At 34.2% G+C, this 57671-nt stretch carries 54 protein-coding genes, 2 tRNA genes and 1 pseudogene (2 of these 57 only partly in view); 31 read left to right on the top strand and 26 right to left on the bottom strand.

What is annotated here, in order from left to right; genetic code table 11:
* Both CJ739_RS05575 and CJ739_RS05570 read left to right on the top strand, forming a co-directional pair.
* Positions 1-10, top strand: the 3' portion of a protein-coding gene (locus tag CJ739_RS05575) for an Mrp/NBP35 family ATP-binding protein (protein ID WP_117173238.1). Its footprint begins 1130 nt before the window's first position; 10 of the gene's 1140 nt are visible here — the last part of the coding sequence; its start codon lies beyond the left edge, outside the window; the stop codon is at positions 8-10.
* Complete coding sequence (locus tag CJ739_RS05570) at positions 11-256, top strand: NifU family protein (protein ID WP_117173236.1); 246 nt, start codon at positions 11-13, stop codon at positions 254-256. It begins immediately after the preceding gene.
* Between the two features lie 182 nt (positions 257-438).
* Here CJ739_RS05570 and CJ739_RS05565 read toward each other — a convergent pair whose 3' ends face one another.
* From CJ739_RS05565 to CJ739_RS05555, 3 genes are all read right to left on the bottom strand, one after another.
* Positions 439-813 carry a hypothetical protein gene (locus tag CJ739_RS05565; RefSeq protein ID WP_117173233.1) on the bottom strand — a complete coding sequence of 125 codons (375 nt, stop codon included), beginning with the start codon at positions 811-813 and terminating at the stop codon, positions 439-441.
* Between the two features lie 296 nt (positions 814-1109).
* Entirely contained in the window at positions 1110-4640 is a 3531-nt protein-coding gene (gene nifJ / locus CJ739_RS05560) for a pyruvate:ferredoxin (flavodoxin) oxidoreductase (protein WP_117173231.1), read from the bottom strand.
* Between the two features lie 498 nt (positions 4641-5138).
* Positions 5139-5489 (bottom strand): 4Fe-4S binding protein, encoded by a 351-nt coding sequence (locus CJ739_RS05555; RefSeq protein ID WP_117173229.1) that lies wholly within the window; start codon positions 5487-5489, stop codon positions 5139-5141.
* Between the two features lie 237 nt (positions 5490-5726).
* Here CJ739_RS05555 and CJ739_RS20755 point away from each other — a divergent pair.
* A pseudogene (locus tag CJ739_RS20755) lies at positions 5727-7594 on the top strand (2-oxoacid:acceptor oxidoreductase subunit alpha).
* A 2-nt stretch (positions 7595-7596) separates the two neighbouring features.
* Positions 7597-8610: a 2-oxoacid:ferredoxin oxidoreductase subunit beta gene (locus CJ739_RS05545; RefSeq protein WP_117173227.1), complete on the top strand. Its 1014-nt coding sequence runs from the start codon at positions 7597-7599 to the stop codon at positions 8608-8610.
* Between the two features lie 247 nt (positions 8611-8857).
* Here CJ739_RS05545 and CJ739_RS05540 read toward each other — a convergent pair whose 3' ends face one another.
* Genes CJ739_RS05540 through CJ739_RS05510 form a run of 7 tightly spaced genes read right to left on the bottom strand, consistent with a single transcriptional unit; the run spans position 8858 to position 14302 of the window.
* Positions 8858-9433, bottom strand: a complete 576-nt coding sequence (locus tag CJ739_RS05540) for an electron transport complex protein RnfA (RefSeq protein ID WP_117173225.1) — start codon at positions 9431-9433, stop codon at positions 8858-8860.
* Between the two features lie 2 nt (positions 9434-9435).
* Positions 9436-10041 carry an RnfABCDGE type electron transport complex subunit E gene (locus CJ739_RS05535; protein ID WP_117173223.1) on the bottom strand — a complete coding sequence of 202 codons (606 nt, stop codon included), beginning with the start codon at positions 10039-10041 and terminating at the stop codon, positions 9436-9438.
* 5 nt (positions 10042-10046) lie between these two features.
* On the bottom strand, positions 10047-10643 hold the full coding sequence (locus tag CJ739_RS05530; protein ID WP_117173221.1) for an RnfABCDGE type electron transport complex subunit G: 597 nt from the start codon (positions 10641-10643) through the stop codon (positions 10047-10049).
* Positions 10644-10645: 2 nt separating this feature from the next.
* Positions 10646-11656, bottom strand: a complete 1011-nt coding sequence (locus CJ739_RS05525) for an RnfABCDGE type electron transport complex subunit D (RefSeq protein WP_117173219.1) — start codon at positions 11654-11656, stop codon at positions 10646-10648.
* A gap of 2 nt (positions 11657-11658) precedes the next feature.
* Positions 11659-12987: an electron transport complex subunit RsxC gene (gene rsxC, locus CJ739_RS05520; protein ID WP_117173218.1), complete on the bottom strand. Its 1329-nt coding sequence runs from the start codon at positions 12985-12987 to the stop codon at positions 11659-11661.
* Positions 12980-13870, bottom strand: coding sequence for a Fe-S cluster domain-containing protein (locus CJ739_RS05515; RefSeq protein WP_117173213.1), 891 nt, complete (start codon positions 13868-13870; stop codon positions 12980-12982). The genes rsxC and CJ739_RS05515 overlap by 8 nt, the downstream gene beginning before the upstream one ends.
* A 6-nt stretch (positions 13871-13876) precedes the next feature.
* A complete protein-coding gene (locus CJ739_RS05510) occupies positions 13877-14302 on the bottom strand; it encodes a SoxR reducing system RseC family protein (RefSeq protein WP_117173211.1) in 426 nt (141 codons plus the stop codon).
* Positions 14303-14602: 300 nt separating this feature from the next.
* Between CJ739_RS05510 and CJ739_RS05505 the strand changes: the two genes are divergently transcribed.
* A complete protein-coding gene (locus CJ739_RS05505) occupies positions 14603-14929 on the top strand; it encodes a 2Fe-2S iron-sulfur cluster-binding family protein (RefSeq protein WP_117173209.1) in 327 nt (108 codons plus the stop codon).
* Positions 14930-15004: 75 nt separating this feature from the next.
* On the opposite strand, the gene CJ739_RS05500 is transcribed toward CJ739_RS05505, so the two are convergent.
* From CJ739_RS05500 to CJ739_RS05480, 5 genes are all read right to left on the bottom strand, one after another.
* Entirely contained in the window at positions 15005-15469 is a 465-nt protein-coding gene (locus CJ739_RS05500; protein WP_117173207.1) for a hypothetical protein, read from the bottom strand.
* Positions 15470-15523: 54 nt separating this feature from the next.
* Positions 15524-16426 (bottom strand): metallophosphoesterase family protein, encoded by a 903-nt coding sequence (locus CJ739_RS05495; RefSeq protein WP_117173205.1) that lies wholly within the window; start codon positions 16424-16426, stop codon positions 15524-15526.
* A gap of 175 nt (positions 16427-16601) precedes the next feature.
* Positions 16602-20048, bottom strand: a complete 3447-nt coding sequence (locus CJ739_RS05490; RefSeq protein WP_117178765.1) for a PPi-type phosphoenolpyruvate carboxykinase family protein — start codon at positions 20046-20048, stop codon at positions 16602-16604.
* 207 nt (positions 20049-20255) lie between these two features.
* Positions 20256-21434 carry an acyl-CoA dehydrogenase family protein gene (locus CJ739_RS05485; RefSeq protein WP_117173203.1) on the bottom strand — a complete coding sequence of 393 codons (1179 nt, stop codon included), beginning with the start codon at positions 21432-21434 and terminating at the stop codon, positions 20256-20258.
* A gap of 159 nt (positions 21435-21593) precedes the next feature.
* The gene (locus CJ739_RS05480; protein WP_117173201.1) at positions 21594-22337 is read right to left on the bottom strand and encodes a tRNA1(Val) (adenine(37)-N6)-methyltransferase; all 744 of its coding nucleotides are present in this window, start codon (positions 22335-22337) and stop codon (positions 21594-21596) included.
* A gap of 201 nt (positions 22338-22538) precedes the next feature.
* On the opposite strand from CJ739_RS05480, the gene CJ739_RS05475 reads away from it, so the two are divergent.
* Positions 22539-22988, top strand: coding sequence for a DUF2383 domain-containing protein (locus CJ739_RS05475; RefSeq protein ID WP_162880139.1), 450 nt, complete (start codon positions 22539-22541; stop codon positions 22986-22988).
* A gap of 69 nt (positions 22989-23057) precedes the next feature.
* Here CJ739_RS05475 and rimM read toward each other — a convergent pair whose 3' ends face one another.
* The 3 genes from rimM to CJ739_RS05460 form a co-directional block, all read right to left on the bottom strand.
* Positions 23058-23582, bottom strand: coding sequence for a ribosome maturation factor RimM (gene rimM / locus CJ739_RS05470; RefSeq protein WP_117173197.1), 525 nt, complete (start codon positions 23580-23582; stop codon positions 23058-23060).
* 153 nt (positions 23583-23735) lie between these two features.
* Entirely contained in the window at positions 23736-24296 is a 561-nt protein-coding gene (locus CJ739_RS05465; RefSeq protein ID WP_117173195.1) for a 30S ribosomal protein S16, read from the bottom strand.
* A 105-nt stretch (positions 24297-24401) separates the two neighbouring features.
* Positions 24402-25463: a lactonase family protein gene (locus tag CJ739_RS05460; RefSeq protein ID WP_117173193.1), complete on the bottom strand. Its 1062-nt coding sequence runs from the start codon at positions 25461-25463 to the stop codon at positions 24402-24404.
* A 406-nt stretch (positions 25464-25869) separates the two neighbouring features.
* Between CJ739_RS05460 and CJ739_RS05455 the strand changes: the two genes are divergently transcribed.
* The 8 genes from CJ739_RS05455 (at position 25870) to CJ739_RS20285 (ending at position 34626) form a co-directional block, all read left to right on the top strand.
* On the top strand, positions 25870-26262 hold the full coding sequence (locus CJ739_RS05455) for a ferritin-like domain-containing protein (RefSeq protein WP_117173191.1): 393 nt from the start codon (positions 25870-25872) through the stop codon (positions 26260-26262).
* 218 nt (positions 26263-26480) lie between these two features.
* A complete protein-coding gene (dnaE, locus tag CJ739_RS05450; RefSeq protein ID WP_117173189.1) occupies positions 26481-30869 on the top strand; it encodes a DNA polymerase III subunit alpha in 4389 nt (1462 codons plus the stop codon).
* Positions 30870-31046: 177 nt separating this feature from the next.
* The gene (gene trxA, locus CJ739_RS05445) at positions 31047-31364 is read left to right on the top strand and encodes a thioredoxin (RefSeq protein WP_117173187.1); all 318 of its coding nucleotides are present in this window, start codon (positions 31047-31049) and stop codon (positions 31362-31364) included.
* Between the two features lie 301 nt (positions 31365-31665).
* A complete protein-coding gene (locus CJ739_RS05440) occupies positions 31666-32208 on the top strand; it encodes a ClpP family protease (protein ID WP_117173185.1) in 543 nt (180 codons plus the stop codon).
* Between the two features lie 120 nt (positions 32209-32328).
* Complete coding sequence (locus CJ739_RS05435) at positions 32329-33258, top strand: DUF58 domain-containing protein (protein WP_117173183.1); 930 nt, start codon at positions 32329-32331, stop codon at positions 33256-33258.
* An 80-nt stretch (positions 33259-33338) separates the two neighbouring features.
* Positions 33339-33412 (top strand) — tRNA-Asp (locus CJ739_RS05430).
* A 301-nt stretch (positions 33413-33713) separates the two neighbouring features.
* Positions 33714-34145 carry a hypothetical protein gene (locus tag CJ739_RS05425; RefSeq protein WP_162880138.1) on the top strand — a complete coding sequence of 144 codons (432 nt, stop codon included), beginning with the start codon at positions 33714-33716 and terminating at the stop codon, positions 34143-34145.
* Positions 34146-34485: 340 nt separating this feature from the next.
* Positions 34486-34626, top strand: a complete 141-nt coding sequence (locus tag CJ739_RS20285; RefSeq protein WP_162880137.1) for a DUF5679 domain-containing protein — start codon at positions 34486-34488, stop codon at positions 34624-34626.
* A 122-nt stretch (positions 34627-34748) separates the two neighbouring features.
* Here the strand turns inward: CJ739_RS20285 and CJ739_RS05420 are convergent, their stop codons facing one another.
* Positions 34749-35549 carry an HAD family hydrolase gene (locus CJ739_RS05420; RefSeq protein ID WP_117173179.1) on the bottom strand — a complete coding sequence of 267 codons (801 nt, stop codon included), beginning with the start codon at positions 35547-35549 and terminating at the stop codon, positions 34749-34751.
* A 168-nt stretch (positions 35550-35717) separates the two neighbouring features.
* Here CJ739_RS05420 and CJ739_RS05415 point away from each other — a divergent pair, with 168 nt between their 5' ends.
* The 7 genes from CJ739_RS05415 to CJ739_RS05390 all read left to right on the top strand — a co-directional run bounded on the left by CJ739_RS05415 (position 35718) and on the right by CJ739_RS05390 (position 42935).
* Positions 35718-36722, top strand: a complete 1005-nt coding sequence (locus tag CJ739_RS05415; RefSeq protein WP_117173177.1) for a LacI family DNA-binding transcriptional regulator — start codon at positions 35718-35720, stop codon at positions 36720-36722.
* Between the two features lie 354 nt (positions 36723-37076).
* On the top strand, positions 37077-37223 hold the full coding sequence (locus tag CJ739_RS20280; RefSeq protein ID WP_162880136.1) for a hypothetical protein: 147 nt from the start codon (positions 37077-37079) through the stop codon (positions 37221-37223).
* Between the two features lie 107 nt (positions 37224-37330).
* Positions 37331-39169 (top strand): tetratricopeptide repeat-containing sensor histidine kinase, encoded by a 1839-nt coding sequence (locus CJ739_RS05410; RefSeq protein WP_117173175.1) that lies wholly within the window; start codon positions 37331-37333, stop codon positions 39167-39169.
* 8 nt (positions 39170-39177) lie between these two features.
* On the top strand, positions 39178-39852 hold the full coding sequence (locus tag CJ739_RS05405) for a helix-turn-helix domain-containing protein (protein WP_117173173.1): 675 nt from the start codon (positions 39178-39180) through the stop codon (positions 39850-39852).
* A 351-nt stretch (positions 39853-40203) separates the two neighbouring features.
* Complete coding sequence (locus CJ739_RS05400) at positions 40204-40563, top strand: BlaI/MecI/CopY family transcriptional regulator (RefSeq protein ID WP_117173171.1); 360 nt, start codon at positions 40204-40206, stop codon at positions 40561-40563.
* A gap of 4 nt (positions 40564-40567) precedes the next feature.
* The gene (locus CJ739_RS05395) at positions 40568-42199 is read left to right on the top strand and encodes a M56 family metallopeptidase (RefSeq protein WP_117173169.1); all 1632 of its coding nucleotides are present in this window, start codon (positions 40568-40570) and stop codon (positions 42197-42199) included.
* A gap of 259 nt (positions 42200-42458) precedes the next feature.
* Positions 42459-42935: a hypothetical protein gene (locus CJ739_RS05390; RefSeq protein WP_117173167.1), complete on the top strand. Its 477-nt coding sequence runs from the start codon at positions 42459-42461 to the stop codon at positions 42933-42935.
* A 29-nt stretch (positions 42936-42964) separates the two neighbouring features.
* On the opposite strand, the gene CJ739_RS05385 is transcribed toward CJ739_RS05390, so the two are convergent.
* Both CJ739_RS05385 and CJ739_RS05380 read right to left on the bottom strand, forming a co-directional pair.
* The gene (locus tag CJ739_RS05385) at positions 42965-44098 is read right to left on the bottom strand and encodes a glycosyltransferase family 2 protein (RefSeq protein ID WP_117173165.1); all 1134 of its coding nucleotides are present in this window, start codon (positions 44096-44098) and stop codon (positions 42965-42967) included.
* Complete coding sequence (locus CJ739_RS05380; RefSeq protein WP_117178763.1) at positions 44095-45063, bottom strand: lysylphosphatidylglycerol synthase domain-containing protein; 969 nt, start codon at positions 45061-45063, stop codon at positions 44095-44097. The genes CJ739_RS05385 and CJ739_RS05380 overlap by 4 nt, the downstream gene beginning before the upstream one ends.
* A gap of 57 nt (positions 45064-45120) precedes the next feature.
* Here CJ739_RS05380 and ruvC point away from each other — a divergent pair, with 57 nt between their 5' ends.
* The 6 genes from ruvC to CJ739_RS05350 all read left to right on the top strand — a co-directional run bounded on the left by ruvC (position 45121) and on the right by CJ739_RS05350 (position 49871).
* Positions 45121-45714 (top strand): crossover junction endodeoxyribonuclease RuvC, encoded by a 594-nt coding sequence (gene ruvC / locus CJ739_RS05375; RefSeq protein ID WP_117173163.1) that lies wholly within the window; start codon positions 45121-45123, stop codon positions 45712-45714.
* Positions 45711-46907 (top strand): radical SAM family heme chaperone HemW, encoded by a 1197-nt coding sequence (gene hemW, locus CJ739_RS05370; protein ID WP_236951611.1) that lies wholly within the window; start codon positions 45711-45713, stop codon positions 46905-46907. The genes ruvC and hemW overlap by 4 nt, the downstream gene beginning before the upstream one ends.
* Before the next feature lie 48 nt (positions 46908-46955).
* Complete coding sequence (locus CJ739_RS05365) at positions 46956-47702, top strand: cyclase family protein (protein ID WP_205419392.1); 747 nt, start codon at positions 46956-46958, stop codon at positions 47700-47702.
* A gap of 11 nt (positions 47703-47713) precedes the next feature.
* Complete coding sequence (locus CJ739_RS05360) at positions 47714-48076, top strand: MmcQ/YjbR family DNA-binding protein (RefSeq protein WP_117173161.1); 363 nt, start codon at positions 47714-47716, stop codon at positions 48074-48076.
* A 158-nt stretch (positions 48077-48234) separates the two neighbouring features.
* The gene (locus CJ739_RS05355) at positions 48235-49026 is read left to right on the top strand and encodes a hypothetical protein (RefSeq protein WP_117173159.1); all 792 of its coding nucleotides are present in this window, start codon (positions 48235-48237) and stop codon (positions 49024-49026) included.
* A gap of 266 nt (positions 49027-49292) precedes the next feature.
* Complete coding sequence (locus tag CJ739_RS05350) at positions 49293-49871, top strand: PhnA domain-containing protein (RefSeq protein ID WP_117178757.1); 579 nt, start codon at positions 49293-49295, stop codon at positions 49869-49871.
* Here CJ739_RS05350 and CJ739_RS05345 read toward each other — a convergent pair.
* Positions 49868-50299 carry a YybH family protein gene (locus CJ739_RS05345; protein ID WP_117173157.1) on the bottom strand — a complete coding sequence of 144 codons (432 nt, stop codon included), beginning with the start codon at positions 50297-50299 and terminating at the stop codon, positions 49868-49870. The two genes, CJ739_RS05350 and CJ739_RS05345, sit on opposite strands and share 4 nt — an antisense overlap.
* Before the next feature lie 617 nt (positions 50300-50916).
* Here CJ739_RS05345 and CJ739_RS05340 point away from each other — a divergent pair.
* Positions 50917-51195: an STAS domain-containing protein gene (locus CJ739_RS05340; RefSeq protein WP_117173155.1), complete on the top strand. Its 279-nt coding sequence runs from the start codon at positions 50917-50919 to the stop codon at positions 51193-51195.
* A 7-nt stretch (positions 51196-51202) separates the two neighbouring features.
* Here CJ739_RS05340 and CJ739_RS05335 read toward each other — a convergent pair whose 3' ends face one another.
* The 4 genes from CJ739_RS05335 to CJ739_RS05320 all read right to left on the bottom strand — a co-directional run bounded on the left by CJ739_RS05335 (position 51203) and on the right by CJ739_RS05320 (position 55872).
* A complete protein-coding gene (locus CJ739_RS05335; RefSeq protein ID WP_117173153.1) occupies positions 51203-52303 on the bottom strand; it encodes a DUF4407 domain-containing protein in 1101 nt (366 codons plus the stop codon).
* Positions 52304-52436: 133 nt separating this feature from the next.
* The gene (locus CJ739_RS05330) at positions 52437-53297 is read right to left on the bottom strand and encodes a DMT family transporter (protein ID WP_117173151.1); all 861 of its coding nucleotides are present in this window, start codon (positions 53295-53297) and stop codon (positions 52437-52439) included.
* 170 nt (positions 53298-53467) lie between these two features.
* On the bottom strand, positions 53468-54856 hold the full coding sequence (locus CJ739_RS05325) for a dipeptidase (protein ID WP_117173149.1): 1389 nt from the start codon (positions 54854-54856) through the stop codon (positions 53468-53470).
* 74 nt (positions 54857-54930) lie between these two features.
* Positions 54931-55872: an alpha/beta hydrolase gene (locus tag CJ739_RS05320; protein ID WP_117173147.1), complete on the bottom strand. Its 942-nt coding sequence runs from the start codon at positions 55870-55872 to the stop codon at positions 54931-54933.
* 130 nt (positions 55873-56002) lie between these two features.
* Here CJ739_RS05320 and CJ739_RS05315 point away from each other — a divergent pair.
* The 3 genes from CJ739_RS05315 to uxaC form a co-directional block, all read left to right on the top strand.
* Positions 56003-56084, top strand: a tRNA-Leu gene (locus tag CJ739_RS05315).
* A 434-nt stretch (positions 56085-56518) separates the two neighbouring features.
* Positions 56519-57304, top strand: a complete 786-nt coding sequence (locus CJ739_RS05310) for a gluconate 5-dehydrogenase (protein WP_117173145.1) — start codon at positions 56519-56521, stop codon at positions 57302-57304.
* Positions 57305-57320: 16 nt separating this feature from the next.
* A protein-coding gene (gene uxaC, locus CJ739_RS05305; RefSeq protein WP_117173143.1) for a glucuronate isomerase crosses the window boundary here: on the top strand, positions 57321-57671 show its 5' end (the start). 1050 nt of this gene lie beyond the right edge of the window; only the first 351 of its 1401 coding nucleotides appear in the window; the start codon lies at positions 57321-57323; the stop codon falls past the right edge of the window.

Below are 57671 nucleotides of genomic sequence, written 5' to 3'. Positions count from 1 at the left end.
AAAGAAATAAATGACGTCAGAAGAAGTTAGACTAAATGTCGAAAAAGCATTAGATGAAATTCGTCCATTTTTACAAAGTGATGGTGGCGATATTTCATTGTTATCTATAGAAGATAACGATACCTTGGTAAAAGTGCAGCTGCAAGGGGCGTGTGTTGGTTGTACAGTAAACCAAATGACGCTAAAATCGGGTGTTGAAATGACTATAAAAAAGTATGCTCCACAAATAGAGCAGGTTGTGAATATTTCCGCTTAAATGTCATTTACACCTGTAAGAGGCTGTTTAAATTTATATCAATTGTTTTTCTATGCCCCTTTTTGTGCACAATTTCGTTGAAACCTCATCAAATGGCCCTGCCATTATCTTCGATTTCGCCTCATTTTGCATCAAAAATGACCTATAGAATATCCAATCATACAAATTTAAACAGGCTCTAATTAAATAACCTTTTCTTTTTTAAGTAGAGTTTCTAGGCTATTGGCTATTTCGAAGCAATGACTAACTTTAGAAACCTCGTTACAAAATTTATTATCAGTGTTTTGTGCTTTACAATCCAAGCCTGCTAATTTTACTTTTCCGAAATTCTTGTTTATAATTTTACACTGTTGGAACAAGCTTTCTATAGTTTTATATTGATTTGTTTCAACTTCATGCTTTATAAGGTATCCTCTTAGATAGTTTTCAATGGCATCTTGAGAATTTTTGCATACCAAATAAGATACAATATCCTCTTCGGGTTTATATAGTTCTTTATTTGCTTGGTTTAACTTTTGTGCGGCATTTACAAAAAATTTAGTGGCATCTTGGTTCATGATAAAAAATTTATTGTTAATAGTTTTAAATGAACTCAGTTTGAGTTCGGTTTATAAAACCCCCATCCTATTGGAATTGTATAGAATGGAGATTTTTTATATTTCTAACTGTCTAAAAAGTAAGCTTTAATGTCAGTTTGAGCGCAGTCGAAAACCTTGTATGTTAGATAATCAATGCATTTCGCAAGCTGTGCTTTTATCTTCAAATAAAAATATATTTTCATTTTCGATAATGCTCAATGTGACAATTTACTTCTAAATAAACTTTTTAGACAGTCTCTTTCAAAAGACATATCTTAAATGTCTCTGTAAAGTTCCAGTCTTTCCCAATTAGAGTTAACCTCTGTTTGGGCCTGTTCTAAAAGATTCGCTCCAAGTTCTGCATTTTCTTTAGCGACTCTAGTAAAACGGGTTTCGTTATACATGAAGTCTTTAAGCGGAATTGAAGGCGCTTTAGAGTCTAATTTAAACTTCTGACCTTTTGGTTTAGAAGGGTCAAACCTAAATAGTGGCCAATAACCGCTGTCTACAGCTTTTGTTTGTTGTGAGGCACCGTTAGCAAGATCATAACCATGTTCGCCACAATGTGAGTAGGCGATTATTATTGAAGGTCCTGGATAGGCCTCGGCTTCTTCTATTGCTTTAAGCGTTTGAAGGTCTTTAGCACCTATGGCTATTTGTGCAACATATACGTTTCCATAAGAAACAGCTTGTAATGCTAAGCTTTTCTTGTGGGTTCGTTTGCCAGACACAGAGAATTTTGCACTAGCACCTAAAGGAGTTGCCTTAGATGTCTGTCCGCCAGTATTCGAGTAAACTTCAGTATCCATTACCAAAATATTTACGTCTTCTCCTGAAGCTAAAACATGATCTACACCACCGTAACCGATGTCGTATGCCCAACCATCACCACCTAAAATCCACACAGATTTTTTACGAAGGTATTCTGTAAGTTGCATAAGCTTTTTAGCATTTCCGCTATCTAAACCAACAAGTTTTTCTTTTAATTTGTCAAGGTTTTTGAAGTTTTCTGCTTTTTCTGTTTCAGTAGTTTCTGGATTATTTAGTATGGCATCCACCAAGTCTGTGCCAACTTCATCTTCAATGGATTTAAGTAGGTTGACCGCAATTTCTTGTTTTTTACTTAAGGCTAATTTCATACCTAAACCAAATTCAGCATTATCTTCAAATAATGAATTTGCCCAAGCAGGACCTCTACCAAACTTATTGGTTTTATAAGGTGTTGTTGGTAGATTGCCACCATAAATTGAAGAGCATCCCGTTGCATTTGCTATTAAAATGCTATCGCCATATAACTGGGTCAATAGCTTAACGTATGGAGTTTCTCCACAACCAGAACAAGCACCGGAAAATTCAAATAAAGGTTCTAAAAATTGGGAGCCTTTTACATTTGTAATTTGTAATTCCGTTCTATTGTAATCCGGTAGATTAATAAAGTATTCCCAATTAATATCTTCTTCAGCTTCAACAGTAAGTTTTTTGTGCATGTTAATAGCTTTAAAGTTTTCATCTTCTTTACTAACGGCTGGACAAACAGCTACACATAAATCGCAACCTGTACAATCTTGGGGAGACACTTGTAGTACATAAGATTCTTCATTTTTATTAAATGGCCTACCTATAGCGCCTGCAGATTTTAATGTTTTGGGTGCGTTCGCTAATTCGGTATTGTTTACAACTTTTGCTCTAATGGCAGCATGCGGACAAATGGCGACACATTTATTGCATTGTGTACACAGGCTGGCATCGTCCCAAATAGGTACCATATCGGCAATACCACTTTTTTCGTATTGTGAGGTGCCTGTAGGGAAGGTGCCATCAACAGGAAATGCACTAACTGGAAGCTCATCGCCAAATCCCCCTAGGATTTTTTCCAACACATCGGTTACAAATCCTTCAGGTGCATTCGTCATAGCTGTTTGCAAGTTTTTTTCGCTCGTTACAGCTTTTGGATATGTTACTTTTTGAAGATTGGCTAAGGCATTATCTACGGCTGTGAAATTCATTTGTACAATCCTATCTCCTTTATGGGAATACGATTTTACAATAGCATCTTTAATACGTTGAATTGCTTCTTCTTTTGGTAAAACACCAGAGATGGCGAAGAAACATGTTTGTAATACAGTGTTTGTACGCTTACCTAAATTGGAGTCTGCGGCTACTTTTGTGGCATCAACTACATAGAAATTGATTTCCTTTTCAACAATTTCTTTTTGTAGTTTTTTTGGTAATTGATTCCAGATGTCTTCCTTGGAATAAGGGGCGTTTAATAGGAAGGTTCCACCATGTTTTAAATCGGCAACCATATTGTATTTCTCAATAAAATTAAATTGATGGCTCGCAACAAAATCTGCTTTATCAATTAAGTATGTAGAATATATTGGTTTGGGACCAAAACGTAAGTGGGAAATGGTTTGTGCGCCTGCTTTTTTAGAATCATAAACGAAATAACCTTGCACATAATTATCAGTAGTTTTTCCAATAATTTTGATGGAGTTTTTATTTGCTCCAACAGTACCATCTGATCCTAAACCGTAGAACATACAATTAATGGTGCTGCTTTCTATTTCAAAGTTTCTGTCAATTGGTAAGCTCGTAAAGGTCACGTCATCATTAATGCCAACTGTAAAATGGTTTTTAGGTTTGTCGTCTAATAGTTCGTCATAAACACCTTTAACCATTTGAGGCGTAAATTCTTTTGATGATAAACCATAACGTCCACCTACTACAACAGGCATTTCCCTATCGCTTTCATTTAATGCTGTAATAACATCTTGGTAAAGTGGTTCGCCAACACTGCCTGGTTCTTTCGTTCTGTCAAGAACTGCAATTTTCTTAACGGTTTTTGGTAATTCATCAACAAAATGTTTAATAGAGAAAGGTCTAAACAAACGAACAAATAGTACGCCTACTTTTTCACCATGATGCACCATAGTTTCCACAGCTTCTCTTGCAGCACCTTCTCCAGAGCCCATTAATATGATAATGCGTTCTGCTTCTGGATGGCCTTCGTAATAGAATAAACTATATTGTCTGCCGGTGTGTTCGTAGAATTCATTCATGGTTTCTTCAACAATACCGGGTACTCTTTCGTAAAACGAATTAGCAGCTTCTCTGGCTTGGAAAAAAACATCTGGGTTTTGTGAGGTTCCTCGTATTACTGGATGATCTGGATCAAGAGAGCGTTTTTTGTGCTCTAAAATTTTGTCCTCTGGCATCATGGCTATAATAATATCGTCTGGAATAGCATCAATTTTTGAAATCTCATGTGAGGTTCTAAATCCGTCGAAAATATTAAGAAAAGGGACTCTGGATTTTAAGGTTGCCACCTGAGCAATTAAGGCCATGTCTTGTGCTTCTTGAACCGAGCCACCAAACAACATAGCAAATCCTGTTTGTCTGGCTGCCATAACATCTGAGTGATCACCAAAAATAGATAGTGCATGGGTTGCAATGGTTCTTGCAGCCACATGTATCACAGAAGGTAATAGTTCACCTGCTATTTTGTACATGTTAGGAATCATGAGGAGTAGCCCTTGTGATGCTGTAAAGGTTGTGGTTAAGGCGCCAGCCTGTAGGGATCCATGAACAGCTCCGGCAGCACCACCTTCACTCTGCATTTCCACAATGCGAGGGATGTTTTCCCAAATGTTTTTCTGTCCTTTCGAACTGTATACATCTACGTGCTCGCCCATGGGGGATGCAGGAGTAATTGGATAGATTGCGCACACTTCGTTGGTTTTGTGTGCAACTCTTGCAACGGCCTCATTAGCATCGCAAATTAGTTTTGAAAATTGTTTTTTCATAATGTTCTTATTGTTTAGACCAAGTAAGATTTTATGAACCAATTAAAACCCGACAGGTCAATTAAATAATTTTCTTAAAATTAGAATTTGAATAGCATCTAGACTATGACAATTGTCATGTGGTGCCGTGTTTTTTGCCCTGATTATGCAATAACACTTCGTAATAAGGGCTGAAAGACTAATAAAATAAGTGATTTCATCGACTGAATCATAGCATTGTTATGCTGAAGAAGGAAAATTAAGTGTAAAATATTGTTTTTCAAGTATTTAACTTATTATTTTCATTGTTTTTTATTGATATTCGTGAATCTCACTTCGTTCTATTTCAGGTCGTAATAAATTTTCTGTTGTATAATTTGGGTTTCATGACTCAATAAAAAAATGAGGGAATCCCTCCGTTTGAAACCCTCATTTTATAGTGCATAATTTCATGGGTTGTTAAACGATAGAAATTATTGCGAAAAAGAAAAATAAATTCTTAAATGGTATTAGGTTGTGCTATTCTGCGTGTAACCACGCTTTCTTTTCTAGTAAAGCATCTTCTGATTCAATATGGTTTTCATCTGGAACGCAACAATCGACAGGGCATACCGAAGCGCATTGTGGTTCGTCGTGAAACCCTTTACATTCGGTACACTTACCTGGTACAATGAAATAAAACTCATCAGATATGGGTTCATTCATTTTATCGGCATCTATTTGTTCTCCAGTAGGTGAAGTTTCAGTCCCGCTTAAAGCTGTTTCGTCTGCATAAGCCCATTCTTGACCAGGCTCATAAATTGCATTATTTGGACACTCCACGATACAAGCATCACAATTAATACATTCATCTGTTATAATAATTGCCATAATTAATTTGTGTTTAGAGTTATAAAAGTAGTTTTCAATTTTCAGTTTAAATATGACTTTTGTCACCTTTAAACTAAAAAAGGTAAGTTATATTTACGTGTAAAGCCTTTTTTAAGGTGTTGGTTTTAAGTCAACTAACTCTTGTAAAGCCCGCGGGGCATTTATAGGAAGAACATTAAAAATTTGGGGCAAGCCTCGGAGCATTCAAATCTCGATTATAAAGTAAATTAATTTCTTATGATAGCTAATATTATTACAGACAATAAAAATCTTCAGTACGAAGCACTGGATGCCGTAGTAATAAGATTTGTTGGCGATTCTGGTGACGGGATGCAGTTAACGGGCACGCAATTTTCAGATACATCTGCTATGTTTGGTAATGATATAGCAACATTTCCTAATTATCCATCTGAAATAAGGGCGCCACAAGGAAGTTTGTATGGCGTTTCTGGGTTTCAAGTGCATATAGGTAGTGTGGAGATTAGTACGCCGGGAGATGATGTGGATTTATTGGTAGCCATGAATCCTGCTGGGTTAAAAACTAATTTATATTTAGTGAAACCTGGACATACTATTATTGTCGATACCGATGCATTCACAAAAAAGAATTTAGAAAAAGCACAATACCTAACGAATCCGCTTAAAGATGGTAGCCTGGAAAACTATAGAGTCATAGAAGTCTCTATGTCTTCATTAACAAAAGAGGCTTTAAAAGATGTAGGGGATTTAGATAATAAAATCATGACTCGAAGTAAAAATATGTTTGCTTTAGGTATGGTATATTGGATGTACCATCGTTCACCAGAGCATACTATCGATTTTATTAATAAAAAATTCGCATCAAAACCCCATTTAATCGAGTCTAACACGAAAGTGCTAAATGCAGGCTATTATTATGCAGAAACATTAGAGTTAATTCCAAATGCATATGCCATTTCGCCAGCAAAAATGGCGACTGGTACTTATCGGATAATTGGAGGTAATACGGCAACAGCTTGGGGCTTTTTAGCAGCAGCAGAAAAGTCGGGGCTAGAATTATTCTTAGGTTCCTATCCCATTACACCAGCCACAGATATTTTACATGAACTTGTTAAGCACAAGCATTTTGGTGTAAAAGCGTTTCAAGCTGAAGATGAAATAGCCGGCATAACATCTGCCATAGGGGCTGCATTTGCAGGTGATTTAGCAATTACAACAACCTCGGGTCCTGGTTTAGCGTTAAAGGTGAGGCATTAGGATTAGCGATGATGGTAGAATTGCCTTTAGTTGTAGTCAATGTGCAACGTGGCGGTCCTTCTACCGGTTTGCCAACCAAAACAGAACAATCAGATTTAATGCAGGCTATGTATGGTAGAAATGGGGAAAGCCCTGTCATTGTTCTGGCGGCTAGCACCCCTTCTAATTGTTTTAATTATGCATTCCAAGCTGCAAAACTCGCTTTAGAACATATGACGCCTGTTATTTTATTAACCGATGGTTATATAGCGAATGGTTCTGAGCCTTGGAAAATAAAAAGTGTGTCCGAAATGCCAGAAATTAAAAACAATAAAGTGACCAAAGTGACAGAGAATAGGCATCCTTATGACAGAGATGAAGTGACGCTAGCTCGTAACTGGGCAGTGCCAGGTACTTTTGGTTTAGAGCATCGAATTGGCGGTTTAGAAAAAGATAAAATTACAGGAGATGTGTCGCATGATCCAGAAAATCATGAATTTATGACCAAAATACGCGCAGAGAAAATTAAGCGTGTGCAAAGTTATATACCAGAGTTAACTATCGAATTTGCCCAAGAAGGCGATTTGTTAGTTGTTGGTTGGGGCGGTACTTATGGTAGTTTACATTCTGCCGTTAAAGAATTAAATAAAGAAGGTTATACTAAAATTGGGTATGCTCATTTTAATTATATAAATCCGTTGCCAAAAAACACCGAATCTGTTTTACGTAAGTTTAAAAAAATTGTGGTATGTGAGTTAAACAATGGTCAGTTTATAAATATTCTAAAAATGAATTTTGATATATGCGGATTGTTACAATACAACAAAATTCAAGGCTTACCATTTGGAAATAGTGAACTCATCACGGAATTCAAAAAAATAATAGACTAATTATGGAAACAATAGCCGTTGAAAAATACACGTTTAAGGATTTTGTAAGCAATCAAGAAGTGCGTTGGTGCCTCGGTTGCGACGATTATGTTATTTTACGTTCTATGCAAAAGGCACTTCCGGAAATGGGTGTAAAGAAAGAAGATGTCGTCTTTATTTCTGGTATAGGGTGTTCCTCAAGATTTCCGTATTATATGGATACATACGGCATGCATGGAATTCACGGTAGAGCACCAGCCATAGCATCGGGAGTTAAGTTGGCAAATCCAAATTTAAGTGTTTGGGTCATTACTGGCGATGGTGATTCTATGGCGATAGGAGGGAATCATTTTATTCATGTTTTACGTAGAAATATAGACTTAAATATTATTCTGTTCAATAATGAAATTTACGGTTTAACCAAAGGACAGTTTTCACCAACCTCTCTTGTTGGTCAAAAAACAAAATCATCACCTTACGGAAATACGCAACCTCCTTTCCAACCAGGGGAATTAGCCATAGGCGCCCAAGCTCGGTTTTTTGCAAGGATAGGAGGGAATACTCCAAAAGAAATGACCGATATTTTTATTCAAGCTGAAAAATTTAACGGCACATCACTAATTGAAGTATTACAAAATTGTGTGATTTTTAATGATGGTTGCTATACCCAGTTTACCGATAAAGACATTCGGGAGGATAAACAGTTGTTTGTTGAACACGGAAAGCCTATGGTTTTTGGTAAAAATAGAGATAAAGGTCTGGTGTTAAATGGATTAAAATTGGAAGTTGTAACTATAGGGGAAAATGGTATTGAAGAAGCCGATATCTTAGTCCATAATGCAAAAGAACAAGACCCAACCATGCATCAAATGTTAGTACGATTAAAATTTCCGTTAGTAACAGGTATCATAAGAAGTTTTGATGATGTTACTTTAGAAGAAAGAGAAGACGCTTTAACTAAAGCAGTCAAATCCAATTCAAAATTCAAAAAAACCGATGACCTTTTCTTTTCAGGTGAAATTTATGAGGTGAAATAAGTAATATCATTTAAATTACCTGAGTTATAAATTTTCAATGATCAATATTCAAAGTTTAAAGTTCAGAGTTTATGCCGATGAAGTTTGTGATATACGATTCAACGATTACACGGTTAAACCGTTAAAAGTTACAAAGTAAGTTTATCACCTTGAACTAAGATGTTGTAATGATATCGTTTTTTATTTAACTATTTAAACACTTAGATGTCAGATTACATGACATCGAAATCACGTCAAGTAATACTATTTAAACCAAAGCAGTAAATCCTAAAAACGCTAGTGATAAAAGTCCTGCAACTAATAAATTAATGGGGACGCCTTTCATGCCTTTGGGAATGTTGGCAAGTTCTAATTGCTCCCGTATGCTAGCAAAAACTATTAAAGCCAAACCAAAACCCAGTGAGTTTGATATGGCAAAAAACACCGCCTTTATTAAACTGCTATTTTCTAAACCCAGTGCTAAAATGGCAACACCTAAAACGGCACAGTTAGTGGTTATTAAAGGAAGAAAAACCCCTAAAGCTTGATATAATGCCGGACTTACTTTTTTCAAAATAATTTCAACCATTTGAACCAAAGCAGCAATGACTAAAATAAATGTGATGGTTCTTAGGTAGTCCAATCCGCTAGGGATTAAAACATATTGATGTAATAAGTAAGTTACTGTTGTGGCAATCGTCATTACAAATAAAACGGCTCCAGACATTCCAATAGATGTGGAAACTTTATTTGAAACACCCAAAAACGGACAGATCCCTAAAAATTGAGATAGCACGATATTGTTTACAAATACGGCAGCTATGAGTATAATTACATAATCCATATCTAAATTGTTTTAGTTGTTAAACGATTAAAAAGTACCGTTAAATAAGACAGAGCAATAAATGCCCCCGGTGGTAAAATGAACAGAATGAAGGTATTTGCATTTTCAGGAACAAATGATAAACCAAATAAGCTACCACTTCCCAGTATTTCGCGAACAGCACCTAAAACGGTTAAAGCCAATACAAAGCCCAAACCCATTCCTAAAGCGTCAAAGATTGAAGCGGTCAGGTTGTTTTTTGAAGCAAACGCTTCAGCTCGACCAAGTATTAAACAGTTTACTACAATCAAGGGAATAAAAATGCCCAGTTGTTCGTATAAAAACGGAATAAAAGCTTCTAAAATCATTTCTACAATAGTTACAAATGACGCTATTATGATGATGAAGGCAGGAATACGAACCTTACTTGGTATTTGGGATTTAACTAGAGATACCACGATGTTGGACATTAATAATACAAACAAGGTGGCAATTCCCATACCTAAGCCATTATATGCGGATGAGGTAACCCCTAATGTTGGGCACATACCTAGGAGCATTACAAAAATGGGGTTTTCTTTAACGATTCCCTTTAAGAAATTTTGCTTTTGATTGAGTTCTTTGGCCATGGTTCTTAATGTTTAGATTCTTTAGTTGATTCGAGGTTTTTAACATAAACACTGTATGCCATTTGAGCAGCTTCAGTAAATGCTCTGGAGCTAATGGTTGCTCCTGTTAGGGCGTCAACATCGCCATTGTCTTTTTTAACTTTTAGTTTGAATGCTGAAGGATCTATATTTTCAAATTGTTTTAAAAATGATTTATCTTTCATTTTAGTACCTAAACCAGGTGTTTCCTTTTGTTCTAAAACGGCTATATTTTGAATTGATCCATCGGGTTTAAAACCGACCATAATCTTTACCAAGCCACTAAATCCTTTTTCGGAATAGCTAATAACGGCCGCTCCAACAAATTCATTGCTTTTAAAAGCAGGATACACTTCAATACTATCGGTAGCTAAGTCTGTTTTAAATTTTTTTAAATCTTCAACAGGATTATTGTCGAATTCAGGAAGCACTTGCTTTAATGCGTTTATTTTTTTGTTTAGCTGGGCTTTTGCCTTTGGCTCTATGGTTAAATCGTTTACAAAGCCTAAAGCCAAACCAGATAGGAGTGTTATCAATAAAAGCGGCATTGCCATGTTTAAAAATGTGGATTCTTTTTTGCTCATGATTACACGATTTTAACTTTTATCTTAGAACCAAATCTTCGAGGTTTAAAATATTTGTTCATTAATGGTACAAAGGCGTTCATAATTAAAATAGCAAAGGAAATACCCTCAGGATATGCTCCGAAAAGCCGAATTAAAACGGTTAGCACTCCAATACCAATAGCAAAAATTACCATGCCTTTTTTGGTCATAGGGCTCGTCACTAAATCGGTTGCCATAAAAAAGGCACCCAAAATAGCTCCACCAGATAAAATATGAATGACAGGGTTGGCATAGTGTTCTGGGTTTATTACCCAAAAAACACCTGTAAAAACCACCATGGTAAGTATCAGGGTTATAGGTATGTGCCAAGAAATAACTTTTCTTATTATTAAATAAACACCTCCGAGTAATAATACCAGGGCGGACATTTCGCCAAGAGAACCTCCTGTAAAACCAAATAACATATCTATGGCAGAAGGAATTCTTGTGCTGATTTCGGTCATGGTATCACCAGCCAATAGGCCTTCTTTTATAGTGCCTAAAGAGGTCGCTCCAGTAACGGCATCAACTAATGTTGTGTTGTTTTCAATCGCAGTTGGCCACATCGTCATTTGTACAGGGAATGATACCAATAAAAACACACGACCTACCAAAGCAGGGTTGAATATATTAAAGCCTAAGCCACCAAAGGATAATTTTGCAATACCAATGGCAACTAATGCACCAACAACAACCATCCAAATGGGTAGGTTTGAAGGTAAATTAAATGCTAATAAAATACCGGTGAGTAAGGCCGATCCATCGGTTATGGTTACATCCGATTTCAATAGGTATTTTTGAATTAAGTATTCAAATAATACACAGGATGTAATAGCTACCGAAGTAACAATTAAAGCACTCATTCCAAAAACATATATAGAAACCAAAAAAGCAGGTATTAATGCGATTATCACATCATACATAAGTTTTTTTGATGTTCTGTCTGAATGAACATGTGGAGACGCCGATACGATTATAGGTTGATTGCTCATAGCTAATTTTTAGAAGTGTTTAATTTTTTGACACTATTTTTCCCAAATCTTATATAGTCTAGCAACGGACGATGCGATGGGCAAACATAACTACAAGAACCACACTCAATACAGGTCATGATATCTTCTGCTGAAGCATTTTCAAACATGCCTTTTTCAGATAAATTCATAAGAAGATGAGGTTCTAATCCCATTGGGCAAACATTAATGCACTCACTGCAACGAATGCAGTTTTTTGGTTCGCCTCTGCTAGCTTCATCTTCAGAAATAATTAAAATTCCAGAAGTTCCTTTTGTTACGGGAACATCTAGGTTTTTAATGGCTTTCCCCATCATCGGACCACCATTAACTATTTTACGGGTGCCTTCGGGTAAACCACCAACTTCGTCAACTAAATCCTTAATGGGAGTGCCTATTTTAACCCAGTAATTTGAAGCATTTTTAACTTTTTTACCAGTCACTGTTACGACACGTTCGGTTAATGGTTTATTATGCTGAATAGCTTGATAAATGGCAAAAATGGTTCCTACATTATGCACGATAACACCAACATCCAGTGGTAATCCGTTTTTAGGAACTTCCCTGTTTAATATGGCTCTTACAAGTTGTTTTTCTCCACCTTGTGGGTATTTCACCTGTAACGCTGCTACTTTAATGGTGTTATCATCTTTAGTGAGTGTTTTAAAGAGATCGATAGCATCTTTTTTATTATTCTCAATCCCAATAATAGCTTTGTCAATATGTAATGCAAAGAGCAATATTTTTATACCGACTATTATTTCTTCCGCTTTTTCAAGCATTAAACGATGGTCGGCGGTTAAATAAGGTTCGCATTCTACACCATTAATAATAAGATGATCTATGATAGTTCCTTCTTTAATATTTAATTTTACATGGGATGGAAATGTGGCGCCACCTAATCCAACAATGCCAAAATCATTTATTTTTTGTAAAATAGCTTTGGGTTCTATTTCAATATCGGTTTTTAAAGGATATTCTATATCTTCAAAATTCGATGTGTCTTTAGGATCTGTTCTAATAACAATACATTGTTTTTTATAACCACTTGTATCTATTATTTTATCAAGTTTTGTTACTGTTCCTGCAACTGGTGAATGTACATTGGAAGATACATAGCCGCCAGATTTTGCTATAACTTGTCCAATTTTCACCTTGTCTTTGGTGTCAACGATTATTTCCGCCGGAATCCCTATATGTTGCGATATGGGGACATATACAACTTTAGGTACCGTCATTTTTTTGATACCTTCTGAAGATGTTATTTTATTTTCTGGAGGATGAATTCCGCCTTTTGGAAATGTCTTAATCATCGGTTTCTGGTTTTTCAGATTCAGCAATAGCTTCCACTGTAGGTTCAACCTTCTTTACTTTTTTTGGTGGAAAATTGGTTTCTATAATAGAGTGTGTTGGACATATATCGACACATTTTCTACAGAGTGTGCAGGCAATAGCATCTATATAAGCCAAATTGTTTTCCATGGTTATGGCATCTTTGGGGCAAATATCTTGGCATTTAGAGCATCCAATACATGCCACATCGCAAGCTTTTTTAGCAATGCCAGCTTTATCTTCGTTTAGGCAACCAACAAATATTTTTAAATCCCTTTTGTGCTTAGGACGCATTTCAATAATATCTCTGGGGCAAGCTTCGGCACAAGCGCCACAGGACGTACATTTATCTGTAATAACAACAGGCAACCCTGTGTTTTCATCCATGTACATGGCATCAAACTTACACACTGCAACACAATCGCCATCGCCTAAACAGCCATACTGGCAATCGGTTTCTCCACTATATATCATTGCTGAAATAGTACAGGAACGCGGTCCTTGGTACTCGGTGGTTTTTGGTCGAACATCACAGCCACCCTGGCAAAGGACCACAGCGAGTGTCGGGTCTTTTTCTGCAACTTCTTTACCTAAAATTTCGGCAACCTGCTTCATGACAGTGTTGCCTCCGACAGGGCAAAATAATTCAGATATATCTTCTGTTTTAACTAGTTTTTCGGCAAAAGCTTTGCAGCCAGGAGATCCACATCCTCCACAATTGGCAGCCGGTAATAATTCGTCAGCCTTTGCAATTAATGGATCCTCATAAACATAGAATTTTTTAGAAACCACATACAACACAATGGCGGCAATGACTCCTAAAGAAGCTAATAATAAAACACTATATAGGACGGAGTTTGACATACTTCATTATGTTTTTAGTATTGAAATTTTAAAAACACTTTTAAGAGCGTTTTTAAAATAATAGAGTACCAGATAATAGGGTAGTAACACAAGGATGGAAAGGATTCCTGCTATCCACTCTTCTAAAAAGTAAGATGAAATGATAAGGGTGCAAAACATTAAAATAAATGGGAAGATATATGCCCAAAAGACTGCTTTAAAACCCAATGCTTTTTTTAAAACAATATTGACAATTTCATTGATTTTAAAAGAGTCGGATGTATTAAATACCTCTATCTCTTTTGTGCTGGATTCTGAAATGCCACATCCTGCCTTAGCTTTACACGATTCGCAATGTATATTTTGTTCTAAGGATACAATAACAGAATCGCCAGTTATCTTTGAGATGATACCAGAATGTATAAATTGATTATTATTAGTTTGAGCGTTCATAACTACCTCTAGTTATACTGAAATTCATAGGGGGAAGTTAGTATTTTGCTATTGGCAATTTTATGATTTATGTCAGCTATTGAAATTATTCGTAAGTTTTATTCGTATTTTGCGATTAAAGAAAATAAATAGGACGTTTTTTTTCATTTTACGTAAAACCTATTAAGTCTATAAGAATTATAGGAAATAGATTTGATATTTACAAATTAAGTGCTATTTTTGCATAGATTTTTTTCTATGTGATTATAGATGAAACAACGCAATAAAGCATAAAACTCCTAACTTTATTATAGCAGTAGGATGGATATTAAAATAAACATAACAGATAGAGCAGGTGTAACACACGAAGTTTTGGCACCTACGGATATGGCGATGAATTTAATGGAAGTTGTTCGTTCTTACGAATTGGCTCCAGAGGGAACTATCGGTATTTGTGGCGGTATGGCTATGTGTGCTTCTTGCCAGTGTTATGTATTGAGCAATACGGCTTTGCCAGAAATGAGCGATGACGAAGAAGCCATGCTTTCTGAAGCTTTTGATGTAAGGGAAAATAGTCGTCTAGGATGTCAAATTCAAATGACTCCCGATATGAATGGTCTTGAGGTAGAATTAGCTCCAGAGAGTTAATCCATTATACCTGCGAAAACAGTAACCCCCTAACGTAAAACCCATTGTGTTTTCAAATAATAGAGTTTAATCTTTTTATTCGTTAATAAGGCTTATTTTTTCGTTTACCTTATCCATAAAGTTGTGTAAATAACTAGGGACATTACCTTTTATTTGGTCTATTCTCCAACTTTTAACCGTACCGTTTCTAGAATATTCAATAAAAAGACCGCCAGCATCAGCATAATCAGGGCAGCCAAGTGTGCTTTCTTTTTCTGACAACAATTTTGTTGGGAAATAATCAATTAAATCTTTAACAGCTTCAAATTTAGTAGTGTCTAAAACTTCAAAATTAAAAGGTTCGTTAGCATAATTATCGTTAGAATCTTCATATAATTTTTCATTGGTCAGCTTAAAGATTTCTACACAGCTTTCTCCAATGCAATATCCATAAAAGTGACCAAATATTAAGTAATCACCTTTGGTTAATTGAATCTCATCATTAGAGCTGCAGCCATAAACAAAAAGTGATAATAAGAAGATTGAAATGGCCTTTTCCATGTGTTTGGTTTTTATTATTAGATATAAAAAATAGCCTTTGGTTGCGTCAATCTATTAAGGACTTGTTTTATAGTCAATCAATTTCCTTGGGCCTTCAAGCAATAGTCTTACTATTTGAAGGACGCCATCATCATTGGTATCGATATACCATTTGATTAATGAAATTTCACCGTTTTCAATTTCAATACCAGTAATACTCCTTGGGTGAACACAACTGCCATCGTTAAAAAAAGCAATGTCTCCAGGTTCAGGAAAACGAGGTCGATGCGTGTGACCAACAATAGTTACCAAATTATCGTTTTCAATAATCCATTTTTTGGTTCGACGTTCTACTTTTATAAGTTCGCTGTAGTTTTTGGCAGGACTTGTTGGATCCGCAATTCCCATGACATTCAACGGTTTCCAAAGTATTCTAACCATAAAGCGACTCCATTTCCAAAATAAATAATTCCACCAATCGGCTTGATGCCCGTGGGTTAAAAACAGGTCTTGGTTTGTCGTTGTATTTTTTAAAATAATGCCTTCGTGGTATTCAATCCCAGGGAATAAGTCAACATCAATACCCAAAGTTTTATCAAAATAAGTAAATACATGCTTTTTCACATAATTTGGGTTTCTGTAAACCATATCGTGGTTTCCCCATATCATGTGCAGTTTGTTCTCTTTGTGGAATTGGCGCATGAGCATGTACACATTTTTATGTGCTTCAAAAATGGGTTTAAACGAGAGGTTTTCCCAAAGTTCATCGCCATCACCAAGTTCACAATACTGAAAACCTTCAGCATAATAATGTTTTAAGGCATGAAAATAAATGTTTCTGTTATTGGCAAAATCGTCTGCAAAACTATTGTCACCTCGGTGGCAATCACTAAACAAAATAAATTTACTAGCATCATCAAAGTTGATGATTTTAGCTTTTTTATAAGCATTATCTAACCGTTTTTTAGATGAAAACATAAGAGTAAATGTAATCAAAATATTAGGAAAAAAAAGACCAGTGAGGTTTTAAAACCTCACTGGTCTAATCATATCAAATAATTCAATATTTAACGAAACGCATTTAGTATTCCAACAGTTAAGTTGCCATGCTGTTCTTGATTGAATACCGTTTGTGCCTTAATTTTTTAGAAAGCTACTTTCTATACAGTGGATCTGCGCCTATGGTGCCAACCAATTCTTTTAAATATTTAGGGGATTTTACATGGTCATAAGATTTTTTTACTGATTTCAATCGCTCTTTAATGTTCATTTCTTCAATTAATATATCGTTGTTTGGGTTTGCGATAAACGCTTCCAAATAGGCTAATTGGGAATCATAAAAACGAATGTCTTTTTGCTGTTTTAAAACCAATCTTTGTTTGTACCAATCGCTCTTCAATACGTAATTTCTATTGAAATACTGACGTAATTCGGGGTTGTCAATGGTTTTTCCCTCATAGTTGCCATACGCCATGATGTGCAATAGTATTTTTAAAGGTGGTATTGCTGCTTTAACACTGCCATCTTCAAAATAGCTTAATGCCACTTTTTGTTGTGCTTCAACAATGTTTTTAATACCATCTACATAATCTTCAATGCCTTGAATTTCAGGTTTTAGCATGCGTTCGTTAAAAACGGCTGTAGGTTCATCAAACAATCTATTCATGCATCTTAGTGCAAATGTTTTTGTAATTCTATAGCCTAATCTACTTGCCAATATGATTTCGCCATGGTACTCGAAATCATCCAATTTTTCTAAGGAACCGTTTGCAATTAGCTGTTTGGGATCTCTATCTTTTGGCTCCAATCGTGCCCAGATTTCTGGAATAAGCAAACTGACGTCATGGTCAATTTTATTTTCAGCTCCTACATATCCAGCTGCTGTGCTAAACCCATTTGATTCTGTTAAAATGTGAGACAATAGCGCATTATTCAAATCGGTAGTTGGTGTTAGCATATTAAATGGGGCTTTGGTTAAGGCTCCTTCTGAACCTGCTCCGGTTGTTGATGGTGACTTACCTGTTAGGCTACAGATAAAGTCCATAAACAATTCGGGGGTTTCTTGATAGTGAATTGGATTATACACCGCCAAAGGTCGAATGCCCGCAACCTTATCAACAGGGTTGTTTCGTCTGCCAGGAAGTACCGCATTTACCACATGAATAACGGGTTCGTCAAATTTTATTTTTCGAAGTAAACGCACACCCATATCTGCTAAATAACTAGCCTCAGTTTCTTCAATATGTCTGCTTGGCTCCAAATAGCGGGGATTGGCAGTGGGTTCGCCATTCACAATCCTAGTGTGTGATGGCAGTACAAAAAATGCTTCGTCGTCGTTGCTGTTTACGATATTGGTAATGAAATCTTTAACGGGTTGCGTGTATTTGTCAAAGTTGATGGTGTCCTCATAAATGGCAATGGCATCGGCTTTTTTCAACAATTCATAGTTTGTTAAAAAGCGACCATTTGAAATAATATCCAATTCTGCGTTTTTATCGTAGCCTCTTACAACGGCTTCATCAGGTCTTTGGAACAAATGCGCTTCGCAATTGGTGAGTACTTTTACACTTTTGTTGGAGTATTCTGGATTCAGGTTTTTTATCTGTTCTCTAGGTAATGTTATTGAAGCAGTAATGTCGTCTTCGGTTTGGATTTTTTCACAAGGAGAAAAATCAGATCTCAATTTATTTAGCATCCAGTTTCCTTTTTGGTTGAACCCAATACGCACATAACTACCCACCACTGGGGTGTTATTATACAAAAGACCTGTTCCTTTTTGTCCATTGATTATTTCTACCGACATGTAATCTTTCCAGTTTAGCGCGCCGTGTGCTTGTCTGTATAATCGTTTTACAAAAAGCACCAACGATCTGATATGTACAGGGATGTTTCTTAAAAATTCGTTGAATTCATCTGAGTTTTCTTCTGATGGGGTAAGCAGTTTTACCGCCGAACTCAAGCTTCTGTCTTCACTTAAAAAATGTCTCGATTTTGGTCTATTCGGGTCTTTGATTTTCCAACGCGTAGAATAATTGAACTCTATGATTTCATCTGCTTTTTTGAAATCTTCATCAATGTCATGAATATTAAACGTACTGTAAGTAATGGCGTTTTGCATAGATTTTGAAATCTCAGATTTCCCACCACCTGATACGGTACAGGGTTTATGACAAAAAACACCCTCAGCAAAAGTATCTACAATACGCCATAAGTTAATGCTCTTGTGTTTTTCCAATCTGAATTTATTACCAGTAGGGTGCACATAGGTTTTGTATGGTGATATGGTTAGTTTTTGATCTTTTCCATTATGCTTCCAGATAATGCTATTGGTGTTGGTGTTTACATAAGAAAACTCTGGAATGTAAACAATATTGGGATATTTTTTGTCGATGGCATAGTTTTCAGGCATGACTTCTATATTATTTCCTAGTAGTGTTATAACTTCTTCAAAAGAGTGCTTATTATTATGAAATTCTGAGTAATCCCTTCCGTCTAAGGTGTCACCCATAACTCTTCTTGCAAAGGCCATTGCGCCTCCGGCATGTTCCTCTTCAACTAAACCAAATAAATTTGCAGAGTAGCTGATTTGGGTTTTGATTTCTTTTTTTGAGTAACCGTAATAATTATCGGCTATTAATGTAATGACGACACCTCTGTCGTCCCTGCACGTCACTTTAAAAGCATTGCCATCATTATAAATGTCGTTGGCATCATTCCAATACATACCATCTCTTTTTTGACGTTCTGTAGCGTCGTTAAAATGGGGCAATCCAACAGCTTTCTTTTTAAGGGTTGTTAATTGGGGAGCCAAAATAATGCATCCAGTATGACCTGTCCAATGTTCGGTGTCCAATGCGGCATCGTTTTGTGCTAAATTTGGGTCTCCTGCATTTCCAAAGATAGACTCAACAAAGTCTAAATTACTCACCAAGTTGCCTGGTGCAAAAAAGCGAACTTCCATAGATTTTTTGGTAATAACACCTTTTACTTCTGGACACACAATAGGCCTTAAAAGCATCGATACCATTGTTTTTGCCTTGTTTTCTTGGTTGCTGGTAAATGGAAGTATTTTTAAATCGTCAGATGGATTAAAGGCTGCATTCAAAAAGTGGGCAAAAGTAATTTTTGGCACTTCTTTTTTATCTAATGGTACAGGTAAATCACCTTCTACAATATGGAAAGTGCCTTTTGTGGTTCTTTTGTCATTTAATGGGTTGTTTAAAATTCCTTGCTTTATTCTATTGGATGTAACCAGTTCACTTTTAAAAGTATTGCCATTAGGGGGCAAGCTCACTTCTCTAGCGTGTCCTTTTTTAGATAGTATTAATGTATTGTTGGGCAGTTTATAGGATTTGTTTATAAAAACCTTGTTTAAGTAATCATCTATAAAATTTTGAATTCTTGAATCTGCGGGACAATGGTGGTCTGCCAGTAATCTGGATTTTTCACGTATACTTTTTATCATTCCAGAGGTAAGCGCTTCAAATTTTGGATCGCAAAATTTTTCATCACTATCCTCATAATCTTTGTAAATAGGCTGTCCTAGGGCTGCTAATTGTAAATTGATAAATTGTACAATGTCTTTTCTTGATTCTTGCATGGCTTTAAAAAATTCGTTATTCAACAACAAAGTTAAGTCAGGAGTTTTTTTTAAAACCTGTCGAAAATCAGTTATTGTCTAAATTTTTATTTCAAAGCTTAAATGGTGTAACATGCTTTTTATCGAAAAGTCAAGATAAGTTCAGCGTCAAGAATGGTTAATAGACCATCTTGAAATAAGTATTGGTTTATATTGAAAATAAGGAACCTATTTAAAAGCATTTAAGCCAGTTATATCCAGTCCCGTGATAAGCAAATGAATATCGTGCGTACCTTCATAAGTAATAACACTTTCAAGATTCATAGCGTGGCGCATAATAGAGTATTCGCCAGTTATACCCATGCCTCCAAGTATTTGGCGTGCTTCTCGGGCTATTGTAATGGCCATATCTACATTGTTGCGTTTTGCCATAGATATTTGAGCTGAGGTTGCTTTGTTTTCATTACGCAAAACCCCAAGTCGCCAAGTTAAAAGTTGTGCCTTGGTAATTTCGGTAATCATTTCAGCTAATTTTTTTTGTTGCAGTTGAAATTGGCCTATGGGTTTACCAAATTGCATACGTTCTTTACTATATCTAAGTGCTGTATCGTAACAATCCATGGCTGCGCCAATAGCACCCCAAGCAATGCCGTATCGTGCAGAATCTAAACACCCAAGTGCTGCGCCCAATCCAGATTTATTAGGCAATATATTTTCTTTAGGCACTTTTACATTATCAAAAATAAGTTCACCTGTTGCAGATGCGCGAAGCGACCATTTATTATGTGTTTCTGGAGTTGTAAAACCTTCCATGCCACGTTCAACCAGTAAACCATGTATTTTTCCAGTTTCATCTTTAGCCCAAACAACGGCTACTTGTGCAAAAGGTGCATTGCTTATCCACATTTTAGCACCATTTAAAAGGTAATGGTCGCCCATGTCCTTGAAGTTGGTTACCATGCCACTTGGGTTACTGCCGTGGTCGGGTTCGGTTAAACCAAAGCAACCCATCCATTCACCACTTGCCAATTTGGGTAAGTATTTTTGACGTTGGGCTTCGGTGCCATATTTCCAGATGGGATACATGACTAAACTAGATTGTACCGAAGCGGTACTGCGGACTCCAGAATCGCCACGTTCTATTTCCTGCATAATCAAACCATAACTAATTTGGTCCAAGCCAGCTCCACCGTATTCCACAGGAATGTAAGGACCAAAAGCACCAATTTCTGCCAAACCATTAATAATTTGCATGGGGAATTCTGCTTTTTGGGCATATGTTTCAATTATAGGAGAGACCTCACGTTTTACCCAAGCCCTGGCAGCATTTCGAACTAATTTATGCTCTTCGGAAAGTAAATCATCAAGATTATAATAATCGGGTGCTTCAAATAAATCTGGTTTCATCTGGTCATTTTATTATAAATTAATGACAGAGGCATTTACTACCGTTCGTGACATTAATTTTGATTTTTTGACTTATTCAAAATAAAATAATTAGCAAAAGCAGTATTTTTTTATGAATTTATCATTATATGGTCTCAAATTTAATTAATTCCAATGGTATTATGACATTTTTAAATAGAAATCTTTTGTCAGATTTATATAGTCTTCTGTATATTCGTGGCGCCCTGTTTCAATAATAAGGGTTTCTTTTTTTATGACGCTACTTCGACTTTGCTCAGCACAGGTTTCGCTGAACGAGAACGCTATGAGGCTTCTTTTAATTTCTGAAGAAGGATTTCCTTTTACCTGTAAAATTCTGTTTGGGAATAAATGGAATGTTGCAGCTATTTTAATGAATGATGCTTCTTCTTTAAAAGGTATAATAACAGAAAAGATGCCGTTTTCGGATAATAACTTAGAAACGCTTTCAATTAGATGGTCAAAAGGTAAGGCGTCGTTAAATCGGGCTAAATCGCGTTGTAGGTTTTCAGATTTATAATCTTCTGAATAAAAAGGCGGATTTGATATAATGAGGTCGTATTGGTCTTCAATTTCTGCAACAAACTCATCTAAAGACGCATGGTAGCAAAAGAGTCTGTCTCCCCAAGGCGATTGTTCAAAATTATTTACACATTGTTCGTAGGCATCGTCGTCAATTTCAATAGCGTCAATAAGTTCGGCATGACTACGTTGTGCTAGCATGAGCGCTACAATACCTGTGCCTGCACCAATGTCTAATATGGAAAACGGATTTTGTTGTATAGGGGTCCAAGCACCCAGAAGTACGCCATCGGTACCAATTTTCATGGCACATTTATCTTGGTTGATTTCGAATTGTTTGAATTTGAACGGTTTATTAGACATGTTTTTTTTGTTAAAATTTCATAAAAAAACCTTAAAAGGCTAGTTAAATTATTTCAAAATATATTAAATTGTGAGAAAAATAAGTTTGAGTTATTGCCGTTATTAATATGGTGATATGGATTATGGATGTGATGTATGGATGTGAAAACAATACGCATCTTAAAAAAATTTATTGTAGGTACTAAACTAAAGATTATTTATATGAAGTCATTAGAAAAAATTTTAAGTAAGCTCAATAATTTGTTAATTATGAATTACGAGATTGAAAAAGTTTATTTGGAAGCTCAAGATTTAGCTGCTGATGATAACTTAAAAGCATTTTTTAGAGAAAGAAGCTTTGAAAGAAACGAATTTGGCAGGCAGTTAAGAGCTGAAATTGTAAAGTTAGAGGGCAAGCCCAAACAATTGAATGTATCAAGCAGTGATTTTGATAGAATTTGGATGAATTTTAGAGATCTCATTATATCAAATAATGAAACTGATTTGATGGAGGAAATTTATAGTTTAAAAAAATTTAATATTGAAAAATATAATGAGTTACTAAGGCAAATTAACTTACCGTTATCAACATGTAAGTTGTTGATAAAACAACAAGATAGTATTTATAACCATATGAATGCCATGAAAAGGGAAGAAGAATTTGTTCTCTAAAATAAGTAAAACAAAAACAGGGGTGATTTTTTAAAATCACCCCTGTTTTTTTATAAATTACCCCTAAAATTATAAATACAAATCAATCAATCCTTCTGGGGTTTTAACGAAAACCGTTTTATTTTTTCTATCTACTTTTTCAATAAACTCATCATTCATAGGGATAAGAATTTCTTTCCCATTGTTTTCAACTTCAAATAAGGCTTGCGCGGTAGAATCATTAATGCCAACGATAGTGCCCACTTTTCCATAATTTATATCTTCCATAGTAAACCCAATAACTTCATGAAAATAGAATTTGTTGCCTTCTAGTTTTGGTAAAAACTCGAGTGGTAAATACACATCGCTTTTTATTAAAGAGTCGGCATCGGCTTCGTTTGTAACATCTTCAAACTGCACACGCAATAAATCTGATTTATGAAGCTGTGAGCGTTCAATAAAAAAGGGGAGTAATGTGTTACGGACCTCAATAAACACGGCGTCAAGGTCTTCATATAATTCAGGTTGGTCGGTATCCAATTTAATTAAAAGTTCACCTTTAAAACTATATTTTGATACAATTTTACCTAAATAAAAACAATCTTCTTTCTTCATTGAGTGTTAGTTTTTTCATTTCCATGAAGATGGAAATCTTCCTTTTTAAAATATAAAATCCCCTTCTCTAAGGGACTATGCAAAAATGACACTTTTTTGCATAAAAAACTCCGATACATGTATCGGAGTTTAAAAGTATAAAAAACTATTTTTTTATTCTTCTTCTTTTGGTGCTTCAGCTTCAGTAGCAGGAGCTTCTTCGGTAGCAGTTTCTTCAGCCACAACCTCAGTTGCTTCTTCTTCTACAACTTCTTCCTCTTCAACAACAGGAGCAGCGGCAGCAATACGAGCTTCGTTAGCAGCTTTTTCAGCTTCTAACGCTTTAGCTTTAGCTTCAGCTTGTGCTTTAGCTAAACCATCGGTTTTAGCACCAACTTTACCTGCTTTTTCTTCTAACCAGGCAGTAAATTTAGCTTCAGCTTGTTCTTCTGTTAAAGCACCTTTTCTAACACCACCTGCAAGGTGATTTTTTAGTAAAGCACCTTTGTAAGATAAAATAGCTTTAGCTGTGTCGGTTGGTTGTGCACCATTTTGCAACCATTGTACAGCGCCATCAACATTTAAATCTATAGTTGCTGGGTTTGTGTTTGGGTTATAAATACCTAATTTTTCAAGATATTTACCATCTCTTTTTGATCGTACATCGGCTGCAACAATCCAGTAAAAAGGTTTCCCTTTTTTACCATGTCTTTGTAATCTAATTTTTACTGGCATAATAATTAATTATTTGAGGTTCTCGACCTCGGTTATTAATGAGGGCGCAAAGATAATATTTTATTTCTAATTATCAATGCTTTATTTTATTCCAAAATTGATTCTTTAAAATAATAAGCAAACAGGCGTGGGTACTTTTACATCATGTAAAAAAGTAAGTGTTCCCGTGGAAGCGTCTATACTAAAAACGGCTATGTTTTGGCTTTTTTGGTTGGCAACCAATAAAAATTTTCCAGTAGGGTCAAGGGTAAAATTTCTTGGCCAATCGCCATGAACTGGTACCGTTTGAATTTTTTCTAAGGTGCCATCATATTTATTTCTTTTGAAAACTACGATGGTATTTTCACCTCGGTTGGAACCATATAAATAAAGTTCGTTTTTAGATAAATGAATATCGGCACAAGCATTTTTTTCTTTATAATTTTCATCTAAAGTGGTATCGTAATCAATCTGTTCAAAACCAGAGTCTGTTTTTTTAACCGAAGTTACAGAGCTTCCGTACTCGTTAATGATATAGATGAATTGACCGTTTTTTGTTAAAGCAAAATGTCTTGGGCCTGGGTTTTCGGTGGTTTTAAAAATTGAAGGCGTAGCCAATTCATAACTGTTATTTTTTAGCTTGTATTGATAAACAGCATTCATGCCCAAGTCGGCTATAAATAATTCATCTCTAAAAAATTGACCGGAATGTGCATGAGATACTTTATCTGTGGTGTTGTATTCAAAAACTTGGGAGGCTTCATTGAGTTTTCCGTCCCTTGAAATGCTATAAACGGCTGCACTACCTCCACGATAATTTGAAACAACAGCTTTATTTCCCTGCTTGTTTAACGAAATATGGCAGGGACCTGTGCCATTACTGCTTACTTTGTTTAAAAACTTTAATAAGCCGTTTTCTTGAATTTTAAAAGAAGAAACAGAGCCGCCAAGGCTTTCGCTTACGGCGTATAAATATTTTTTATTTGGTGAGTATGTTATAAATGAAGGATTTTCGGTCGCTATAGCTAATTGTAAATGACTAAGTTCTCCTGTTTTTTGGTTAAACTGTAACTTGTAAATGCCTTCGCTGGAACCATCGGTATAGGTGCCAACATATAGCGGAATATTTTGAGCTTTGATGTTTAAAAAAATAAATGCAGTTGCAAGAAATAGTAATAGATGTTTCATTTTGTTTTAGTTGAATGGTTTCAAAAAAATTGAACATTAAATGTAAAGTTTTTAAGTTATTAAAACCATTTAAATTTCATAAATGTTAGAAACTGTTTAAGTTTTGTTTATTGATGCTTTTTTGAATTATTTTTGGGTCAGATGAGGCGGATTTTTTTTTTAACAGCAGAGCTATTAGAAAAAAATTCAACGAAATATGGGTCAAAAAGAAACAAAAAATGGCTTTTAGATAAAATTTAAACAGTTTCTTAAAATAAGAGCCAATCTGTTAAAGCCCTGTAGAATACTGCTAAAGTTTGTTAAAAAATCGGTTCTTCTCCTTATTTGTCTTATATTAAAAAATGCAGATGTGAAACAATACACATCTTAAAATAAATTATTGAAATTTTAAAATGTAAGTGATGTTATGAAATACGCAGAAAAAATCTCTAATAAATTAAACGAATTGCTAATAAAGAATTATGATGCTGAAAAAAGGTATTTAAGTGCTATAGATACTATAGAAGATGGCAGGTTGAAAATGTTTTTTAAGCGAAGAGCTACAGACCGAAGCAAATTTGCGAAAGAATTAAGAACGGAAATCTTGCGTTATGGTCAAATTCCCGACGACTCGGGTAGTTTAACAGAAACCCTTAACAGAAATTGGGTAAATCTAAAATCTCTATTGAATTCTAATAATGAAAAGGTCGTTTTAGAAGCGGCTATTGAGTTTGAGGAAGGCATTTTAGAAGATTATAATGAGTTTTTAAAAGACAGGACATTACCACCAAGTATAGATTCGTTATTGATAACACATTAAAATGCTATTCAATCAGCAATAAATACCGAAAAGTCATATAAAGAAATGGTGTCATAATATAGGCATGAGGTAAAAGTAAGCGCGGTCCATTTGGATTGCGTTTTTTTTGTTTAAAACTCTTAATAACTTTAACTTTTGAAAGTGATATAATTCTGTACTTTTATAAACTTCGTTTGAGAATTCTAAACGATTTAACATCAAATATCTAAACTTAAAGAATGTATTTAATTTTCGATACTGAAACTACTGGTTTGCCTAAACGTTGGGACGCACCTATTACCGATACCGATAATTGGCCGCGGTGTATTCAAATTGCATGGCAATTGCACGATGCTATGGGAAATTGTATCGAACATCAGGATTATTTGGTACAGCCAGACGGTTTTAATATTCCTTATGATGCTGAAAAAATTCATGGTATTTCAACAGAATTAGCTCAAGAACAAGGTGTTCCGCTAGCCGAAGTTTTGAGAAAATTTAACGAAGCGTTAAATAAAGCTAAATTTGTTGTTGGGCAAAACGTAAAGTTCGACCTGAACATTATGGGTGCTGAATTTGTTCGCGGGGATGTGGCGAACCCACTTCAAGAATTACCTGTTTTAGATACTTGTACTGAACATACCGCTAGTTTATGTCAAATTCCAGGTGGGCGTTATGGTAAATTTAAGTTGCCGACGCTTACCGAATTGCATGAGTTTTTATTTGGTATACCTTTCGATGAAGCACATAATGCCACTGCCGATGTGGAGGCAACCACACGTTGCTTTTTTGAATTGGTTCGTTTAGGGGAGTACACGAAAGAACAATTAGACGTTCAGCCAGATTACTTTCAAAATTTTAATGAGGCCAATCCTAAAACGATTCAACTTATAGGATTAAAGCATATTAATCTTAAGGAGGAAAGTGCTAAAATTCGTGAACGCCTAAAAAATGTTCAGGTTGAAACCATTTCTACCGAAGAGATTAAGCAAAACGTATCCGATTTAAAGGAAGTTGATTTTGTACATCTGCATAACCATTCACAATTTTCGGTGCTGCAATCTACCATAAGTGTTACCGACTTGGTAGCTGCCGCTGCTGAATATAATATGCCCGCAGTCGCGTTAACAGACCACGCAAATATGATGGGCGCTTTCCACTTTGTAAAAGCCGTTAGCAATCATAACAAAAGTGTTAAAGCAAAAAACGAAGCAGCCATTGAAAGAGGTGAAACACCAACTGCTGTAGAAATAAAGCCCATCATTGGTTGCGAATTTTTTGTTTGCGAAGACCATACAGATAAAACCAGAAAAGACAATGGCTACCAAATAGTATTCTTAGCTAAGAACAAAAATGGCTATCATAATTTAGCAAAATTATCGTCGCTTGCTTTTGTTGACGGATTTTATTATTTACCTAGAATTGACAAACAGCTCATTGAAAAATATAAAGAAGGTTTAATTGTATTAACAGGAAATCTATACGGGGAAGTACCAAGTAAGGTTTTAAATGTTGGTGAAAATCAAGCAGAAGAGGCGTTGCTTTGGTGGAAAGAACAGTTTGGAGACGATTTGTATATGGAGTTGATGCGACATAATCAAGAAGATGAAAATCGCGTGAATTCTGTTTTAATTGAGCTTTCAAAAAAGCATGATGTTAAATTAGTAGCAACAAATAACACTTACTATCGTAAAAAAGAAGACGCAAATGCACACGATATTTTATTATGTGTAAAAGATGGTGAAAAGCAGGCTACACCTATAGGTCGCGGACGTGGATATCGTTATGGGTTGCCTAACCAAGATTATTATTTTAAGTCTTCCGAAGAGATGAAATCCCTCTTTAAGGATGTTCCCGAAGCGATAAGCAATATCCAGGAAGTGGTTGATAAAGTAGAAGCTTATGAGTTGGCTCGTGAAGTTTTATTGCCAGCTTTTGGTATTCCAGATGAATTTAAGAATGAAGAAGATTTAGTCGATGGAGGTAAACGTGGAGAAAACGCCTATTTACGTCATTTAACATATCAAGGTGCCAAAAAGCGCTATGGGGAAGATCTTTCAGATGAAGTCATAGAACGCTTGGATTTTGAACTCGATGTTATTCAAAACACCGGTTATCCAGGTTACTTTTTAATTGTAGAAGACTTTATACGTGAGGCCCGAAATATGGATGTGTCGGTAGGTCCAGGTCGTGGATCTGCAGCAGGTTCGGTGGTTGCATATTGCCTTTGGATAACTAATATAGACCCGCTTAAGTACGATTTGCTTTTTGAGCGTTTCTTAAATCCAGACCGTATTAGTATGCCCGATATTGATATAGATTTTGATGATGAAGGTCGAAGCCGCGTTATGGATTATGTTATCAAAAAATACGGTAGCAATCAAGTGGCGCAAATCATCACGTACGGAACAATGGCTGCAAAATCATCAATCAGGGACACGGCTCGCGTTTTGGATTTGCCACTTTTTGATGCCGATAGAATTGCGAAATTAATTCCAACCATGTCTAAACTGAATAAAATTTTCGGTTTAAGTGAAAAAGAATTGAGCAGTAAGTTTCGTGCTGAAGATTTAGAGAAAGTCAATCAGCTTTTGAATATTTCTGAAGGAAGCGATTTAGAGGCGAAAACTGTAAACTTGGCAAGGATACTTGAAGGATCTGTTCGCAATACAGGGATTCATGCTTGTGGTGTCATTATTACCCCAGACGATATTACGAAGTTCGTACCAGTTGCAACGGCTAAGGATTCCGATTTATATGTTACCCAATTTGATAATTCCGTAGTTGAGGAAGCGGGATTATTAAAGATGGATTTTTTGGGATTGAAAACATTAACCTTAATAAAGGATACTGTTAAAATTGTAAAAGCAAAACACAATATTTTACTCGACCCCGATAACTTTCCGTTAGATGATGAAAAGACTTATGAGTTATTCCAAAGAGGTGAAACGGTTGGCGTGTTTCAATACGAGTCACCCGGTATGCAAAAGCATCTTAAAGAGTTAAAGCCTACCGTTTTTGAAGATTTAATTGCGATGAATGCCTTGTACCGTCCGGGACCTATGGAGTACATTCCAAGTTTCACCCGTAGAAAACATGGAGATGAGGCGATTGAGTACGATTTAGAAGCCATGGAAGAATACCTAAAGGAAACTTATGGTATTACAGTATATCAAGAGCAGGTGATGTTGCTATCCCAAAAACTGGCAGGATTTACAAAGGGTGAAGCCGATGTATTAAGAAAAGCGATGGGTAAAAAGCAAATTGCGGTACTCGATAAAATGAAACCTAAATTTGTAGAACAAGCGAGTGCTAACGGTCATGATGCAAAAATACTTGAAAAAATCTGGAAAGATTGGGAAGCCTTTGCTAGTTATGCATTCAACAAATCGCATTCCACCTGTTATGCGTGGATAGCTTACCAAACCGCATATTTAAAGGCACATTATCCAGCCGAATATATGGCAGCGGTGTTGTCCAATAATATGAACGACATCAAGCAAGTTACGTTCTTTATGGAAGAATGTAAGCGTATGAAATTGGATGTTCTTGGGCCGGATGTGAATGAGTCTTTTTATAAATTTTCAGTAAACAAAGACAATGCGGTGCGTTTTGGAATGGGAGCCATTAAAGGTGTTGGCCATGGAGCCGTTATTACCATCGTTGATAATAGAAAAAAAGACGGTCCCTACAAATCTATTTTCGATTTTGCTAAACGTATCGATTTACGTGCTGCTAATAAAAAAGCGTTTGAGAATTTAGCTTTGGCAGGTGGTTTTGACGGGTTTAAAGAGACACACCGAGCACAGTATTTTCATGATGATGGCGATGGCATTACTTTTTTGGAAAAAGCGATTCGTTATGGGAATAAACATCAAGAGAATGAAAATTCGGCTCAAGTGAGTTTATTTGGGGATGCTAGCGATGTACAAATTGCAGAACCGCAAGTGCCACCATGTGAAGAATGGGGAACCATGGAAAAATTAGCTCGTGAAAAGGAAGTAGTAGGCATTTATATTTCGGGACATCCCTTGGATGATTTTAAAATTGAAATGACTACTTTTTGTAATGCGAGTTTAGCATTATTTAAAAACCTAGAAGCTTATGTGAATAGAGAGTTGGTTTTTGGAGGCGTGGTTACCGAAGTGCAACACCGTGTTAGTAAGCAGGGAAAAGGATGGGCCATGTTTACCGTAGAAGATTATACTGATAGTTACGAGTTCCGCATTTTTGGTGAAGAATACTTGAAATTTAGGCACTTTTTAATGCAGAACAATTTTGTATTTGTAAAATCCTTTGTCCGAGAAGGTTGGGTAAATAAAGATACAGGTAAGAAAAGCGAACCAAGACTGCAGTTTAATAGTTTCCAGTTGTTGCACGACGTTATGGAGAATTATGCCAAAAAGTTATCCATTCAACTTAATATTGATGATTTAAAAGAAGATAAAGTTTTAAAATTGAAAGAACTTTTGCAAATGCACCCAGGTAGCCAGATGCTCAATTTTGTGGTTTATGACAATAAAGAACAAATAAAATTAAGCATGCCCAGTAGAAAACAAAAAGTAAAAGTTTGTCAAGAATTATTAAATGAATTAGAGTATGAAAATGTGGTGTTTAAGTTGAATTAATTCCTGCGAATGCAAAATAAAGGTACAACCGATCCCTAGTTTTATGCGACCAAACATCTATGATAGTGCAAAACAATGTTAGTATAAAGAAAACAAATTGTTACCTTGTAAGCTTTAGTGAAAATTTTGACTAATTTTGTGTTGTTAAAATAGAATACGAATTTAAAGATAAATATTATGGCATTAGAAATAACAGATGCAACGTTTGAGGAAACAGTATTAAAAAGCAGTAAACCTGTATTGGTAGATTTTTGGGCTGCTTGGTGTGGACCATGTAGAATGGTTGGGCCAATTATTGAACAAATAAGTGAAGAATACGAAGGGAAAGCGGTTGTTGGAAAGGTTGATGTAGATGCAAACCAAGAATTTGCTGCAAAATATGGCGTGCGTAACATACCTACTGTTTTGGTTTTTCAGAACGGCGAAGTCGTTGGACGTCAAGTTGGTGTAGCGCCAAAGAACGCTTATACTGAGGCGATTGATTCGCTTTTGTAATAGATATAAAAAAAGAAAACTAAAAAGGTTTGCCATAATGGTAAACCTTTTTTTATTTTAGAACTCGTTTAAACTTTTTTAATTGAAGCGAAAATTAGTTATTTTGTGTTCGATTGAAGACTTTTTTGAGTTAGGGCCGAGCGTAAAGAAAAGGTTTAGTAAACCTTTTTAGAGAAGGAGCCAGCTTGTCGCGTTGGAAAAGCTACGGAACGAAGAAAAGGCTAAAAGCGAGTGCAAAAGGACAATTTTTTAGCCAATTGTGAAAAGTTTAGATGAGTTATAAGTTAAAAATTAAATAAAAATGAGTGATAAAATAAAAGTTCAAGATGTTATTGATAGGAAATTAATAGAGCAGCGAAAAGTGTTTTTATGGGGGCAAGTAGATGATGAGTCTGCAAAGCACGTTATAGATAGATTGCTATATTTAGATGCTTTAGAAACAAAGGATATCCATTTGTACGTAAACAGCCCAGGTGGTTATGTAACATCAGGTTTTGCAATTTACGATTGCATTAAATCCATAAACAGCGAAGTATCTACCATTTGTACAGGTTTTGCTGCATCTATGGGGTCTATAATTCTTTCGGCTGGACAAAAAGGAAAACGTTTTATACAACCACATGCACGTGTCATGATTCATCAACCAAGTGGTGGTGCGCGTGGTCCAGCCAGTGATATTGAAATTACAGCAAAGGAAATTATTTTAACTAAAGAGTTAAGTGCGCAAATATTAGCCGATAATTGTGGTCAGACTTTTGAAAAAGTGATGAAAGATTTTAACAGGGATCATTGGATGGGAGCTCAAGAATCGGTTGAATATGGCATTGTTGATGCTGTTATTTAGAATAAAGAAAATAGACTAGTAACGCTGTTGCTTATAATAATTAAAATGGCGTATCGATACTAAGCGACTATTAAATCTTTATTCACTGTTCCAAAAGCGAAGTGGTCTTGACTCAAAAAAATGGATATACAAAACGAACTAAATAAAGCAGAAGGTTTTAAAAACCTCGAATTACTAGCAAAACAGGTAGTGGAGGGGTTTATTGCCGGTATGCATAAAAGTCCGTTTCATGGATTTTCGGCAGAATTTGCTGAACACAAAATTTACAACAAAGGAGAAAGCACACGTCACATAGATTGGAAGTTATTTGCAAAAACCGAGAAACTTTATACCAAGCGGTATGACGATGAAACCAATTTACGTTGTCATATCATTATAGACAATAGCAGTTCGATGCATTATCCTGAGGTACAAACGTTTTCTATTGAGAATCTTAATAAAATTGCGTTTTCGGTTTTGGCTGCCGCTTCGTTAATGCAGATTTTAAAAAAACAGCGGGATGCAGTTGGTTTAAGTATTTATAGTGATGCGTATGATTATTATGCACCCGAAAAAGGAAGTGAGCGCCATCATCAAATGTTATTGAACCATTTAAGTGAAGCAGTTGTTTCAAAAACCAAAAGTAAGCAAACGGAAACATATAAGTATTTGCATGAAATAGCAGAGAAGATTCATAAGCGTTCCATGATTTTTTTGTTTACAGATATGTTCCAAACAAGTGAAGATGAAACCAAGTTGTTTGAAGCGCTGCGGCATTTAAAATATAATAAGCATGAGGTGATTTTGTTTCATGTGTTTGATAAAGAGAAAGAATTACAATTTGATTTCGATAACAAGCCCAAACGTTTTATTGATGTTGAGACAGGCGAGTATATTAATTTATATGCCGATAGTATTAAAGAAAATTATAATCGTGCTGTGGGTACTTATTTTGATGCTTTAAAGCTTAAATGTCTACAATACAAGATAAAATATGTGGAGGCTGATGTAAATAAAGATTTTAATAACATCTTGACAACATACATGGTAGAACGAAAAAAGTTTGTTTAGAAAAAATGTTGTAAAAAAACTTCAAAAAAGATTTGAGATATTAAAAAAGGCATGTATATTTGCAACCGCAATAAAGCAACGGTCTGGTAGTTCAGTTGGTTAGAATGTCGCCCTGTCACGGCGAAGGTCGCGGGTTCGAGTCCCGTCCAGACCGCTAAAATTGCTAAAAAGCTCTAAGGGATTAGGGCTTTTTTTGGCACTTAAAAGAAGTTGTGTTGTTAGTAAACACCTCGTGTTTGCTAAAGGTAGAGGTACCCAATCAAGTTGGGCACTAAACCAATGAGAAGCTTTCCTTTTTTCTTAGTTGAAGATGGGGATGCTTTTTTGTTTTATATGGGGTGTAACTTATGCTAATTGTGAAATTCCAAAAGCCTTATGACAAATATAGTTCGAGACCTAAACCAAAATTAAAATATAATCGTACATTAGATTCTATTAACCCAAATCATAACCCCATGAAGCACCTATTTTTATTCATTTTTACATTCAATTTTTATTTAGTTTCAGCTCAGATATCCTTTAATACTGGAAATGTACAATTAGATACTGATCTAAATATAATAAACACGCATGCCCGTACAGATTTAAGCGCTTTTAGAAGAGACATGAGATTATCTTATAATGTCTCAGAAAAGAAACTTGATTATATGAGTACCAATTTACGCATGGCTTTCGGTGAAATATATTTATCCTTAGAAATTTCTAGGATATCAAAGGTTCCTTTGGACGAAGTTTTAACTGTTTATAAAAAAAATAAATCTAAGGGCTGGGGTGTTATAGCTAAACAGCTTGGCATAAAACCAGGTTCTGCAGAGTTTCACCAGTTAAAAAATAGCACAAGCACAAGAAAAGGCAAAAGCAAAGGAAAAAAACATAAGAATAAGTAAACGCCAATTGAATGAAGATTAGCTGTATTGTTTTTGGAGGGTTTTAAAACCTTAAAAATGTAGTGAAATTGAATATTTTCAATTGTATCCAATGGAAAGCTTTCTTTTTTTATAGAAGATTGGGATGCTTTTTTGTTTAAAGCTATTTATTTACCTTCGAATTTTTATGACAATACTAAGAAAATAGCGGTTTTAAATGGGGATGTTTTTAAAAAATCGCCTTTTAAGCACAAATTTTAACATAAAAACCTAATAATATTTATTTTTTATTTGCACGCACTTAGAATAAAACCTACATTTATAAAAATTAATTTTTAATAAAAATAAAATTCAATAAATCATGGAAGGATACTGTGTAAAATGTAAAGACAAAAAAGAGATAAAAGATGCTGCCGAAGTTACTATGAAAAATGGTAGAAAAGCAATGAAGGGTAAATGCCCAAGTTGTGGTACTGGTATGTTTAGAATTTTAGGTAAATAGTAATCTTATACGTCTAAAAAGCAAAAACAGGCTTAGTTAAACTTAACTAAGCCTGTTTTTGCTTTAAGCGTAAATAAGCTTTATTGATTAGGTTTTTTTAGTATTTTTCACTAAAATAATATTTAACCAGTAATAAGTCTTTCAAGGATTAATTCAACACCTTCTTCGGAATTACTTTTGGTTTGAAAACGAGCTGTTTTTTTTACTTCGGTATGGGCGTTTTCCATGGCATAACTAAAATGAGCAAGTTCTAGCATTTGTAAATCGTTGTTATAATCGCCAAAAACCATTGTTTCTTCTTTAGTTACCCCTAATTTTTTTTGAAGAATACTTAAAGCATAGCCTTTATTTGCATCAGCATGCGAAATATCTAACCAGTTTTGACCGGAAACAATAATCTGCATGTCGCTTTTTAAGGTGGTTAGATGAGGTAGTATATTTTTTTCAGAGCTTTCAAAATGAAAAACCGCTATTTTTAGAAAATCATCATCGGTAACTTTGGTTAAATCTTCAACAACTTGAAATTCAGAATAATATTTACTGAGTTTTGAAACAAAATCAGGGTTTGAAGTTTCTATGTATGCCGATTTCCTTCCACATAAAACAATATAAGCACCATCTATTTGGCGTAAGATTTCAACGGACTTAATAATATTTTCTGTTGCTAGCTTTAATAAAATATGTTCTTTATTATCGTATTTTATCATACCGCCATTTTCGGCAATAATTGAAATATCATCTTTTATGGTATATAGTTTATCCAGAATACTTTGGTATTGGCGTCCACTAGCGGCCACAAAATGAATGTTTCTCTTTTTCAGTTCGTTAAATTGATTGAGGAATCGTGGGCTTACTTCATGGTTAGGATTTAGCAGCGTGCCATCCATGTCTGAAACTACTAGTTTTACTTTTGAAAAATTCATTAGAATAGATTATGTTTACAAAAATACTATTCTAAAACTTAATACATGTTAGATAAATGCTAATCTGATTCATTTATTAATGAAAATTAGTCATGTTAAATTCTATCCGCTATTTTGATACGTGTATTTTTGTAAATTGCAATAAATTTAATTTACACATTAACAAGTATGGTTACCTTAAAACAATTAGCAAAAGAGTTAAATGTTTCTATATCTACGGTTTCTAAAGCATTAAACAATAGTGAAGAAATTGGTGAAGAAACCATTAAGCGTGTAAAAGAGCTTGCCGAATTGTATAATTATAAACCCAATAAAGTAGCTTTAAGTTTAAAGCAAAATAAAACCAAAACCATTGGGGTTATCATTCCAGATATACTAAACCATTTTTTAGCTAAAGTGCTTTTTGGTATTGAAAGAGAAGCGACTAAGTATGGTTACAACATTATTACTTGTATCTCTAACGAATCTTTCGAGCAGGAAAAAGAGAGCCTTAGGTTATTGGCAAATGGTAGCGTTGATGGATTTATTTTATCGCTGTCAGAAGAAACTCAGGTAAAAAATGAAATAGAGCATTTAAGAAAAACTATTGGTCAGGGTTTGCCTATTGTCATGTTTGATAGGGTGGCTCATGATGTATTATGTGATAAGGTTATAGTAGACGATTTTGACGCCACATATAATGCAACCAAAAGCCTATTATTGGAAAAACGGAAAAATATTGTATTCATAAGTACATTAGATGGTCTAAGTGTAGGTAAATTGCGTGAACGAGGTTATAAAAAAGCCATTTTAGAAAATAATACTTATGAACCTTTGGTTTTAAAGATAAAGAAGAAAGACGATCAGCAAAAAAAAATAATAACATTTTTCAAAAAGAATACAACCATTGATGGTGTTGTAGCTGCCGATAGTGCTTCTGGAATTATAGCTATAAATACCGCAGTTAAATTGGGATTAAAAGTGCCTAAAGATATGTCGGTCATTGGTTTTGCCAGTAAATCAGATGCTTGCCATACAATTCCTAAATTAACATCTATAAGACAACATGCCAAAGAAATTGGTGCCAGTGCTGCACAATTACTAATAAATAGACTTCAAAATAAATCGGAAGATATAGATGTTAAAACAAAAATTGTAAAAACAACCCTAGTAAAAAACAACTCCACTTTGTAGGATTTTTGCATTGAATATACATAAATAAAAACACACTTAGTCTGTTTGTCGATAAAAATATTCATTTAATCGATTTTATTTCTCTTACTAATGCTGTTTATACTAATTTAGCAGTACTTAAAAGCACCCAAAATCCCCTCTTGCTATTTAAGAAAAATTAATCCATTTTATTTGACTGTAAAGTCAAAAACCCCTCAAGAAAATAGTATTAAAAAATCTGTGTGCTTTTGTGTGCATTCGATTTTAAGTTAATTATCCATTTTTTCCCTCTAACAAAGATTTTGATATCAAAGTCTTGATTAAAGTATTATTTAAAAATTTAGAGAAAAAATAATTAACCTTAAAATCAAATATATGAAAGCCCTAAAAATTACCTTAATTGTAGCAGTACTTTTTGCATCATTAACTTCTTGTACTAAACAAGACTTAAACGAAGACGATGTGTTAGTAACTCCAGAAACAGAAACTCCAATTTATATAGGAGGAGATGTTGATAACTAAATAAAATTTATTATTAGTTTATATAAAAGCTTTTTACCTAGGGTAAAGAGCTTTTTTTATAAAGAAATTATAAATACTTTTGAGTGAATCTGAAATAATTCCTTTTATTGAAATTTAATTTCTTTCATATTATAGTTATACTTTTTTTAAATTATTCCTTTAGTCAACAAAGTGAAGATTTTAAAAAGATTGATTCATTAAAGCGATTTGTATTAAATGCCAAAGAGCAAGACTCTTCTTCAGTTGCTAGAAATCAATATACCATTGCAGAATATTATAGAAAATCGACACCTTTAACCGATAGTGCCTTTTATTATTATCATAATGCTGAAAAAATATTTAGACAGCTAAATTCAAAATATGAACTGGCATTAACGTTATATGGCATTGCAGCTATTCAAAAAAATGAAAAAGATTTCATTGGTAGCGAGGTTACTAGTATTGAATCATTATCATTATTTGAACAATTAAAAGAAACAGACGAAGTTATTACAGGCAAATCATTCGTTTATAATAATTTAGGGATTGTTTTTAAAGAATTGGAGCAATATGAGGAGTCAATAAAATATTTTAATAAGTCAATCGAGTTAAAAAAAAAAATAAAAGGAGATAATCAGTATATTATAGATGCTACTAAAAACAATCTCGCTAATACTTATAAAAATTCTTTACAATTTAATGTAGCTATTAAGTATTATGAACAAATTTTGGAAGACAGAAACTTAATTAAAGAACGTCCAGATTTTTATGCTTTGGTACTAGACAATTATGCACATGCCTTGTATTTATCAAAAAAGCATACACAGCTTCCAAAGTTGTATCTTAGGGCATTAAAAATTAGCGATAGTGTAAATTATAGGGGATATAACTCTATAATTATTAACCAACATTTAGCCGAGTATTATAACGACAAAGGCAATAAAGAGTTAGCCAAATACTATGCCTATGTAGCTAAAGATATTTCTGAGAAGTACCATAACGACGATTTATTAAAATCACTTTTATTACTTTCAAAAATTGAAGAAGGTGAGGTAGCTGCCAAACATTTAAAGTCTTATATAAAACTAAATGATAGTTTGCAAAAACATGAACGTACTATAAGAAATAAATTTGCTAGAATCCGTTTTGAAACCAGTCAAATTGAACAAGAAAATATTCAAATAGCAAAAGAACGGTTGTGGTTTTTGATAATTTCGGTTGTTATAGTTATTGCATCGTTCTTATTATACCTTGTAATTAGACAAAGGAATAAAAATAAAGAATTGCAATTTATACAAGAGCAACAAGCAACAAATGAAGAAATTTATAATTTAATGCTTTCCCAAAATGAAAAGGTTGAAGAAGCAAGAGCTTTAGAGAAAAAACGTATTTCAGAAGAACTGCATGATGGTGTTTTAGGACGTCTATTTGGAACCCGCTTGAGTTTAGATAGCCTAAATATGAGTACTAGCATTGAAGCTATAAAAGCTAGAAACCAATATATAAGTGAGCTTAAAACGATAGAAGAAGATATTAGAAAAGTATCGCACGAGTTAAATACCGATTTTGTTTCTGGTCCTGGGTTTATAGGTATCATTGAAACATTGGTAGAAACACAGGCAATAGTTTATAATTTGACGTATAATTTAGAACATGACAGTATTATTAATTGGGACGAGGTTTCCAATAAAAAGAAGATTCATATTTATAGAATTATTCAGGAATCGTTGCACAATATTTATAAACATGCCGGTGCAACTCAAGTAGATATTAGTTTTAAATTGAAAAAAAATGTAATTTGGCTAACCCTAATTGATAATGGTTCTGGATTTGATGTTGGTAAAGCTAAATCTGGCATAGGCTTAAAAAACATGAATTCTAGAATTAAAGAAATAAAAGGTGTTATGGATATAACATCAAAAAAAGGAACAGGAACAACCGTAACCATACAAGTCCCAATAACCTAACTAAATTTATGAATCAAAAAATTAAAATATTAATGATTGATGACCACCCAATGATTATTGAAGGTTACCAAAACACATTGCTTTTTACAAAAAAGGAAACACAGGAATTAGTAATAGATATTGCAAATAATTGTGACGAAGCCATTGCGTTTATGGATAAATCCGTAGAAAATGGAAATCCTTATCAGGTGTTGTTTGTTGATATTAGTTTGCCACCATCCACAGATGGGTTAATGACTTCAGGTGAAGATTTGGCGCTATATGCCCGTAAGGTTTTGCCTAAATCAAAGATTATAATCTTAACCATGTTTAATGAATCGTTTAGAATTCATAATATTATCAAAACCATAGATCCGGAAGGATTCTTAATTAAAAGTGATTTAACTTCCAGCGAGCTTGCCAGTGCTTTTCAAGCAGTACTAAACAATCCGCCATTTTATAGTGGTACGGTTAATAGTTTTATAAGAAAAGCTATAACAAGCGATATTGTAATTGATGAAAAAAACAGAAAAATACTTCACTTATTATCGCAAGGTGTGAAAACAAAAAATTTGGCATTGCACTTAGATATTTCTTTAAGTGCAGTTGAAAAACGAAAAAAGCAATTACGAGAAATTTTTGAGGTACGTGATGGACAGGATGAAACACTTGTGAACGCAGCAAAGAATAAAGGATTTGCGTAATAATGTAAGCTGTTTCTTATGTGGTAAAAATAAATGAATTTTTTTTCATTTTTTTTTGCTCTCAATTAGCCTGCTATACTTGAAATCTACACATAACCCGTAACATCATTACGGGTTTCCCGCAGCTAGAAAAAAGATGTAATTCGTATATTTATCACGTCAACACTTCAAAAAATTAATAATCCCTCAATTTTTTTGTTGATAATAGCAATTTACATAAACCCTATGGATGTGAGAGACCCATAGGGTTTCTTCTTTTATATAAGTTTTTAACTAAAAGTTTAGTTTTAACTAGTTTTTTAGTTATATTTGTTTTATTCAACTAATTGTTTAGTTTAAAAATTCTTAAAAATGAAACAACTTACAAAAGCAGAAGAGGATATTATGCAAATACTTTGGAAACTAAAAAAAGCGAATGTAAAAACTATAATAGAAGAGTTTCCCGAGCCCAAACCAGCCTATAATACAGTTTCAACCATTGTTAGAATATTAGAAAACAAGGGGTTTGTTGACTATGAGAAAGAAGGAAAAGGACATGTATATTTTCCATTAGTAGTTAAGCAAGATTATAGTAACCAATCTATAAATAAGCTAGTGGATAACTATTTTCAAGGGTCTTTTAAAAGCATGGTTTCTTTTTTTATGAAAAAGAATGATATCAGCCTAAAAGAATTAGAATCTGTTTTAAAGGAAATTAATAAAAAAGAGTAGGGAAATGGTACATTATATTATACAAGTCGCTGCATTTCAATTGGTTTTTTTACTCATTTATGATGTGCTTTTAAAACGTGAGACCTTTTTTAATTGGAACAGGGTTTATTTAATGGGTTCAGCGTTAATTTCGGTAATTATTCCGTTTATTAAAATTGACGGATTTAAAGAGGTCGTGCCTCAAAAGTTTATAATAAATCTTCCGGAAGTTCTTATTGGTAATGCAACGCAAAATAATCAAACGAATTTACAGTTAGAGACATTAATAACCGAGTCAAAACCATTGTTCGAGTGGGAAACCATTTTGTATTTGGGCATGCTGTTAGCAATACTTGGTTTTGCTTTTAAAATTTCAAAAATGTTTTGGATGCTAGCTAGAAATCCTAAAAGTAAACATGGGAAGTTATTCATTGTGAAACTGCAAAACAGTAACGCCGCTTTTTCATTTTTTCACTATATTTTTTTGGGCGAATATTTAAACGACAATGAAAGAGCATCTATTTTAAAACATGAAATCGTTCATGTAAAGGAAAAACACACGCTAGATTTATTGTTTTTTGAAGTGCTGCGTATTCTATTTTGGTTTAACCCTTTAGTGTATATGTATCAAAATAGAATGATGACGCTTCATGAGTTTATAGCCGATGCAAAAGCGGTTAAAAATGAAGATAAATCAACCTACTATAAAAACCTATTGACACAAGTTTTCGAAACTAAAAATATATCATTCATCAATCCATTTTTTAAACAATCATTAATCAAAAAACGAATCGTTATGTTACAAAAATCAAAATCAAAACAAGTTCATTTATTCAAGTACACTGTATTAATTCCAATGGTATTTGGAATGTTGGTGTACACGTCATCTATTCAAAATTTAAACGCACAACAGACAAATAATACTGATGTTGCATTAAATAAAAACAGTCCGATCTCAGAATTGGTTTGGGCAATAAAACGACAAATACAAGTTCAAGGTAATGTTAGTGACGAAGAAGATAAAGGATTAAAATTCCTTATGAAAATAGTAAAAGATGATTCTTTAAACCCGGAATTAGTAAATAACGTAAAAGTGTATGCTAATCAGAAAAACAAAACCCAACTTATGGAAATAATTGTGGAATTGTTTAATCAAATACAAACTCAAGGACATATTACTTCAGAAGATGAAAAAGCCATAAAATCACTGTTGATATTAACTACAGACGGTGCTTTTGACGATCCATTTTTTGCAAATGAATTGGAAAGCGTTGAAATTCCTTTTAGCGTTATAGACCAAGTTCCTGTATTTCCAAGTTGTGACTCATTAGAAACAAATGACGAGCGAAAAGCATGTATGGTAAAAGGTATTCTAGACCATGTAAGCAAAAATTTCAACACCAAAATTGGAAAAGAAAATGGCTTAGTTGGGACTCAACGTATTAATGTCATTTTTAAAATTGATAAAGAAGGTCATATTGTAGATGTGCGTTCTAGGGCACCACACTCTGCATTAGAAGCTGAAGCCATTCGAGTTATTAAAACGTTGCCTAAAATGATTCCAGGCGAACATAAAGGCAAAAAAGTAATTGTACCTTACTCTTTGCCAATAATTTTTCAGGAGCAGGACGATAACCCTCAGGACAAAAAAGAATAATTTGAATAAATCAGGGAAAAACCGAAGTTAAAGCTTCGGTTTTTTTGTATGAACTCATCTTGACTTTTTGTTTTTAACCGAAAATGAGATAAAATTTGTACAGATAAGGCACTTTTTGAAAGGCTTAGCAGAGCTAAGCATAAAAAAAGAAACGACATATGGACGAATTTTATCCATTTTTTAGGAAATAGAAAAAGTCAAGATGAGTTCTTTATATAAAAGCCAAAAAAATTGTACTTTTCGGCTTCAGTTATAATCTATGAAACAAATTTATGTTTTTATATTAGTTTTAGCGCTTACGTCTTGCGAGTATTTCAATGCAAAAAAAACAACACCCAAAGCTATTTTGGATGAAGAGTTGCAAACGTTTAATTGGAATGATGTAGATGTATATCCTACCTTTTCTGTTTGTTATTCTATAGAAACCAAAAATGAGAAAACTGCTTGTTTTACGGAGGTTTTAACAAATCATATTTTAGAATATCTTCAAAGTAAACCCATTGTTGTAACCCAAGATGTTACCGATACTATACATTTAAAATTCCAAGTGTCTGAAATGGGTGTTTTATCACTTTTAGATATTGAAGCAGATAGCCTAATAGTTAAAGAAATACCTCATATTGAAGATTTAATTTATTGTAGTTTGGATTCCTTACCTAAGGTGTTTCCTGCTATAAAAAGGGGGCAGCAAGTTAAAACCGAATTTAAATTACCTATTATTATTCACGCAAATTAATACCATTTAAGCTTTGAAATGGTATAACATTATTTTTTAAAAGTGCGCCCTTTCCACTTATAGCTAGAAAATATCGAAATAAAAGCAACATAAACACTAAAAAAAGGATACACTAAAAACCCAACAATAAAGCTTTTTAATATACCTTTTTGGTTAAAAAATAATGCCGATTTATAAATTAAAAAGAAATCGATGTTGAATTTTATAATGACTAGGTATATAAAAATAGTCAAATTAAAAATGCTGAAAATGGTGAGCATGAGTAATGTAATAATAAGCGCATTCATAAGCAAAACAATCAACCCCGTACATTTACCAACCCAGTTGTTGTACGTACTGGTTTTTGCAGCCCAACGCACACGTTGTGATAGTAATGTTTCCCACGTTGGTTGCGCTTGGGTTTTTACTATAGCATGGTCGCATTTTAAATAATGAAGTTGTTTAGGGTGTTTTTTTAAAGCTTTTTCAAGTAGAAAAATATCGTCGCCACTTGCTGTGTTGGTATTGCCTTCAAAACCATGTAATTCATTAAATAATTCCTTCTTATAAGCAAAGTTAGCGCCATTGCATAAAAACGGTTTGTTAATGCCAAAACCACCAATGGTGGCACCTTGTAGACTTAACATATCGAGTAATTGAAACCGATTTAAAAAATCGCCTTTTTCAAGATAAGTCACTGGTGCAGCAATGCAATTCGCTCGTGTTTTTTGAATGTATTCATCAAAACTCTCAAGCCAATAACTTGGTAATATGCAATCGGCGTCGGTAGTGATAATCCATTCGTATTTGGCATGCTTAATGGCCGTAGAAATAGCATCCTTTTTTGGCGAATTTGTTTTTCGTTCATTATGAATGATTGAAGTATCCAGTTGGGCGCAGTCGAAATCTTTTAATAGGTCTCTTATGGTTTTTTCGGAAGAGTCTTCCGAAGCATCATCAACAAAAATAACTTCAAATAATTCTTTGGGGTATTGTAATAATTGAATGGTTTTTATTAGACTCGGTAAATTTTTGGCTTCGTTTCTAAAAGGAACAATTACCGAAAACTTAGTTTTAGAAGGTGAGTTTTCAAGTTTAAAAAGTTTTACTTTGTCAAATCCAAAAGCAAAACTTCCTATAATAAGCAAATAAAGTATAGTAATGGTAATGCTAATTATAGTCATAAGTCGTCTTCAGGAAATTTAAAATTCAATACAAAATAGCTTCCCAAAATGCTTGGAAATACAAAATTAAAAATCCACATCAGGGTAACAATGCATAAAACGGTAAAAGCATTTACCCCAACAAAGCTAAATAAGTAAACTGCAACACTTCCTTTTATAAGGACATCAAAGACAAAAATAGAAGGTATTATAGATGCCAATAAATACATGGAGGTGATGATACTCATAGCATGCAGATAGGAGATGTGGATTCCGAAAATAGTGAGTAAATAGTAAAATTGAAATGAAAATATAAGATACCGTAGCAACGATAAGCAAAACCCAATAGCTATAAGTTTCTTCGGGTATTTTAAAATGAATGTCTTCATTTTTTCTAATGAAAACCCTTTGATGCTTAACTTGGTTTTGCGTAATATAAAAATCACCAAAGCGGTACTAAATGCTATAATTAGTATGAATTGGAATAGCTTCGGATAAGCTAATGCTATATGGTATTTCGACACAAAAAAGCTAAATCCAATAACCCCTAAAATGGTAGTAACCCCCATTTGTAAAAGATTGCTAAGTAGATTGATTAGCAGTATGCATTTTCTGAAATCTTTAGTATAATAAATGGCTTTGGCACCATATTCACCAATTCTGTTTGGTGTAAGCAAGGATGCGGTTAAGGCGCCTAAACTTTGTTCGGAGGCATTTTTAAGAGTGATTTTTTTGGTAGGAGATACTAATTTTTGCCATTTCAAAATTTCGAAAAACCAGTTAAAACCAGTTAAAACCGCTAAAAAAATGATGGTTTTTAATGAAAAAATACCATTTTTATTCAAAAAACCAATAAAAGTATAGAATTCTAAAACGTTGTTATTGGTTAATTTTTGATGTATAAAATAAAATGCGGCAACAACAGTACTTATTTTAATAAGCACAAAAAAGAATTGTTTAGTTTTGTATGGCAACGTGTAAATCATAAACTCAAGCTGCAAATTAAACCAATATTCTGTTATCATATCAAATAGGACGCATTAATGGGCAAAGAAAAAATTATTTTAGGGATTGACCCTGGGACTACCATTATGGGGTTCGGACTCATTAAGGTGGTAGGTAAAACCATGACTTTTTTGCAACTTAATGAACTCGATTTAAAAAAGTATGATGACCATTACCTAAAGCTAAAACTCATTTTTGAACGTACCATAGAACTAATAGATACGCATCACCCCGACGAAATTGCCATTGAAGCACCTTTTTTTGGAAAGAATGTACAGAGTATGTTAAAGCTTGGTCGAGCACAAGGTGTGGCTATGGCTGCGGGTTTGAGTAGGGAAGTCCCAATTACCGAATATTCACCAAAAAAAATAAAGATGGCGATAACCGGTAACGGAAATGCCAGTAAAGAGCAAGTAGCAAAAATGCTTCAAAGTCTACTAAATCTTAAAACGTTACCCAAAAATCTAGATGCCACCGATGGTTTGGCGGCAGCAGTTTGCCATTTTTATAATGAAGGTAAAGTGGAAATTGGTAAAAGTTATTCGGGATGGGCAAGTTTTGTTAAGCAAAATGAAAGTCGAGTAAAAATTCCCCTAAATCCCAAAGGAGGAATAAAAAGTGCAAAGAAATGAGTTCGAGTATGGGTTCCTCCCTTTTGGAGAGGTTTGGAGGGGAATTAGGTATCTACATACATATCCCTTTTTGCAAACAAGCTTGTCACTATTGCGATTTTCATTTTTCTACCTCTCTGAAAAAGAAAAGCGAATTGGTAAACGCATTGGTTAAAGAGTTGCAATTACGAAAAGACGAATTTAAAAACACAACCGTTGAAACCATTTATTTTGGAGGCGGCACGCCATCATTATTGACGATTGACGAATTACGATTGTTGATTGATGAAGTATATAAAAATTACAGCGTAGCTGAGAATCCAGAAATTACTTTAGAAGCCAATCCAGATGATTTAGTGTCTATTCGAGCGCAGTCGAAAACTATTTTTGAAGAGTATAAAAGTGTTGGGATAAACCGTCTTTCTATCGGTATCCAATCATTCTTTGAAGCTGATTTAAAGCTTATGAATCGTGCTCACAATGCCGAAGAAGCAAAAAATTGTTTGCAAGAAGCAACAAAATATTTTAAGAATATTTCAATAGATTTAATTTACGGAATTCCAGGTTTGACTAACGAAAACTGGATAAAAAACATAGAAACTGTTTTAAGTTTTGACATCCCGCATATTTCAAGTTATGCCTTAACCGTAGAGCCTAAAACAGCTTTAGATACGTTTATTAAAAAAGGGCTTGTTAAAAATGTTGATGATGATTTAGCACAACAACAGTTTCATATATTAATTGAAAAACTGGAAGCTTCAGGTTTTGTGCATTATGAACTATCAAACTTTGGCAAACCCAATTATTTCAGTAAAAATAATTCGGCGTATTGGCAGGGAAAACCATATTTAGGCATTGGACCTTCAGCGCATTCATTTAACGGAAATGAACGGGGTTGGAATGTGCAAAACAATTCAAAATATATTAAAGCTATAGAGCAAAGCATACTTCCTATCGAAATCGAAATTCTGTCAATAACCGATAAATATAACGAGTACGTTATGACGGGTTTACGAACCCTTTGGGGTGTTTCTTTAGAAAAAGTGGAGCGAGATTTTGGTGAAAACTATAAAATTTATCTCTTGGAACAAGCAGAAAAACATATTTTAGAACATTTATTGTATCTTGATGAAGGCAAACTACTGGTCACTAAAAAAGGGAAATTTTTGAGTGATGGTATTGCCTCCGATTTATTTATGTTGAATTTAAGTTAATTTCTATCAGGGTTTCAAACTTTGATAGGGGTCATAAGAAAAAAAATAATGAAAGCAACCATAAAATATCAATCAAACACCTATCAAATAGATTTATCTAAACCGCTTGATATTTCTATTCCGCTAAAAGCTTCAAAAAACAACGTGAATGCCTGGTATTTGGATGAACCTAGAATAGAGCCTGTTAAAAATGGGGATTGGGTTGGTAGTCTAAAGGAAGGCGCATCGGTTAATTTTAATAATATTTATTTCAATCCGCATGCACATGGTACGCATACCGAATGTGTTGGGCATATTACAAAAGAATTTCATTCTGTAAACAAAAACCTAAAACAGTTTTTCTTTACTGCTGAATTAATTTCGGTAGCAGCGGAAAAATATATGAAAGATACCGTGATTTCGAAAAAACAAATGGAATTACTTCTGAAGGATAAAACACCTGAAGCTTTGGTAATTAGAACCATGCCAAATACCAAAGAAAAGAAGAAGCGTCACTATTCAAATACCAATTGGACGTACATGACCGAAGAAGCCATGGTGTTTATTCGCGACAAAGGCATTAAACACCTGCTTATAGATTTACCCAGTGTAGATAGAGAGCGGGACGGCGGAATATTGTTAGCACACAAAGCCTTTTGGGATTTTGATGGCAAGCAAAGATTAGATTGTACCATTACCGAGTTTATTTATGTTTCCAATAAAATTGAAGACGGTAGTTATCTGTTAAACCTTCAAATAGCGCCTTTTGAGAATGACGCAACACCTAGTAAACCTGTTTTGTACAAGATACTATAAGACCTTTTAAAATGAACATAGAGCAACTTCATGAATATTGTATTAAAAAGAAAGGTGTTACTGAAGATTTTCCTTTTGATGAAGACACGCTTGTGTTTAAAGTATTGGGCAAAGTATTTGCCTTAGTCGGGTTGAAAAAATGGGAGTCTGGAGAAAAAGCCATCAACCTTAAATGTGACCCCGATTACGCCGAAGAACTTCGGGCAGAATATAGCAGCATCCAACCAGGTTACCACATGAGTAAAAAGCATTGGAATACCGTTTCTATTAAAGACGGCGACTTACCTCCTAAATTCATATTAGAACTTATCGATCATTCTTATGATATGGTTGTAAAAAGCATGCCAAAAAAACTAAGAGATACGTTATCATAAATATAATGCTTAAGTTTCTGCAAATCAGTTCTTTTTTGTATATTTACTTAATTCATATCCTTTTCCCGAAATTTATCAGTAGCATAATCGAGTGCGCCCTAAAATCTTAAAGTAGTATTTAACTAAACTATATATTAACTTTAATTTTTTAACTGATTATGAAAACAACCAATCAATTTTTTACCGCAATCGCAGCAATGTTTTTGCTATGTAGTGCATTTTCTTTTTCACAAGAAGAAAAACACCCCATGTATATTTCCGTAACAACCATGTATTGGAATAGTGATAGTGATATGTCAATGGATGACTGGAAAGCTATTGAAAAAGAATACATGGATAAAGTAACCAAAAAGAATGAGCATATTATGTGGGCAGGATATTGTACACATCTATTAACACCTGATAGTAATGAAGTCGTTTATGCTCAAACGTATCCAAGCTGGGAAGCAATAGAAAAAGCAGCAGCAAGAAATGTAGAACTTGAGAAGGCAGCATGGCCAGATGAAACTGCTAGAGAGGCATTTTTAAAGAAAATGAATTCAGCTTATGCAGATTTTCATTCGGATGAAATTTACGCCACTTTACCTGACGCAAAAATGAGTTCAGCAGAATTGCCTGAAGATGCTATTCTTTATATAAGAAAAAATAAGCACGCATTTCCAAAAGACGGCACTAAAGAAGAACTTAAAGGGTTTATGGATAGAATGCTTACGGATGTAATTAATAAAAATGATTATATAAAAGCTTATTATCCAAATCAGCACGTATGGGGTTCTGATAAAAGAGACTTTGTACAAGCTTTTTATTTAGATTCTTTAGGAGATTTGGATAAGATGTTTAAAAAGAATCAAGAGTTAATGAAAGCCGCTTTTACAAAAGAAGAATCTAAAGCTATGGGTAAATATTTTAAAAGCCATGGCGATTATATTTACGGGGTCGTTAAATTGTAATTTATTCTATGTGGTACCAATGACGTTTTTTAAAATTAGGACTTCGACAAGCTTAGTCAGACAAACTAAACGTCATTTTATATTGCTTCTTTAGGATAAAAAGACACCTCATGTTGACTTTTCCACTTCAATCAAAAAAGTCAAGGCGCGATCTATATGGTTTTTTAAAAGGGATGCTAAACACATCCTTTTTTTTAAATTATTATCATAAATGTTCTTGTAGTGGCTATATTTTAAATGTATTTTTGCTAGATAATAAATCAAAAATGAGCGTACTGCAAACATTACAAGAGCGAAGTCATAATACCTGCGAGCTTTGTGCTTCAAACAATCAATTAAAACAATACACCATTCCACCTTCATTAAACGAAAATGTAGATAATAGTTTGTTGGTATGTAGCACCTGTTTAAATCAAATTGAAGAACGTGTCGATATGGATGTGAACCATTGGCGCTGTTTAAATGATAGTATGTGGAGTGAGTTTGTTGCAGTACAAATTATGGCTTGGAGAATGCTTCAAAGGTTACGAAATGAAGGTTGGCCTAAAGATTTGTTGGATATGATGTATTTAGACGATGAAGCTTTGGCTTTAGCGCGTGCAACAGGTGAACATGAAGATGAAGCTAATAAAATAATTCATCGTGACGTAAATGGGGTTATTTTAGAAGCAGGAGACTCGGTAGTTTTAGTAAAGGATTTAAAGGTTAAAGGGTCTAGTATGGTGGCAAAACAAGGAACTGCCGTTAGAAATATTCGATTAGACCATGAAAATGCCGAATACATTGAAGGTAAAGTAGATGGGCAGCACATCGTAATTATCACTAAATACGTTAAAAAAATTTAGCAAGATGTGTTAGCTATAATTTTCCATTCCCCATCAATTCGTTTAAAAACAAGCATAAAAATACCATCAGCATTCCCAACTTCTCGTTTTAAATGGTACTCACCTAAGACATAGTAAGCATCGTCACTTATTTTGGTAATATCATTTATTTTGTAGCTTAATTTTCCGGTATGGGCTTCGGTAGGATACCCTTTTTCATAGCGATCCAAGGTGTTTTCCCATCCAAAAGTTATACCATGTACACCATAAAACTTAAGAGAGTCACTTTTCCAGTAACCTTCCATAAACCCCTCAATATTATTTTTAGACCAAGCCATTCTTTGGGCTTTTAAAACGGCCATAATTGCATCTTTATCTTCTTTTTCAGTTGTTTGTGAAAAGGAGTTAAATGTGCATAAAACAAAAAGTAAAAGGAATAGTTTATTCATATGTAGATATTTAGCCCCCTAACCCCCGAAGGGGGAACTCATACTGGTTCTAAGGGTTGTGTTTAATTGTTATTCGTCTATTTGTTTATTCATAATTCTGAATTCATAATTCTTCCAGTCATATGGACACGAGCGATAGCGAACTGGCGAAGCAATCGCTTTAATCTTCATTGGTGTTCGATGATTATCAATTGTATTTCCAAATCACGGCGATTTCATAATAAATGATTGTTTTTTTAACATTGCTTTTAACAAAAAGAGTAAAAATAATGAAAACTTGGTTTTAAAGTATGAACTCATCTTGATTTTTTGTTTTTAACCGAAAATGAGATAAAATTTATGCAGATGAGGCGCTTTTTGCAGGGCATAGCATCGCTACGCATAAAAAAAGTAACGAAATATGGATAAATTTTAGCCATTTTTTAGGAAATAGAAAAAGTCAAGATGAGTTCTGTGCAACTCATCGATTTATTTGACATATACTTTTTGTTTATCTGAAGTTAAAATCTATTGGTCGAATAAATGCTACAGTAATTAAATGTTATAATATATTTACTAAAGATTCTCATAGATTAATAGCCCAAATTTATTGTTTAATCATATTATAATAACTTATTATGGATTTAAAAATTTCAAATTGCAATAATTTTTTTAAAATCAAAGGAACACTAAACAAAGATAATTTAGGCGTATTTCAAAGTGCATTTAAAAACATTTTTGAAAAAGTACAAGCGCTCATCATAAGTATTGAAGATGTTGATAGTATGGATCGTTTTGGTGTTAATGCATTAACAGAACTGCATAAAGAAGCCATTGCAAAAAATAAAAACCTATCTATAATTGGTTTAGGGTGTGAAGATTTATACAACCATTTTAAAACGGAAATGGCTGCATAAATTTATCTTATAATATATTTTTCTGTTGTTTATAAAAGGCATCTGCCTGAAGCTGCATAAGTTCCCTCGCTTTTGTACGCTTATAGGTGTAAAGTTCGTCTTCGTTTTCTAAATCTTTATAAATACGGTCGTTAATTGCAAAATCTGCTTTTAACATGGCTTCTCTTTGGTTTTTATTTTGAAGCACATTGGTTTTAAGGGCCGTTTCTTCATCTTCCAATTTAAAATCGTAAGCTCCTTTTGGTGATAATAACTTTGCGAATATGGGTGATGTTTCAATAGCTAAAAACAAAAGGAAAATAAAGAATGAAGGTATCCAGGGAAGTTTACTCAAGGCATTCACACGTGCCATCAAACCATCAAAATTATTAATAATGGGTTGGGTGGTTGTAACTTGATCTTTGTAATCATTTTTTAGTTTTGCTATTTGGGATTCTGTAACGGCAATTTTTGCTTTGTTTTCCTCTTTAAGTTGTTGTAGTTCGGCTAATAGGGCATCGTGTTTGTCCCGTTTTTCCTTGTAAACAGGGCCTTTACCCAATAATTTAGTGCCAGCGGTTCCTTCTGCTTCTGCGATATATGTATTGTAAAGGGCATTTACTTCGGCTTCTTTAGTGCTGATTTGTTGTTGTAAAGTGGCAATACTTTTGTTTAAATTTTCAATGTTTGGATTGAATTGTTCTGCAATTTGGTTTTGGTTTGCAAGTGTTAATTCGTTTTTTTGTTCTAACAACACTTGATCAATTTCTTTTTCAAAAATTTTAAGTTCCAATGGTTTTGAAATGACGATGGCTATAATAACAGCCAATATAATTCTTGGAGACGCCTGTATGAGCTCATCCATAACATTACCTGTTTTTTTGATAGTTGAAACAATGTAACGATCTAGATTAAAAATAAGAAGCCCCCAAATGAGTCCAAAAAATATGGAAGCATATAGATTATCGAAAACGGTGTAGAGCGCAAAACTAGCCGCAATAAAAGCCATTAGTGCAGTAAAAAAAACCGTAGCACCAATGCCTGCATATTTGTTTTGTTCGCCTTTGGAGCATTGATTTAAAATATCGGTGTCAGAACCTGAACAAATAATGAAGAATTGCTTTAACATGATGATTGATTTTGATTGATGATTGTCTATTAGAACGTTAAGACAGTCAATTTGTTACATGAAATCAAAAAAAAAGACCTCACAGGTTTTATAAACCTGTGAGGTCCGAAATGTTAACAAAGACTACATGGTGTTACTTATTTCTAGATCTCACGCTTTCAATAATAACCGTAGCAAGAATTAGTGAGCCGCCTAAAAAGGTATTTAAAGTGGGTATTTCATTTAAAAATAAAAAAGCAATGATGATCCCGAAAATAGGTTGGGTGCTATTAATAATACTTGCAGTACTTACCGAAAAATGTTTTAAACTGTTGACCAACATGGTATGCCCTATAGCCGTGGTTACAAGTGCGAGCATAATAACATACGGAAATTGGGTTTTAATACCAGAAGTGTCCAAATAAAACAAGGCAGGCATTAAAACAGCAGAGAGTACTATGACTTGATAAAGCATAATGCTTGTTCCGTTATATATATTGGTGAGTTTTTTTGATAGAATGTTTCGTAATGCATAAAAAAGTGCCGACAGCAAGCCAAACAATACACCTTGTACATAACTGCTTTCCAGATTAAATTCTGGTGCTAAAATGTAGATACCTAATAAAACCATAAAGCCCAATACAATATATATAGGGTCGAATTTCACTTTAATAAAAAGTGGTTCTAATAAGGCTGTTAATATAGGATAGGCAAATAGTGATAGCATACCCAATGCCACATTTGAAAGTTTTAAAGCATAAAAATAAGTTATCCAATGGGCTCCCATCAAAAGACCGCTTATTATAATTTGAAGTAAGTCTCTCTTTGAATAAATTTTAAGATTGATTTTTTTGTAACTACAAAACGTAAATAAAAATAAACCGCCTAAAATACATCGCCACCAAATAATTACTGGGGTTGGCATGTCTATAAATTTACCTAATGCGCCCGATGTACTAATAAAAAAGGTGGCTAGTGTTAGCTGAATTAAGTGGTTGCTGTGTTGGTTTTTCATTAGGCTGATGGCTCTGTGTTAGCGATTATTCATTGATTCATTTTTATAATATTGACATCATGAATAGGTCGTGTTTGCAGTGAAAATCCTTTTGTTTTTTCGAAAAAGATTGAAACGCAAAGTGCAACCGCCTTTTACTGCCAAAAAGTAAAAGGAGGTAACACCCAAATTTATTTTGAAAGCTCGGTAAAATATTTGTAAAACAACGGAATGGTTTCGATGCCTTTTAAATAATTGAAAATGCCGAAATGTTCGTTTGGCGAATGAATAGCATCACTATCTAAACCGAATCCCATTAAAATGGTTTTGCTTTTTAGTTCTTGTTCGAATAGTGATACGATTGGGATACTGCCACCGCTTCGTTGCGGAATGGGTTTTTTTCCAAAAGTGGTTTCGTAAGCTTTTGATGCTGCTTGGTAGCCAATACTGTCAATAGGGGTTACGTAACCTTGTCCGCCATGGTGCGGTGTTACTTTTACGGTAACGCCTTTTGGTGCGATACTTTCAAAATGTTTTTTAAATAGCTGTGTGATTTCTTCCCAATCTTGATGCGGTACCAAGCGCATGGATATTTTAGCATAGGCTTTACTTGCTATAACGGTTTTAGCACCTTCGCCTGTGTAACCACCCCAAATGCCATTAACGTCTAAGGTCGGGCGAATGGAATTGCGTTCGTTGGTGGTGTAGCCTGTTTCACCATAAACATCTTCTATATTCAATGCCTTTTTATAGTCTTCTAAATTGAAAGGAGCTTTGGCCATTTCAATACGCTCTTTTGCTGAAAGTTCATCAACCTTATCGTAAAATCCAGGGATGGTAATATGGTTGTTTTCATCATGAAGCGAAGCAATCATTTTAGCTAGAATATTTATAGGGTTTGCTACAGCGCCACCATATAAGCCTGAATGTAAATCGCGGTTGGGACCTGTAACCTCTACTTCAACATAACTCAATCCACGTAATCCGGTGGTGATGGATGGGACATCGTTGGCAATCATTCCGGTATCTGAAATAAGAATCACATCATTTTTTAACTTGTCTTGATTGGTTTTTACAAAGGTTGCCAAATTAGCACTGCCAATTTCTTCTTCGCCTTCTATCATAAACTTCACATTACAAGGCAGTTGTTCTGTAGACACCATAAACTCCAGTGCCTTAATATGCATATACATTTGTCCTTTGTCATCGCAAGCACCACGAGCAAAAATGGCACCTTCGGGGTGTAAGTCTGTTTTTTTAATTACAGGTTCGAAAGGCGGGGAGTTCCATAAATTCAAAGGGTCTGGTGGTTGCACGTCGTAGTGTCCGTAAACTAAAATGGTTGGCAAGGTTTTGTCAATCATTTTTTCACCATAAACAATGGGGTGTCCTTGGGTTGGGCAAATTTCAACGGTATGGCAGCCTGCTTTTTCTAAATTGGTTTTAACGGCTTGGGCAGTTTTTAAAACATCATTTTTGAATGCTGAATCGGCACTAACAGATGGAATTTTAAGTAATTCTATAAGTTCAGAAATAAATCGGTCTTTATGTTCTTTGATATAAGATTGAATGTTTTTCATGAAGTATTCTTATGATTGTTTCAAAAGTACAAAAAAGAATATTTTTAACTTACTTCTTTGGAATAACCTTGATTTTAATGCTCATTAATAAAGTTGACTAGGACAGGAATCAATTCTTCTTTTAAAGCCAATTTAGGGTTACTATAGGTTTGAATATTTTTGGTTCTTTCGGCTTCTGATTCCTTAAGGATGTGATTCATGTTTTCTATAATTATTTTTTTTGCCTTTTGATTTGATTCGGATAATTTTTCGGCATCTTCAACATTTACTTGAATATCGGTTGTGCCTTGAACAATTAAAATAGGTATATTTAGTTTTGCTATTTCTAATTGTGGATTGTATTTAAACCAAGAAATTAAATAGGGTTGAACGCTTGGACGGAATAAGGCATAAAGCATTTCTGGAGCATTTTCTACGGTTTCGCCTTTTTCCAATTTTTCAATGATGGGTGCTGACATTTCTAAAACTAAAGGTGGTTGATCCTTTAGTTGTTTTCGTAAAATGTCGCCAGCAGGAAATCCAGTTCCAGCTAATGAAATAAATTTATCCACCTGTTTTTCTTGTGAAGCAACCATCCCTATTAGCGAGCCTTCACTATGTCCTAAAACTATTAAATCGCCAAACCTATTGTCTTTTTTGATGAAATTACACCATTGTTTTACGTCATTAATATAATGTTCAAAACGTAAATTAGATTCTTTAGTACCAGAGTTTTTACTTTTACCAATGCCTCGCTTATCAAACCTTAAAGAAGAAATGCCTTTTTCAGCTAAACTTTCCGCAAGCATTTTTAAAGAATTGTTTGTCATCATTGGGTTGTTTCCGTTTCTGTCGGTTGGACCAGACCCAGCTATTATTAAAACAATAGGTGTGATTTTTGATGGATCGGATATTGATAAAGTTCCGTGAATATCTCCAGTTTCAGTATTTAAAACAATGGGTTCTTCTTTAGATTGTGAGAGGGAATCATTGCTGAAAATGGAAATAAATAAGATTAAAATTATTTTTTTGTTCATAATTAATGGTATATCTGAAGGAGCAATTAATCTCTATAAATCATTATTTTTTAAAAGTATAAAAAAAAGAATGTTTTTAGTGATTTGAAGTTTGCAATTTAAAAATCTTGTTTATATTTGCAGTCCTTTAGCGGGCGTGGTGGAATTGGTAGACACGCCAGACTTAGGATCTGGTGCCGCAAGGTGTGGGAGTTCGAGTCTCCCCGCCCGCACTGTAAAGGAAAAGCCGAATCGAAAGATTCGGCTTTTTTGTTTTCAATTGTAACGTACCAATTGTTGTAATTCTGGAGGATATATATTCGGGTCAAGAACAGTTTCTGGATTTTTTTTGTTCCACATTAGGTTCAATTAATCTTAAATGTATGTGTTTTGAACGACTAGGCGGTACAGTACAGGATGGCAGTAAATATATTTTAACCTAAATTTCGACAATAATTTATTTATAGTTTAATGTATGATTTCGGATTTTAAATAATTTTTTTTATGATACACTTAATAAAATTAGTATTTTTAAATAATTTCATTATTTTTGTGCAATCGATTACAAATTTTTTTTTAAAGTATAAAATAATTGTAGCTTTGCCACTATCGTAAATTCCCGAAGTTCTAAAGAATTTGACACTTACAATTGACTTAAAAACAATATATGGACTTATTTAATTTAAAAGGAAAGAGAGCGCTTGTAACTGGTGGTACCCATGGTTTAGGTATGGCTATGGCTGAAGGCCTTGCGAGTGCCGGAGCAGAATTAATAATTACAGGCACAACCCCATCAAAAATGGAGGATGCTTTAAATTATTATAAAGGCAAAGGTTACAAAGCAAGTGGCTATTTATTTGATGTTACAAACGAAGTAGACGCCAAAGAAAATTTAGAAATTATCACCAAAGAAATAGGAGACATACACATTCTTGTAAATAATGCAGGTATAATAAAACGTGAATTGGCAATTACGATGCCAGTTGAAGATTTTAGACGTGTTATTGATGTGGATTTAGTAGGGCCTTTTATAATGTCACAATTAGTTGCAAAACAAATGATTGAACGTAAAGAAGGTAAAATAATAAACATTTGTTCTATGATGAGTGAGTTGGGTAGAAATAGTGTATCTGCCTATGCCGCTGCAAAAGGAGGTTTAAAAATGCTTACACAAAATTTAGCAACAGAGTGGGCTAAACATAATATACAAGTAAATGGTATTGGGCCAGGTTATTTTGCAACCAGCCAAACCGCACCAATTCGTGTAGACGGACATCCGTTTAATGACTTTATAATTAGCAGAACACCAGCAGCACGTTGGGGAAATCCTGAAGATTTAGCTGGAGCTGCTGTTTTTTTAGCTTCAAAGGCAAGCGATTTTGTTAATGGCCAAGTTGTTTATGTCGATGGCGGTATTTTAGCTACAATAGGTAAACCATCAAACGAAGATTAATATTTCAATATACAAAATGAGTACAAACTTTATTAGTGACAATTTTTTATTAGAGAATAAATACGCTGAAGAATTATATCATAATTATTCTAAAAGCCTGCCAATTATTGATTACCATAACCACTTGCCTCCGCAACAAATAGCAACGGATAAAACCTTTGAAAACATTACAAATGTTTGGATAAATGGCGACCATTACAAATGGCGTGCTATGCGTACCTTGGGTATTGACGAGAAATTCATTACTGGAAATGGCTCTGATAAAGACAAGTTTTTAAATTGGGCAAAAACAGTTCCTTATACCATGCGTAATCCATTGTATCATTGGACACATTTAGAATTGGCTAGATATTTTGATATTAATGAG

This window comes from Mariniflexile sp. TRM1-10 (assembly GCF_003425985.1).
GTDB lineage: Bacteria > Bacteroidota > Bacteroidia > Flavobacteriales > Flavobacteriaceae > Mariniflexile.
This window is presented reverse-complemented; position numbering and strand designations above follow the sequence as displayed.

What these genes read in the sequence shown, in the direction of transcription:
- CJ739_RS05570 (WP_117173236.1), top strand. Translation starts at nt 11, where the DNA reads ATGACGTCAGAAGAAGTTAGACTAAATGTCGAAAAAGCATTAGATGAA.
- CJ739_RS05565 (WP_117173233.1), bottom strand. Translation starts at nt 813, where the DNA reads ATGAACCAAGATGCCACTAAATTTTTTGTAAATGCCGCACAAAAGTTA.
- nifJ (WP_117173231.1), bottom strand. Translation starts at nt 4,640, where the DNA reads ATGAAAAAACAATTTTCAAAACTAATTTGCGATGCTAATGAGGCCGTT.
- CJ739_RS05555 (WP_117173229.1), bottom strand. Translation starts at nt 5,489, where the DNA reads ATGGCAATTATTATAACAGATGAATGTATTAATTGTGATGCTTGTATC.
- CJ739_RS05545 (WP_117173227.1), top strand. Translation starts at nt 7,597, where the DNA reads ATGGAAACAATAGCCGTTGAAAAATACACGTTTAAGGATTTTGTAAGC.
- CJ739_RS05540 (WP_117173225.1), bottom strand. Translation starts at nt 9,433, where the DNA reads ATGGATTATGTAATTATACTCATAGCTGCCGTATTTGTAAACAATATC.
- CJ739_RS05535 (WP_117173223.1), bottom strand. Translation starts at nt 10,041, where the DNA reads ATGGCCAAAGAACTCAATCAAAAGCAAAATTTCTTAAAGGGAATCGTT.
- CJ739_RS05530 (WP_117173221.1), bottom strand. Translation starts at nt 10,643, where the DNA reads ATGAGCAAAAAAGAATCCACATTTTTAAACATGGCAATGCCGCTTTTA.
- CJ739_RS05525 (WP_117173219.1), bottom strand. Translation starts at nt 11,656, where the DNA reads ATGAGCAATCAACCTATAATCGTATCGGCGTCTCCACATGTTCATTCA.
- rsxC (WP_117173218.1), bottom strand. Translation starts at nt 12,987, where the DNA reads ATGATTAAGACATTTCCAAAAGGCGGAATTCATCCTCCAGAAAATAAA.
- CJ739_RS05515 (WP_117173213.1), bottom strand. Translation starts at nt 13,870, where the DNA reads ATGTCAAACTCCGTCCTATATAGTGTTTTATTATTAGCTTCTTTAGGA.
- CJ739_RS05510 (WP_117173211.1), bottom strand. Translation starts at nt 14,302, where the DNA reads ATGAACGCTCAAACTAATAATAATCAATTTATACATTCTGGTATCATC.
- CJ739_RS05505 (WP_117173209.1), top strand. Translation starts at nt 14,603, where the DNA reads ATGGATATTAAAATAAACATAACAGATAGAGCAGGTGTAACACACGAA.
- CJ739_RS05500 (WP_117173207.1), bottom strand. Translation starts at nt 15,469, where the DNA reads ATGGAAAAGGCCATTTCAATCTTCTTATTATCACTTTTTGTTTATGGC.
- CJ739_RS05495 (WP_117173205.1), bottom strand. Translation starts at nt 16,426, where the DNA reads ATGTTTTCATCTAAAAAACGGTTAGATAATGCTTATAAAAAAGCTAAA.
- CJ739_RS05490 (WP_117178765.1), bottom strand. Translation starts at nt 20,048, where the DNA reads ATGCAAGAATCAAGAAAAGACATTGTACAATTTATCAATTTACAATTA.
- CJ739_RS05485 (WP_117173203.1), bottom strand. Translation starts at nt 21,434, where the DNA reads ATGAAACCAGATTTATTTGAAGCACCCGATTATTATAATCTTGATGAT.
- CJ739_RS05480 (WP_117173201.1), bottom strand. Translation starts at nt 22,337, where the DNA reads ATGTCTAATAAACCGTTCAAATTCAAACAATTCGAAATCAACCAAGAT.
- CJ739_RS05475 (WP_162880139.1), top strand. Translation starts at nt 22,539, where the DNA reads ATGAAGTCATTAGAAAAAATTTTAAGTAAGCTCAATAATTTGTTAATT.
- rimM (WP_117173197.1), bottom strand. Translation starts at nt 23,582, where the DNA reads ATGAAGAAAGAAGATTGTTTTTATTTAGGTAAAATTGTATCAAAATAT.
- CJ739_RS05465 (WP_117173195.1), bottom strand. Translation starts at nt 24,296, where the DNA reads ATGCCAGTAAAAATTAGATTACAAAGACATGGTAAAAAAGGGAAACCT.
- CJ739_RS05460 (WP_117173193.1), bottom strand. Translation starts at nt 25,463, where the DNA reads ATGAAACATCTATTACTATTTCTTGCAACTGCATTTATTTTTTTAAAC.
- CJ739_RS05455 (WP_117173191.1), top strand. Translation starts at nt 25,870, where the DNA reads ATGAAATACGCAGAAAAAATCTCTAATAAATTAAACGAATTGCTAATA.
- dnaE (WP_117173189.1), top strand. Translation starts at nt 26,481, where the DNA reads ATGTATTTAATTTTCGATACTGAAACTACTGGTTTGCCTAAACGTTGG.
- trxA (WP_117173187.1), top strand. Translation starts at nt 31,047, where the DNA reads ATGGCATTAGAAATAACAGATGCAACGTTTGAGGAAACAGTATTAAAA.
- CJ739_RS05440 (WP_117173185.1), top strand. Translation starts at nt 31,666, where the DNA reads ATGAGTGATAAAATAAAAGTTCAAGATGTTATTGATAGGAAATTAATA.
- CJ739_RS05435 (WP_117173183.1), top strand. Translation starts at nt 32,329, where the DNA reads ATGGATATACAAAACGAACTAAATAAAGCAGAAGGTTTTAAAAACCTC.
- CJ739_RS05425 (WP_162880138.1), top strand. Translation starts at nt 33,714, where the DNA reads ATGAAGCACCTATTTTTATTCATTTTTACATTCAATTTTTATTTAGTT.
- CJ739_RS20285 (WP_162880137.1), top strand. Translation starts at nt 34,486, where the DNA reads ATGGAAGGATACTGTGTAAAATGTAAAGACAAAAAAGAGATAAAAGAT.
- CJ739_RS05420 (WP_117173179.1), bottom strand. Translation starts at nt 35,549, where the DNA reads ATGAATTTTTCAAAAGTAAAACTAGTAGTTTCAGACATGGATGGCACG.
- CJ739_RS05415 (WP_117173177.1), top strand. Translation starts at nt 35,718, where the DNA reads ATGGTTACCTTAAAACAATTAGCAAAAGAGTTAAATGTTTCTATATCT.
- CJ739_RS20280 (WP_162880136.1), top strand. Translation starts at nt 37,077, where the DNA reads ATGAAAGCCCTAAAAATTACCTTAATTGTAGCAGTACTTTTTGCATCA.
- CJ739_RS05405 (WP_117173173.1), top strand. Translation starts at nt 39,178, where the DNA reads ATGAATCAAAAAATTAAAATATTAATGATTGATGACCACCCAATGATT.
- CJ739_RS05400 (WP_117173171.1), top strand. Translation starts at nt 40,204, where the DNA reads ATGAAACAACTTACAAAAGCAGAAGAGGATATTATGCAAATACTTTGG.
- CJ739_RS05395 (WP_117173169.1), top strand. Translation starts at nt 40,568, where the DNA reads ATGGTACATTATATTATACAAGTCGCTGCATTTCAATTGGTTTTTTTA.
- CJ739_RS05390 (WP_117173167.1), top strand. Translation starts at nt 42,459, where the DNA reads ATGAAACAAATTTATGTTTTTATATTAGTTTTAGCGCTTACGTCTTGC.
- CJ739_RS05385 (WP_117173165.1), bottom strand. Translation starts at nt 44,098, where the DNA reads ATGACTATAATTAGCATTACCATTACTATACTTTATTTGCTTATTATA.
- CJ739_RS05380 (WP_117178763.1), bottom strand. Translation starts at nt 45,063, where the DNA reads ATGATTTACACGTTGCCATACAAAACTAAACAATTCTTTTTTGTGCTT.
- ruvC (WP_117173163.1), top strand. Translation starts at nt 45,121, where the DNA reads ATGGGCAAAGAAAAAATTATTTTAGGGATTGACCCTGGGACTACCATT.
- hemW (WP_236951611.1), top strand. Translation starts at nt 45,711, where the DNA reads ATGAGTTCGAGTATGGGTTCCTCCCTTTTGGAGAGGTTTGGAGGGGAA.
- CJ739_RS05365 (WP_205419392.1), top strand. Translation starts at nt 46,956, where the DNA reads ATGAAAGCAACCATAAAATATCAATCAAACACCTATCAAATAGATTTA.
- CJ739_RS05360 (WP_117173161.1), top strand. Translation starts at nt 47,714, where the DNA reads ATGAACATAGAGCAACTTCATGAATATTGTATTAAAAAGAAAGGTGTT.
- CJ739_RS05355 (WP_117173159.1), top strand. Translation starts at nt 48,235, where the DNA reads ATGAAAACAACCAATCAATTTTTTACCGCAATCGCAGCAATGTTTTTG.
- CJ739_RS05350 (WP_117178757.1), top strand. Translation starts at nt 49,293, where the DNA reads ATGAGCGTACTGCAAACATTACAAGAGCGAAGTCATAATACCTGCGAG.
- CJ739_RS05345 (WP_117173157.1), bottom strand. Translation starts at nt 50,299, where the DNA reads ATGAATAAACTATTCCTTTTACTTTTTGTTTTATGCACATTTAACTCC.
- CJ739_RS05340 (WP_117173155.1), top strand. Translation starts at nt 50,917, where the DNA reads ATGGATTTAAAAATTTCAAATTGCAATAATTTTTTTAAAATCAAAGGA.
- CJ739_RS05335 (WP_117173153.1), bottom strand. Translation starts at nt 52,303, where the DNA reads ATGTTAAAGCAATTCTTCATTATTTGTTCAGGTTCTGACACCGATATT.
- CJ739_RS05330 (WP_117173151.1), bottom strand. Translation starts at nt 53,297, where the DNA reads ATGAAAAACCAACACAGCAACCACTTAATTCAGCTAACACTAGCCACC.
- CJ739_RS05325 (WP_117173149.1), bottom strand. Translation starts at nt 54,856, where the DNA reads ATGAAAAACATTCAATCTTATATCAAAGAACATAAAGACCGATTTATT.
- CJ739_RS05320 (WP_117173147.1), bottom strand. Translation starts at nt 55,872, where the DNA reads ATGAACAAAAAAATAATTTTAATCTTATTTATTTCCATTTTCAGCAAT.
- CJ739_RS05310 (WP_117173145.1), top strand. Translation starts at nt 56,519, where the DNA reads ATGGACTTATTTAATTTAAAAGGAAAGAGAGCGCTTGTAACTGGTGGT.